Origin of the sequence: Streptomyces sp. NBC_00358 (genome assembly GCF_036099295.1) — a bacterium.
Taxonomy (GTDB): Bacteria; Actinomycetota; Actinomycetes; order Streptomycetales; family Streptomycetaceae; genus Streptomyces.
Map to the genome: position 1 here is coordinate 7,294,263 of NZ_CP107976.1, position 57,015 is coordinate 7,351,277.

Genomic DNA, 57,015 nt, shown 5'->3' on the forward strand with positions numbered 1-57,015 from the left:
GAAGTGTGTACGCCCGTCGCGCCTCCGACGGGAGCGATCTGCACCCGGGCCTGAACGTCGCCGCCTTCGCGGAGGAGACGGTGGTGCCGGTGTCCTGCCTGCTGCCCGCCCCGGACGGCATCCCGCTCACCGAGGCCGCCCTGCTCGGCTGCGCGGTCCTCACCGGATACGGCGCCGTCCACCACTCCGCCAAGGTCCGGCCCGGCGAGACCGTCGCCGTGTTCGGCGTCGGCGGGGTCGGGCTCGCGGCGCTGCAGGCCGCCCGGATCGCGGGCGCCTCGAAGATCGTCGCGGTCGACGTCTCACCCGAGAAGGAGGGGCTCGCCCGCGAGGCCGGGGCCACCGACTACGTCGTCGCCTCCGACACCACCGCCCGTGACATCCGCGCCCTGACCGGCAAACAGGGCGTCGACGTCGCCGTCGAATGCGTCGGCCGAGCCGTCACCATCCGCACCGCCTGGGATTCGACCCGGCGCGGCGGCCGCACCACGGTCGTCGGTATCGGGGGCAAGGACCAGCAGGTCACCTTCAACGCCCTGGAGATCTTCCACTGGGGCAGGACCCTCGCGGGCTGTGTGTACGGCAATTCCGACCCGGCCCGCGATCTGCCGGTGCTCGCCGACCACGTCCGCGCGGGCCGCCTGGACCTCGGCGGCCTGGTCACCGACCGCATCGCCCTGGACGGCATCCCGGCGGCCTTCGACAACATGATCGCGGGCAAGGGAGGGCGGGCGCTGGTGGTCTTCTAGGGCGCCAGGCGTGCCAGGCCCGCCAGGCGTCGCGGGCCGGACGGGACTTCCGAAACACGCCCTGGGCCCCCGGGCCGCCCTGGAGGGGCCTGCCCCACCCCAAGGCGGCCCGGGGTCAGGCCTGTTCGGCCCGGGACTCCGGTGCCGCGCCCGTCGAGGACAAGGGAGTCGCGGTACCAGCGGCGGGGGCGGCGTCCGTCCCTGCCGGTGGCGCGTCCGTCGGTCCGGCGACCGAGTCCGGGACGGGCGCCGACGCCGTACGCCGCCGGGGCCTGGAGCGCGACACCGCCACGCCCGCCAGGCACAGCGCCCCGCCCGCCAGCGTCAGCAGCCCCGGGACCTCGTCGAGGAAGAGCCAGGACATCAGCACCACCAGGGCGGGCACCGCGTACGTCGTCGCGCCCATCCGGCTGGCGCTCGTCCGGGCGAGGGCGTACGCCCAGGTCGTGAACGCCAGCGCGGTCGGGAAGACGCCCAGGTAGACCATGTCGAGGGTGGCCGGGAGAGGAGCGGCGGCCGCGTCGTGGACGAGCTGTCCCGTGAACGGCAGACACACCACGGCCCCGACCAGACAGCCGTAGGCCGTCACCTGGAGCACGCTCGCGCGCCCGAGCGCCGGCTTCTGCGCGACGACCCCTCCGGCGTACGCGACGGCGGCGAGCAGGCACAGCACGACACCGAGCACCGAGGAACCGCCGCCGCCGGACATCGAGAGCCCCACCGCGACCGCCCCCGCGAACGACACCGCCATGCCGGCGAGCAGCCGCGGCGGCATGGCGTCCCCGAGCAGCCGGGCGCCCAGCAGGGCGATCAGGATCGGGCCGATGTTCACCACCAGCGCCGCCGTACCCGCGTCCACCTGCTGCTCGCCCCAGTTCAGGGCCACCATGTAGAACCCGAACCACAGCACCCCGGATATCGCGATGCCGCGCCAGGCGCCGCGCGGCGGCAGCCCCTCGCCGCGCACGACACAGACGGCGCCGAGCACCAGAGCTCCCGCGAGCAGACGTCCGAGGGCGAGCGCGCCGGGCGAGTAGGCGGCACCCGCGCTGCGGATCGCGACGAACGCGGAGGCCCACAGCCCCACGGTGACGGTGGCCGCACCGGCGGCGAGCAACTGCGGACGCCGGTCGACCGGCGCGCTGCGGGAGATGTTCGTCATGCTCTTGAGACTAGGCGGGGCGAGGAGATCGGTCGCGCGGATTTCGGACCCGGAGGTCGTGGGCGCACAGGGGGAGGAACCCCAGCTCAGCCCGGCGCGGGCGGCCGGCACGAGTCCGCTCGGGCTTCCCGGGCGTCCAGCCCGGTCAGGCCTCCTGGGCCAGCCCCGCGTACTGCACCGCCAGGCCGTCCAGCAGCGCGCCGAGCCCCGTCTCGAAGGCCCGCTCGTCGATCTTCTCCTGCTGTTCGGCGAGGAGGTGCGCCTGCCCCAGATGGGGATAGTCGGCGGGGTCGTACGCGCTCTCGTCGTCCACGAAACCCCCGGCGAACGACCCCAGCGCGGACCCCATGATGAAGTACCGCATCAGCGCCCCGATCGAGGTGGCCTGGCTCGGCGGCCAGCCCGCGTCGACCATGGCCCCGAAGACGGCGTCGGCGAGCCGCAGTCCGGCAGGCCGGCGGCCCGGACCGCGCGCGAGGACCGGGACGATGTTCGGATGGTCGCGCAGGGCGGCACGGTAGGAGACGGCCCAGTCGTGCAGCGAGGTCCGCCAGTCGCGACCGTCCTCGAACATCGACAGGTCGACCTGTCCGCTCACCGAGTCCGCGACCGCTTCCAGGATCTGGTCCTTGGTGCGGAAGTGGTTGTAGAGGGAGGGTCCGCTCACCCCGAGCTCCGCGGCGAGCCGGCGGGTCGAGACGGCCGGCAGCCCCTCGGTGTCCACCAGGGCCCGCGCCGTCTCGACGATGCGGTCGGTGCTGAGGAGGGGCTTGCGCGGTCGGGCCATGGCGCACATAGTAGGGCTGCACCAGTAAACTAGCAGTGCTAATTTAAATGTACGGCTTTCAAAGTCCGCTATCTGTGGGGTGACCCGGCATGAACCTTGGGCTCAGCGATGAGCAGACCGCCGTCCGGCAGCTCGCCCAGGACTTCGTGCGCCGCGAGATCGCCCCGCACGTCGTCGAGTGGGACCGCGCGGAGGACGTCGACCGGTCCATCGTGAAGAAGCTCGGCGAGGTCGGCTTCCTCGGCCTCACCGTCGACGAGGAGTACGGCGGCAGCGGCGGCGACCACCTCGCGTACTGCCTGGTCACCGAGGAACTGGGGCGCGGCGACTCCTCCGTGCGCGGAATCGTCTCCGTCTCGCTCGGGCTCGTCGCCAAGACCGTCGCGTCCTGGGGGGGCGAGGAGCAGAAGCGGCGGTGGCTGCCGGGGCTGACCTCCGGCGAGTACGTCGGCTGCTTCGGACTCACCGAGCCGGGCACCGGCTCCGACGCGGGCCAGTTGTCGACACGGGCCGTACGCGACGGCGGCGACTACGTCATCAACGGCACCAAGATGTTCATCACGAACGGCACCTGGGCCGATGTGGTGCTCCTCTTCGCCCGCTCCACGGACGCCCCGGGCCACAAGGGCGTCTCCGCCTTCCTGGTGCCGGCCGACACCCCCGGTCTGAGCCGCCGCACCATCCACGGCAAGCTCGGGCTGCGCGGCCAGGCCACCGCCGAACTCGCCTTCGAGGACGTGCGCGTTCCGGCGAGCGCCATGCTGGCCCCCGAGGGCAAGGGCTTCGCCGTCGCCATGTCCGCGCTGGCCAAGGGCCGGATGTCGGTGGCCGCCGGCTGTGTCGGCATCGCCCAGGCCGCGCTGGACGCGGCGGTGACGTACGCGACCGAGCGCGAGCAGTTCGGCAAGACCATCGCGCACCACCAGCTCGTCCAGGAACTGCTCAGCGACATCGCCGTCGACGTGGACGCGGCGCGGCTGCTCACCTGGCGCGTCGCCGATCTCATAGACCGCGGGCTGCCGTTCGCGACGGAGTCCTCGAAGGCCAAGCTGTTCGCGTCCGAGGCCGCCGTGCGCGCCGCGAACAACGCCCTCCAGGTCTACGGGGGTTACGGCTACATCGACGAGTACCCGGTCGGCAAACTGCTGCGCGACGCCCGCGTGATGACCCTCTACGAGGGCACCAGTCAGATCCAGAAACTGGTGATCGGGCGCGCGCTGACGGGTGTCTCGGCGTTCTGACCCCGAGTCGCGCGAGCGGGCGCGTACAGGTCGGAGTGGGTCCGGGTCCGAGTGGGCACGTGTCCGAGTGAGTACGTGTCTGAGTACGACGACGGATGTGGCGGCGGCCACATCCGCCGATCCTTGTCCCATGACCGAGACACCCGTCAAACAGCAGAACACGGCCGCCTTCTACGGTCAGGCCGTGGCGTCGTTCTCCGTCGCGATGGCCGCCACCGCGCTCGGCATCTTCAAGCTCCAGGCCGACGCGTGGGTGCGGGGCTTCCTGGCCGTCGCCGTCCTCTATCTGGTCACCTCCTCCTTCACCCTGGCCAAGGTCATCCGTGACCGCCAGGACGGGCCCCGCCCGGGCGCCCGGGTCTACGACCCTTTCGAGAAGCTCTGAGCCCCGCCCGGCCATGACCTGGCCGAAGACGCTAAGCGCTCGCTCAGGTTCGGGGGTATGGTGTTCACCCTGTCAGTCGAGAAGGGGCGAACAGCGATGAGTACGGCGCAGGAGACGCCCGGCGGCGAGATGCAGCCGTGGGCCGAGGTGACCCCGGACGCGGCACGGCGGCTGCTCGTCGCCGCGGTGGAGGCCTTCGCCGAGCGCGGGTACCACGCGACGACGACCCGGGACATCGCGGGCCGCGCGGGCATGAGCCCGGCCGCGCTGTACATCCACTACAAGACCAAGGAAGAGCTGCTCCACCGGATCAGCCGTATCGGCCACGACAAGGCGCTGGACATCGTCCGCAGCGCGGCCGAGGGCGAGGGCACGGCCGCCGAGCGGCTCTCCGACGCCGTACGGTCCTTCGTGCGGTGGCACGCGGGCCAGCACACCACCGCCCGCGTCGTCCAGTACGAGCTCGACGCCCTCGGGCCCGACGCGCGCGCCGAGATCATCGCGCTGCGCCGCCAGGTCGACGCGGAGGTCCGCAGCATCATCCAGGACGGTGTCGAGGCGGGCGACTTCGACGTCCCGGACGTCCCCGGCACCACCCTCGCCGTGCTGTCCCTGTGCATCGACGTGGCCCGCTGGTTCAACGTCGACGGTCCCCGGACGCCGGACGAGGTCGGCGCGCTCTACGCGGACCTGGTCCGGCGGATGGTGGGGTACAAGGGGTAGGCGCCCCCCGCGGGCCCGGGACGTGGGCGTGGGTCAGAGGTAGTAGCGCGAGACCGACTCCGCGACGCAGACCGGCTTGTCGCCGCCCTCGCGCTCCACGGTGAAGGCCACCGAGACCTGGACTCCGCCGGGCACGTCGTCCACCGCGGTGATCGTCGCGGTGGCGCGCAGCCGCGAGCCGACGGGCACGGGGGCGGGGAAACGGACCTTGTTGGTCCCGTAGTTGACGCCCATCTTCACGCCTTCGACGCCGATCAGCTGCGGGCCGAAGAGCGGCAGCAGCGACAGGGTGAGATAGCCGTGCGCGATCGTGGTGCCGAACGGACCCGTCGCGGCCTTCTCGGGATCGACGTGGATCCACTGGTGGTCGCCGGTGGCCTCCGCGAACAGGTCGATCCGCTTCTGCTCGACCTCGACCCAGTCCGTGTACCCCAGCTGCTCGCCCACGGCGCCCCGCAGTTCGTCGACCGTCGCGAACATCCTCGGCTCTGCCATGTCCTGGCCTCCCGCATCTCATAGTCTAAGCGACTGCTTAGCATGGTCGGCCGCGCGGCGCATGTCAACGGAACGCACGTGTGACGCGCTGGGTAGGTTGGAGGAGTGCCCCAGATCCCCGAGACGGTCCACGAGCTGACCGTCGGACAGTTGTCGGCCCGCAGTGGCGCGGCCGTCTCCGCCCTCCACTTCTACGAGTCCAAGGGCCTGATCAGCAGCCGCCGCACCTCGGGCAACCAGCGCCGCTACCACCGTGACGCGCTGCGCCGGGTCGCCTTCGTCCGGGCCGCCCAGCGCGTCGGCATCCCGCTCGCCACCATCCGCGAGGCGCTCGCCGAACTCCCCGAGGAGCGCACCCCGACGCGGGAGGACTGGGCCCGGCTGTCGCGGACCTGGCGCTCCGAGCTCGACGAGCGGATCAAACAGCTCGGCCGGCTGCGCGACCACCTCACGGACTGCATCGGCTGCGGCTGCCTCTCCCTGGAGAACTGCGTGCTCTCCAACCCCGACGACGTCCTCGGCGAGCGCCGGTCCGGCTCCCGGCTCATGGTGGAGCGGACCGGCGCGCAGCCGGCGCCGCCGCCGCAGGAGCGGAGGCCCGCGGCGGCGTGCGAACCCGGGCCGCGCCGGGAACCGGCGGCGGGGGACTGCGGCTGACGTGACGTCCCCGCGCCGCTCGAAGCCCTGCTCGAAGCCCTGCTCGAAGCCCTGCTCGGAACGCCGCTCGAAGTCCTACTCGAACTCCGTGCCGCCCTTGCGGGTCAGGTACGCCGGGCTGACCGCCTTCGCGATGGCGCGTCCGCCCGTCACCGGGCTGTACCGCTCGGCGGCCACGAAGGTCCCCTCCGGCCCGGTGGGGGCGGGAGCGCCGGGGCGGATCACGACGCCCTCGCGCAGGTGCAGCCCGCGACCGGACACGGTCTCCCTGCCGGAGGCGGCCTCCAGGACGCGTTCGATGTCGTACGGGCCCTCGTACAGCCTTGGTACCAGCGGGAGTTCGCCGGTCAGCAGCTCCTGCGCGTCCAGCCAGCGGATCTCGCCGTCGATCTCCGCGGACACGTCGAACACGGCGTAGCCGATCGTCTCGCGGCGACCGTCGGCGCCGTACGACAGGTCCTGCACGCCCGCCCCGTACACCTCGCCGAAGATGCCGACGCGGCGCGCGCCGAGGCGTACGGCGATGCGAGCGGCGGCCTCCGCGACGCCGTGACCGCGTACGGCGCGCCAGTACAGGTTGCGCGGATCCTCCTTCAGGGCGAGGGACTTGGCGCCGAAGCCCTTCGAGGAGACATGGACGCGGTCCTCGTCGGCGAGGTAGGTCAGCAGGCACGCCGAACCGTGCAGCTTCTCCGTCAGGACGACGGGCTCGCCCGGGGTGAAGATGTCCGGGTACCGCTGGATGTTCTCGATGTCGACCCAGGGCAGCAGTCCGGGCGCCGACTCGACCTCGCCGCTCATGGTGGGCGGAACCGGCGGTACCCATTTCACGATGCCGAGCGACTCGGCGAAGTCCGTGCCGTCCTCGGCGGCCCGCGCCAGATCCACGTCCGCCAGCGCCTTCGGCCGGCACACGATGCCCTGCGACAGCTCGCCGCGCAGCCGTACCGCCCTGACCCGGTCCGACGCGCTGCCCGCGAGACGCCCCGTCAGCCCCAGCTCCTCGATCAGCCCGGCCGGCAGCACGGACTGCTCCGGGATGTAGAGGGCCCACTCGCCGGTGCGGTAGGCGCCCTTGGCGACCACGGCTCGGTACAGGCCCACCTGGGCCAGTTCGAGCGCGTCGGCGTTCGGGTGTTCGTGGACGGTCAGCATTTCGGCGGTGACGCGCAGCGTCGACATGGGGGACTCCTCGGGTGGCTCAGCCGTGTTTCATCGCCCCGACTGTCCATGGCGAAAACCCCCTGGAACCAACGGATTCCCGCCTGCTAACCTCGGCCGCCGCGCAGACGTCGCGTCAGCTCCGGCGCGCGAGGCCGCCTCCGGCCGGACGAGCCCGTTGAGACCTCCGTCGCCCGCGGTTTCCCGGACAACGCCCGCTTCCCGTCCGGGAGTCGGAGGGGTCCCTTCCCCCGCGCTCGGTCAGTGCGGCGAGGTCCGCAGTCCTCGGGCCGCGGCGCGGACCGGATGCGGGCCAGACACGGCTCCCCCGTTCGGCCGGCGTCCGGGGCCGGACAGTGTCGTCCGAGGCGCCGACTCGGGCCGCCCTCGGCCGCGCGGCGGGTCATCGGCACCGTTGGCATCGGCACGACGGCGCCGTCGTGCCGATACGGACGCTCTGTTCGGACGATACGGACGCTCTGTTCGGACGGACCGGCACCCTGCCCCCGATGGTGCCGGACACCACCGGCGATCAGGACGCCAGGAACCGCGCGCCCGGTCGCGGACCCTCCGCGGCCGACGGCTCACCCGCAGTTCCCTGTCCGGTACCGCTCAGCCCGGCGGCGTCCCGGCCGCCCGGCCCGGCGAGGCGTTCACGCGGACACGAGCAGCCGGACGCGCCTGGCTCCGGCCAGCGCTTCCGGGGTCAGGACGGGCCGCGGCACCACGATTCCGCAGCTCGTGCAGACGGGACCCGACGACGGTTCGTGGGCCAGGTCGTACATCCATACAAGGCGCTCACCGGCGCACACCGGGCAGACAGCGCCCGGCTCGCGCTCCAGTGCGGCGATCAGCCGTCGCAGCACCTCTGCCAGTGGTTCATGGGGGTGGACACGGGGGTTGTCGCACCAGGCGACACCGAAACCGCCCCAGGTCAGCCGGTGCCAGTCGTCGACACTGCCCGGCCTGCGCAGCCCGTCGTGCTTCTCCTTCTTGCGGCGCTGCGCGAACTCGACCTCGTAGGCGAGCCAGACGGAGCGGGCCTCCTCCAGTTCGTCCAGTGCGGCCACGAGCCGCACCGGATCGGGGGACCGGTCCTCGGGACCGAACCCGGCCCGGGAACACAGATGGTCCCAGGTCGCCCTGTGCCCGTAAGGGGCGAACCTCTCCAGGCACTTGCGCAGTGAGTACCGCCGTAGTGCCAGATCACACCTCGGATCTCGCACCTGTCTCGCCAGACTCCGGAAACCGGCCATCGCCCTGCACCTCCGTCACACCTGCACCTGTACTCCGGTCACTTCGGCGCCGTCTCGTACGGACGTCGTCGAGTAGACGTATCGACAAGCGATTCGGCTCCATCCAATTTTCCGATGACCGCCACAAGCCCCTCGCCGAGTGCCCTGGACCTACCTCCCGTTGCTGTCAGCCGGCTGTACACCGGCTGTCCGACGCGCTCCGTGCTCGCGATGAATCCCAAAAACTGACGCATGTTCATCTTCAAACTCGGGGATACCGGCGGTAACGTCCGGCCCACCCCCCGTCGGTAGGAGCTGACATGCCACCGAGCACCCCACGCACCACCCTGGACAGACTGAGAACTCCCCGCAGATTCCCCAAGTTCCTCAAGGCGGCATCCCTATGCGTGCTCATTGCCGGCCTTTTGTCGCCGCTTTCCCAGGCGGCCGCCGCCGACACCTCGATCGCCGCGAACGACTACTGCGGCGGCCAGTGCTCGGACATCCTGCCGCCCGGTGAGAACGGCAACGCGACCCTCGCCCAGATCCTGCTCAACCAGGCCTTCGGCACCCAGCCCAGTCACGCCGAGGACCAGCTCGCCACGTACGGCAACCTGGCCTCCGGTCGCTCCACGCTCACCGACGCCAAGATCAACGACTTCTTCAACGACGCCTCCTTCGGCGTCGCCTCCAACCAGGTCGAGTCGACCACCAAGCCCGGCGGACGCACCGATGTGACGATCGTCCGCGACAAGAAGACGGGCGTGCCGCACATCACCGGCACCACCCGCTACGGCACCGAGTACGGCGCCGGCTACGCCGCGGCCCAGGACCGGCTGTGGCTGATGGACGTCTTCCGGCACGTCGGACGCGGCCAACTGACCAGCTTCGCGGGCGGCGCGGCCTCCAACCAGGGCCTTGAGCAGGAGTTCTGGCGCAACGCGCCCTACACCGAGGCCGATCTCCAGGCTCAGATCGACGAGGCGACCAGCAGGGCCGGCGCCCGCGGAAGCCAGGCCCTCACCGACGCCAACGCCTATCTCGACGGCATCAACGCCTACATAGACGCCTCCGACAGCGGCCGCTACTTCCCCGGCGAATACGTTCTGACCGGCCACAAGGACTCCATCACCAACGCCGGCACCATCGACCACTTCAAGCTCACCGACCTGGTCGCGCTGGCCTCCGTCATCGGCTCGCTCTTCGGCTCCGGGGGCGGCGGCGAGGTCAACAACGCCCTCTCGCTGCTCGCGGCCCAGAACCAGTACGGAGTGACCGAGGGCACCAAGGTCTGGGAGTCCTTCCGCGAGCGCAACGACCCGGAAGCGGCGCTCACCGTGCACAACGGGGAGAGCTTCCCGTACGCAGCCAGGCCCGACACCCCGCAGGGCGAGGCGCTTCCCGACGCCGGCTCGGTGACCCAGGAGCCGCTGGTCTACGACCGCACCGGCAGCGCGGCCACCGCGAGCGCGACCAGCGCCTCGGCCACGGCGGCAAAGACGTCGCTCACCTCCGCCAAGCGCGGGATGTCCAACGCCCTCGTGGTCAGCGGCAAGTACACCGCCAGTGGCCACCCGATCGCCGTCTTCGGCCCGCAGACCGGCTATTTCGCGCCACAGCTGCTCATGCTCCAGGAGATCCAGGGTCCGGGGCTCAGCGCGCGCGGCGCCTCCTTCGCGGGTCTGAGCATGTACGTCGAACTCGGCCGCGGCCAGGACTACTCCTGGAGCGCGACGACCTCCGGCCAGGACATCATCGACACCTACGCGGTCGAGCTGTGCCAGGACGACTACCACTACCTGTACCACGGCACCTGCACGGCGATGGACAAGGTCGAGCGGACCAACTCCTGGACGCCGACCACCGCCGACGGCACCGCGGCCGGCTCGTACCGCATGCAGGTCTACCGGACCAAGTACGGGCCCGTGGAATACCGCGCGACGGTCGGCGGCAAGAAGGTCGCGTACACCACCCTGCGCAGTTCCTACATGCACGAGGCCGACTCGATCATCGGCTTCCAGATGCTCAACGACCCCGACTACGTGAAGAGTCCGGCGACCTTCCAGAGCGCGGTGCAGAACATCAACTACACCTTCAACTGGTTCTACGCCGACTCGGCGCACACCGCCTACTACAACAGCGGCGACAACCCGGTGCGGGCGAACGGGGTCGACGCAGAGTTCCCGGTGTGGGCCCAGGCCGCGTACGAATGGCAGGGCTGGGACCCGGCCACCAACACCGCCTCCTACACCCCGGCGTCCGCGCACCCCAACTCGGTCGACCAGGACTACTACATCTCCTGGAACAACAAGCAGGCCAAGGACTACACGACGGCCTCCTGGGGCGACGGTTCGGTGCACCGCGGCGACCTGCTGGAGGACCGCGTCTCCAAGCTGGTCGCGGCGGGCGGAGTGACCAGATCCGCGCTGGTGAAGGCCATGGCCGACGCGTCACTGGCCGATCTGCGGGCCGAGGACGTGCTCCCGAACCTGCTCAAGGTCGTCAACAGCTCTCCGGTCACGGACTCCACGGCCGCGGCCGCGGTGAGCAAGCTGTCCGCCTGGGTGACGGCGGGCGCCAAGCGCACCGAGACCTCGGCGGGCTCGCACACCTACGCCGACGCCGACGCGATCCGCATCCTGGACGCCTGGTGGCCGCTGCTGGTGAAGGCGGAGTTCCAGCCGGGGCTCGGCAGTGACCTGTACACCGCGTTCGGCAGCAACCTCCCCGTCGACGAGGCGCCGTCGGCCGGGCACGGACCGACCGGCTCGCACGCCGGAAGCTCCTTCCAGTTCGGCTGGTGGAGCTATGTCGACAAGGACATCCGGGCCGTGCTCGGGGAGTCCGTGCAGGGCGGCCTGTCGCAGAAGTACTGCGGCGCCGGCAGTCTCACCGCCTGCAGGGACGCCCTGATCAGCTCGCTGAAGGAGGCGGCCGGCAAGACCGCGTCGGACGTCTACCCCGGCGACGACCAGTGCTCGGCGGGCGACCAGTGGTGCGCCGACTCGATCGTCCAGCGGACGCTCGGCGGCATCAAGCACGGCAAGATCACCTGGCAGAACCGGCCGACCTTCCAGCAGGTCGTCGAGTACACCTCGCACCGGTGAGCACGGAACGGCGCCGACAGGACAGGCTCTAGGAGCGATCGGCACCGGAGCGGCGGCGGGTCAGCGGACGCGGCCCGCCGCCAGCACCACCTGCGCCAGTTCGCGATGGCAGATGTCGCTGTGCGCACCCGCCGGGGCGCCGCCCCGGCACACCACCGAGGCGGCGTCGACGTTCACGCACCCCGACACCGGCAGCCGGGTGCGCAGGGCCTCCGCGAGCGTCAGCGCCCTGGTCCCGGGCACCGCCTGCACCCCGTCGTGGCCCATCGCGCCCCACTGCTCGCCCAGGGCGCCGCCGATGCCGAAGTCCGCCACGACGGACCGGTCGTCCCCCGCCATCCGCGAGGCCAGCGGGTAGATCGTGCCGAGCGCCGCGTCGAAGCGGGAGTAGCAGCACACCAGGGGGCCGTCGATCCGGTTGTACTGCCCGTCCAGCACCCCGCTCGCCCGTGCGTCGTGCGGCAGCCGCGCCGCGAACGCGTAGTGGGAGAAGGCACCTTGGAGCAGGGTCACCGACTTCACCGTGCGCACACCGGGGGGCAGTCCACGCAGCGCGAAGGAGACCAGCCGGCCGCCGAAACTGTGCCCGACCAGATGTACCCGTACGTCCGGTGCCGCCGACGCGAGCCGGCCGATCGCCCGGCCGAGCCCGCGTTCACCGACGGTGCCCGCCCGCCGCTTCATCGCGTAGTACGTGGCCTGGCGCAGCAGTTCGAGCGCGCCGTCCCACGGCCGGGGCAGCGCGAACGCCTCGGCGCCGGGGCCCGCGGCCCCCGCGAGCGCCCGCGCGAACTCGGCGCACACCGTCGGGGTGTCCCCGAAGAGCATCTCGGGATCGCTCTCCGGTACGCCCTCCGCCAGGGTGTCCGCCGCGAAGGAGTTCTGCGGTCCCTGCGGCCGGACCTCGACGAGCAGCCGCACGAGGCGGCCGAACTCCTCCAACGAGGCTCCGTCGTACGGCTGTTGGTCGAGAAGCCGGTCGATCTGCTCGACCACGCTGGCGCGGCCGGGGAACACCTCCAGAAGGGCGTGCCGGGTGTTCTTGCCGAGCGGTGAACCGGTGTCCGGGACGGCATCGGCGGCCACCGACGGACGGAAGTCGGGGATCGGCTCGTCGGAGAAGCGCATCGAGGGCCAGACCACCCCCACGTAGCCGAGGCGCGCGGTCGGCGCGAGTCCGGGGACGGGTTCGAAGAACTGGCTGAAGAGCCGGGTGGCTCCGGCGCGGTCGTTGTTCCAGCCGTGCGTGAAGACGATCAGGTCGCGGACCTTGCGGCGCGGCACCTCCTCGATCCACCGGTCCCGCTCCGGGCCGTCCGGGTCCCCGTCCGCGTCGAAGGTCAGCTCCCAGTAGGGAGAGACGCTCATTGCAGGATCCGTCATGACAGGCCCCCTGTCCCCGCGGGCGGTGCGTTATGGGCGCATCGTCCACCCGGCGGGGAAAGTTGGCCATACATCACGACCTATCCGTTCCGCATCCGTCACTCGTCCGTGGAAGTGAGGGGCGTGTCACTTGTAGATGAGGTAATGCTCGCGAACCCGGCGGAAGGCCGCCAGCTCGTCCTGCCAGGCCGCCACGACCTCGTCGGTGCCCGCGCCCGCGTCGATCATCGTGCGCACCAGCGTCGAGCCCGTCAGCTTGTCGATCCAGTCGTCGGAGCGCCAGGCGAAGCCGCTCCAGACCTTCCTCGCGGTCACCAGAAGGGCGATCCCGGTGCGGACGGGGTCGTACGCCGCCCGGTCGTGCACATGGATCTGCACGCCCCCGATGGTCGTGCCCTGGAACTTGGAGAAGGTGGGAGCGAAGTAGGCCTCTCTGAAGTGCACGCCGGGCAGCCCCAGTTCACCGGCCGCCGCGGCCCAGCGCCCGTCGACCCCCGCCGCGCCGAGCAGTTCGAACGGCCGCGTCGTGCCCCGCCCCTCCGAGAGGTTCGTCCCCTCGAAGAGACACGTCCCGGAGTACACCAGCGCGGTGTCCGCCGTCGGCATGTTCGGGCTCGGCGGCACCCAGGGCAGCCCCGAGGAGTCGTAGAAGTCCGCGCGCCGCCAGCCCGACATGGGCACGGTGTCCAGTTCCACGGGCGCCGCCAGGTACTCCCCGTTGAAGAGCCGGGCCAGCTCCGCCACCGTCATCCCGTGCGCCTGCGCGATCGGCTGCCGCCCGACGAACGTCGCGAACTCCCTGTGCAGGACCGGCCCTCGGGCCGACCGGCCGGTCACCGGGTTCGGCCGGTCCAGCACCACGAACCGCTTGCCCGCGAGCCGCGCGGCCTCCATGCAGTCGTACAGCGTCCAGATGTACGTGTAGAAGCGCGCTCCCACGTCCTGGATGTCGAAGACGACGGTGTCCACGCCGGACGCGGTGAAGATGTCGGCGAGGGGCTGACCGCTCTTCGAGTACGTGTCGTAGACGGGGAGTCCGGTCGCCGGGTCCTCGTGGCGGCCCTCGGATCCGCCCGCCTGTGCGGTGCCCCGGAAGCCGTGCTCGGGGCCGAAGACGGCGACCAGGTCCACGCGGGCGTCGGCGTGCATGACGTCGACGATGTGGCGGACGTCACGGGTGACGCCCGTGGGGTTGGTGACCACGCCGACGCGCCCGCCGCCGAGCCGGGAGTACCCGGCAGCGGCGAGCCGCTCGAAGCCGGTGCGGAGCCGGGAACCGGGGGCCGTGGCAGGCACCGCCGCCCCCGCGGGCAGGGGCGTCAGGGCCGCGGCGGCGGTGCCGGCCGCGAGCAGTGACCGTCGGGACATACGCATGGGTGACCTCCGTGATCGCGGAAGGCTGGCACCGGCACGCTAAGGGCTCCCGGGGGAAGTTCGTAGAGGACGGCACCCACCGGCCTGTCGTGGCTCGTCGGACGGTCGTTCGAGCCACCGCCGGGAACCCTTCCCTTGTTACATACCGACTGGTTAGTCTGGCGTCGCAGCAGAGCCGTGTCACGTCGCGTCGAAGGAGACCCGTGGTGGAAGCCGTGCAGGGTGCGGGAGTGGTCGTCACCGGAGCGGGAGGCGGCATCGGGGCCGCGCTGGCCCGTCGTTTCGCCGCCGAGGGAGCGCGGGTCGTCGTCAACGACCTCGACGCGGACAAGGTGAAGGCGGTGGCCGACGAGATCGGCGGCATCCCCCTCGTGGGCGACGCCTCGCTGATCGTGGCCGAGGCCCGGGACGCCCTCGGCGGCACGGTCGACGTCTACTGCGCGAACGCGGGAGTCGGCTCGGGAGGCTCCGAGGCGGCCGACGAGTCGGTCTGGGCCCTGGCCTGGGACGTCAACGTGATGGCGCACGTACGCGCGGCCCACGCGCTGCTGCCGGACTGGCTGGAGCGCGGCAGCGGCCGTTTCGTCTCCACCGTCTCGGCCGCCGGACTGCTCACCATGATCGGCGCCGCACCGTACAGCGTCACCAAGCACGGCGCGTACGCGTTCGCCGAGTGGCTGTCGCTGACGTACCGCCACCGTGGTCTGAAGGTGCACGCGATCTGCCCGCAGGGCGTGCGCACGGACATGCTCGACGCGACCGGCAGCGCGGGCGCCCTGGTGCTCCAGCCGACCGCCGTCGAGCCCGAGGCCGTGGCCGACGCGCTCTTCGAGGGGATCGCGCAGGACCGCTTCCTGATCCTTCCGCACCCCGAGGTCGCCGGGTACTACCAGGCGCGGGCCACCGACCCCGACCGCTGGATGACGAACATGAACCACCTCCAGCAGAAGTGGGAGGCCGCCGAGTGACCCGCTATGCCGACCGGCCCTGGGTGGCCCTGCTCAACGAGGCGCAGCGCGGACCCGTGAGCCCCGCCGACACCCTGGTGCACGCCCTCGGGGAGGTCGTCGCGCGGACCCCGGACCGCACCGCGCTCGCGTACTTCGACGGGCGGCTGAGCTATCGCGAGATCGACGAGCTGAGCGACTCCGTGGCCGGGCACCTCGCCTCCCGCGGCGTGGAGCGCGGCGACCGGGTGGCGATCATGCTCCAGAACTCCCCGCACTTCGTGCTCGCCCTGCTCGGGGCGTGGAAGGCCGGCGCGACGGTCGTTCCGGTCAACCCGATGTACAAGTCGGGCGAGGTGGGGCACGTCCTGCACGACGCGCAGGTCGGCGCCCTGGTCTGCACGGACCGCGCCTGGGACGCGTATCTGCGCGAGACCGCCGCCGACTCGCCCGTCCGGGTCGTCCTGACGGCCTGTGAACTGGATCTCCAGACCCGCGACGACCCGCGGGTGCTGTCCTTCGAGCGCCTGCCCCGGGACCCGGGGGCCGACGACCTCCTCGCCGTCGCCCGGCAGGGGCACAAGGCGCCGGGCGACCGTGCCCTCGGCCCGTCCGACATCGCGCTGATCAGCTACACCTCGGGCACCAGCGGCACTCCCAAGGGCGCCACCAACACGCACGGCAACATCATGTACAACGCCGAGCGGCAGCGGACCGGCCTCGCGCTGCCCGAGGCCCCCGTGTACTTCGCGATGGCGCCGCTGTTCCACATCACCGGGATGGTCTGCCAGCTCGCCGCCTGCCTCGACAGCGCGGGCACCCTGGTCCTCGCGTACCGCTTCGAGGCCGGGGTCGTCCTGGACGCGTTCGCCGAACACCGGCCGCTCTACACGGTCGGCCCCTCGACCGCCTTCATGGCGCTGGCCGCCCACCCGGCGGTCACCCCGGACCACTTCTCCTCCTTCGTGAACATCTCCTCCGGCGGCGCCCCGCTGCCGCCCGCCCTCGTCGAGAAGTTCCGGGCCGGCTTCGGGCCGTACATCCGCAACGGCTACGGGCTCACCGAGTGCACCGCGCCGTGCGCCGCGGTGCCGCCCGGCCTGGAGGCGCCGGTGGACCCGGCCTCCGGGACCCTGGCCGTGGGAGTGCCGGGTCCGGACACGGTCGTCCGCATCGTCGACGACCTGGGCGCGGAGGTCCCGTTCGGGGAGCAGGGCGAGATCCTCGTCCGCGGTCCGCAGGTGGTGCCCGGCTACTGGCGGCGCCCCGAAGCCACCGCCGAGACCTTCCCGGACGGCGAACTGCGCACCGGCGACATCGGCTTCATGGACGAGAACGGCTGGCTCTACGTGGTCGACCGGAAGAAGGACATGATCAACGCGTCCGGCTTCAAGGTGTGGCCGCGTGAGGTCGAGGACGTTTTGCACACCCATCCGGCGGTCCGTGAGGCGGCCGTCGTCGGGATCCCGGACGGTTACCGCGGGGAGACCGTCATGGCGTACATCAGCCTGCGGCCGGGCGCTACCGAGGACCCCGCCGCGCTGGCCGAGTACTGCAAGGAGAGACTGGCCGCCTACAAATATCCGCGGCGGGTGGAGATCCTGCCCGAACTGCCGAAGACGGCGAGTGGGAAGATCCTCCGTCGGGAACTGCGTTCCCGGTCCCAGGACCCTTCGTAGTCCCCAGCACTCCTCGCGGACGACGGTTATCGACGTGAACGCACGAAAGGCAGGTGGCGGCAGTGCCCAGGACGACGGACGGTGACGGTACGCCCGTCCCGCAGCGGCTCCTCGCCGCCGCCACCCGGCTCTTCGCCGAGCAGGGTTACGACCGCACCTCGGTGCAGGAGATCGTCGAGGCGGCGGGCGTCACCAAGGGGGCGCTGTACCACTACTTCGGCTCCAAGGACGACCTCCTGCACGAGGTCTACGCGCGCGTGCTGCGTCTCCAGCAGGAACGGCTGGACGCGTTCGCCGACTCGGACGCGCCGGTGGAGGAGCGGCTGCGGGGCGCGGCGGCCGACGTGGTCGTCACGACCATCGACAACCTCGACGACGCCTCGATCTTCTTCCGTTCCATGCACCACCTCGGCCCCGAGAAGCTCAAGCAGGTGCGGTCCGAGCGGCGGCGCTACCACGAGCGCTTCCGCGCTCTGGTCGAGGAGGGCCAGAAGAAGGGCGTCTTCTCCACGGCCACCCCCGCAGACCTGGTCGTCGACTACCACTTCGGCTCGGTCCACCACCTGTCGACGTGGTACCGCCCCGACGGCCCGCTCGCTCCCCAGCAGGTCGCCGACCACCTGGCGGACCTGCTGCTGCGCGCACTGCGCCCCTGAGCACGTCAATCGCCGGAGGGGCTGAGAATCAGCCCCTCCGGCGATTGAGGAGCGGGGGTCCGGGGGCAGCGCCCCGGGTTCGGGACGGGAAGGGGCGGAGGGGGCGAAAAACTCCCCCCGCCCCGTCGGCGTCAGACGTACTTCTTGATCTCCCGGTACGCCAGCGAGCGCTGGTGGACCTCGTCGGGACCGTCGGCGAGCTTCAGCGTCCGCGCGGCGGCCCACAGTTCGGCCAGCGGGAAGTCCTGGCTGACGCCGCCGGCGCCGTGCAGCTGGACCGCCTTGTCGAGGATGTCGACGACCGTGCGCGGAGTGGCGATCTTGATGGCCTGGATCTCCGTGTGCGCGCCCTTGTTGCCGACCGTGTCCATCATCCAGGCGGTCTTCAGGACCAGCAGACGCAGTTGCTCGACGGCGACCCGCGCGTCGGCGATCCAGTTCTGTACGACGCCCTGCTGGGCCAGCGGCTTCCCGAACGCCGTACGGGACACCGCCCGGCGGCACATCAGCTCGATGGCACGCTCGGCCATGCCGATCAGCCGCATGCAGTGGTGGATCCGGCCCGGACCGAGCCGCGCCTGCGCGATGGCGAAACCGCCGCCCTCCTCGCCGACCAGGTTGCTCACCGGGACCCGGACGTGGTCGAAGACGACCTCCGCGTGCCCGCCGTGGGAGTGGTCCTCGTAGCCGTACACCTGCATGGCGCGCCGCACCACGAGGCCCGGAGTGTCGCGCGGGACCAGGACCATCGACTGCTGGCGGCGGATGTCGGCGCCGTCCGGGTCCGTCTTGCCCATCACGATGAAGATCTTGCAGTCGGGGTTCATCGCCCCGGAGATGTACCACTTGCGGCCCGTGATGACGTACTCGTCGCCGTCCCGCTCGATCAGCGTGGTGATGTTCGTGGCGTCGGAGGAGGCGACCTCGGGCTCCGTCATCGCGAACGCGGAGCGGATCTCCCCGGCGAGCAGCGGCTCCAGCCACTGCTTCTTCTGGCGCTCGTCGCCGAACTGGGTGAGCACCTCCATGTTCCCGGTGTCGGGGGCCGCGCAGTTCAGCGCGGTGGGCGCCAGGTGCGGGCTGCGGCCGGTGATCTCGGCGAGCGGCGCGTACTGGAGATTGGTCAGCCCGGCACCGTACTCGGCGTCCGGCAGGAAGAGGTTCCACAGGCCCTGCCTGCGGGCCTCGGCCTTCAGCTCGCCGACCACGGCGGGCGTGTCCCACGGCGAGGCCAGCAGAGCGCGCTGCTCCTCCGCGACGGCCTCCGCCGGATAGACGTACTCGTCCATGAAGGCGAGCAGCTTCTGGCGCAGCTCTTCGGTGCGCGCGTCGAATCCGAAGTCCATGGCGGATCAGCCTTCCTGAAGGGTGGTCAGGCCGTGCTCGATGAAGACGGGGACCAGTTCACCGATGCGGTCGAAGCCGCCGCCGACCGTCTGGCCCTTGGTGTAGCGGTAGTGGATGCCCTCCAGGATCACGGCGAGCTTGAACCAGGCGAAGGCCGTGTACCAGGAGACCGCGGAGACGTCGCGCCCCGAGCGCGCGGCGTACCGCTCGACGAGCTCGGCCGCCGCCGGGTGCCCGGCGGCCGAAGCGGTCGTGCTGATGGGGGAGTTGGGCAGGTTCAGGCGCGTGCTGTACATGACGAGAAGCCCGAGGTCGGTGAGCGGATCGCCGAGGGTGGACATCTCCCAGTCCAGGATCGCCCTGATCCGGTCGTCGGGCCCGATCAGCACGTTGTCGAGCCGGTAGTCGCCGTGGACGACGGTGGGCGCGGGGGAGTCGGGCAGTTCGCGGCCCAGGGCGGCGTGCAGTTCGTCGATGCCGGCCAGCTCGCGGTTGCGGGACGCGTCCAACTGCTTGCCCCAGCGGCGCAGTTGCCGGTCCAGGAAGCCCTCGGGCCGGCCGAAGTCGGCGAGACCCACCGCGGCCGGGTCCACCGCGTGCAGTTCGACCAGGGTGTCCACCAGGCCGATCACCGCGTCGCGGGTGCGCTGCGGGCCGAGCGGGGCGAGCTGGTCCGCCGTGCGGTACGGGGTGCCCTCCACGAACTCCATGACGTAGAACGGGGCGCCGAGCACCGACTCGTCCTCGCACAGCAGCACGGGGTTCGGGACCGGGACGGCCGTCGGGTGCAGCGCGCTGATCACCCGGTGCTCGCGCTTCATGTCGTGCGCCGTGGCCAGTACGTGCCCCAGCGGGGGCCGTCGTACGACCCACCGGGCGGTGCCGTCGGAGACCGCGTAGGTGAGGTTCGACCGTCCGCCCTCGATCAGTCGGCCGGTCAGCGGGCCGTTCACCAGTCCTGGCCGCTCACGGTCGAGCAGGCCGCGCAACCGGTCGAGATCGAGACCTGGCGGGTGGTCCGGGCTCATCATTGCTCCTCAGCACACGGGAACGGGACGTGACCATGATGCCGACCAGTCGGTATGTCGTCCAGCGGCTGCGCGAAACGTGATCGGCGTCTCCCCCGGAGCGCGCGGGTCCGGGGGAGACGCCGTCGGGGCGAAAGGGTCAGTGATCGTCCCAGTGCCCGTCGTGCTCCGCGTGCCGATGGCCGTCGTGCAGATAGTCGACGTGATCCCCGTGCGTCACGGCGGGATGTCCGCAGCCCTCGCCGTGCTGGTGGGCGTGCCGGTCGTGCGCCGCGTGGCCGCTCGGCTCGCACTCGTCCCAGTGTCCCGAGTGCTCGCGATGCAGATGTCCGTCGTGCGCGTAGTCGACGTGGTCCCCGTGCCGCACCTCGGTGTGGCCGCAGTCCGGATCGTGGACGTGCTGGTGGGTGGGGTGCTCCTGGTGAAGGGTGGTCATCGTGCTCACCTTCGGCTGTGACGTGCGGTGGGGTGCCCGTTCGGTGCGCCTCCCGCGCCGAGCGGGGGTGGGGCGACACCTCAGGCTATCGCCGCAAACCGTCATGATTCGGGCTATTTCCTGGCGCGTGGCGCCCGGGTACGGGAGAGCGGGCCGAGGCTGTCGCGACCGTGCGCCTCCCGCCCCGACAGCCCCGACAGCGTCATGGTCGCCGCTGGAACGCGCGGCCGCCGGAACGCGGTCACGGGGAAGCGGCCGTCACCGCTCAGAACACCAGCGCCAACGCGCACACGGCCAGCGCCACCGTGCACAGGGCCGTCGCCGTCGCGTGCCGGGGAGGGAGCGGGGTGGGGCCCGCGGGGCCCGCGGTCGCCAGTGTGCGGATGCGGCGGTGGGCGAGGCCGAGGAACGCCAGCCAGAGAACGCAGCAGAACGCGCACGCCACGATTCCGGCGGCCGAGTCCCTGTCGTGCAGGGCCGCCTTCGCGGCGAGTACGGCGGCGACGGTGCTGGAGAGGGTCGTACGGCGCCAGGCCAGCCGCGTGCGTTCCGGCTGGAGGCCCGGGTCCCGTTCCTCCCGGGCGGGCGTGGTCATCCCGCCCAGCCGACCAGGACCACGACGACCATCGCGACCGCGACGACCGCCACGACGATGCTCAGCACCGCCGGGAAGCGCGACACCGGCAGGTCCTCGCCGCGCCGCATCGCCCGTTCGCAGCGCACCCAGTGATTGACGGCCCGCAGCGCGCAGAGCACGCCCGCCGCCAGCAGCGCGAGGGCGAGACCGGCTCGCCAGGCCCAGCGCAGGTCCGGCAGGAACTGGTCCACGGCGAAGCCCCCGCCGATGAGGGCGAGCGCCGTGCGCAGCCAGGCCAGAAAGGTCCGCTCATTGGCCAGCGAGAACCGGTAGTCCGGGGTCCTGCCCTCGTCCCGGATCTCCTGCGGCGCGAACCACAACCGGACATTGCGCACGAGTTCGATCACGCCCAGGACCCTACCGGGGAGCCCGGCGCGGGACGCTGTCAGTACCGCCCGGGCCACCCGGGACCGGCCGGGCCGTCCGCGCTCAGTCCATCGCCCGGTAGTCCCTGAGCCGCTGGTAGCCCGCCAGTCCGTCCGGTACCCAGTTCCACTCGGGCAGCCGGCGCTCCAGTTCCTCGTCGGTGAGGAAGGAGTGCCAGGCGACCTCCTCGGCCTGCGGGTCCACCGGAAGCTCGCAGCGGACCTCGTACACGGCCGACCACCAGGTGGCGCCGGCCCCGTCGTCGTACAGGAACGTGAACAGGGGGGTCGGCCGGGGGAGACCGGAGACGCCGAGTTCCTCCTCGGCCTCGCGGAGCGCCGCGTCGTCGTAGGACTCGCCGGCACCGACGACCCCGCCCACGAACATGTCGTAGTGGGAGGGGAACACCAGTTTGGTGGCGGTGCGCCGATGGACGAAGACCCGGCCCTCGGCGTCCCGCGCCTCGATGAACACGCACCGGTGGCGCAGCCCGCGCGCGTACGCCTCCCCGCGTGGGGACTGCCCGATGACCTGGTCGTTCTCGTCCACGATGTCGAGGATCTCGTCAGCGGCATTCATGGACCCATCCAAGCAGCCGGCGACTCCGCCGGAGGTGGATCGGCGGGTGCGGATCTCCCTCAGTGCGGCTGGAGGTCCCGGGAGCGCTCCGGTTCCGCCGTGCCCGAGGGCATCGCCGGGTGCATCCCCAGCAGGATGATCCCGGCCACGACACCCGCGAGCCCCGCGGCCTGCCAGGCGAGTGCGCCGGCATCGGTGCGCAGCTGGTCCCCGAGGAAGCCCACCCCGCAGGCGATGCCGGCCAGCGGCTGGGCGGCGGTGAGCGCGGGCAGCGACATCCTCAGCGGTGCCGTCTCGAAGGCGCTCTGGACCAGGATCAGCCCGGTCACGCCGAGGGTGATCACCGCGTACGGCTGCCAGCCGGTGATCAGCTCGGTCCAGCCGCCGGCGCTGAACCGCTGGCCGCTGACCCGGGTGAGCGCGTCCTGAAGGCCGTACAGCAGCCCCGCGGCGGTGGCGAGCAGCACCGGCCCCGCGCTCAGCCGGGACCGCTTGGCGTAGGTGGTGAGCAGCAGGGCGAGCCCGACCACGATCCCGATGATCAGCCAGTGCCGCAGCGGGTCGCTGACGGCGTCGCCGCCCTGCGGCTGCCCGGCCACGATGAACGCGGAGACACCGCCCGCGAGCAGCAGGAGCCCGGCCCAGCCCTGCTTGCCGAGCGGCTGCTTGGTCTGGTGGCGGGAGAGCGCGAGGGCGAAGAGCAGGTTGGTGGCGAGGAGCGGTTCCACCAGCGAGACCTCGCCGTTGCCCAGCGCGATCGCGCCGAGGACCATGCCGCACACCATGAGTCCGATACCGCCCAGCCAGCGCGGGACCCGGATGAGGTCGAGCAGCAGGCGGGGGGAGAGGAAGTCGCTGAGCGGGGCGTGCGAGGCCGCGTTCTGCTGGAGCACGAAGCCGAAGCCCAGACAGCAGGCCGCGCTCACGGCGAGGACCAGAACCAGTACCGACACGCTGGGTACCTCGATACATCGGGAGTCGGGGCGGGCCAGTGGTGCGTATCCCGCCGACTGTAGTGCCATGGGCCGGGGGCCTGCCCCCGGGAGTACCGAGAACCAGGCAGTTGACTCGGTCACCTTCCTTGCCGAAGGATCTGACCGATCAGTAACAAGTGCCGGTCGGCCGTGCGTACGGTCGACCACCACCAATGTCTCACCAACCAGCACGCTGTCGATCGGTTCGTGACAAATGTCATCAAAGCGCCCTTTTTGGCACCGACCCGATCCGACCAGTCGGAATGTCGAGAGGACGGGCCCATGGCCTACGACGCAGATGTGATCGTCATCGGAGCGGGCCTCGCGGGGCTCGCGGCGACCGCGGAGCTCGTCGACGCGGGCCGCAAGGTGATCCTCCTGGACCAGGAGCCCGAGCAGTCGATCGGCGGCCAGGCGCACTGGTCCTTCGGCGGACTCTTCTTCGTCGACTCGCCCGAACAGCGCCGCATGCGGATCAAGGACAATCACGCGCTCGCCCTCCAGGACTGGATGGGCACCGCGGGCTTCGACCGCCCCGAGGACCACTGGCCGCGCCAGTGGGCCGAGGCGTACGTCGACTTCGCGGCCGGCGAGAAGCGGCCCTGGCTGCACCGGCAGGGTGTGCGCTTCTTCCCGGTGGTGGGCTGGGCCGAGCGCGGCGGCTACGACGCCAACGGGCACGGCAACTCGGTGCCGCGCTTCCACATCACCTGGGGGACCGGCCCCGGTCTCGTCGCGCCCTTCGAGCGGCGGGTGCGGGAGGGGGTCGCCCGCGGCCTGGTCGAGCTGAGGTTCCGGCACCGGGTCACCGGCCTGTCCGGCAGCGCGGGCTCCGTCGACACCGTCACCGGCGAGGTGCTGGAGCCGTCCGCCATCGAGCGCGGCCAGGCCAGCAGCCGTACGGTCACCGGCGCCTTCGAGCTCAGGGCCCAGGCGGTGATCGTCACCTCCGGCGGCATCGGCGGCAACCACGACCTCGTGCGCGCCAACTGGCCCGAGCGGCTCGGCACCCCGCCCGAGCGGATGATCTCCGGAGTCCCCGCCCACGTCGACGGCGCGATGCTCGGGATCGCCGAGGAGGCCGGCGCCCGTCTCATCAACCGCGACCGCATGTGGCACTACACCGAGGGCATCCAGAACTGGAACCCCATCTGGGACAAGCACGGCATCCGCATCCTGCCGGGCCCCTCCAGCCTCTGGCTGGACGCGCGCGGCAACCGGCTTCCGGTGCCGCTCTTCCCGGGCTTCGACACCCTCGGCACCCTCGAACACATCATGCGGACCGGATACGACTACACCTGGTTCGTCCTCGACCAGAAGATCATCGGCAAGGAGTTCGCGCTCTCCGGTTCGGAGCAGAACCCCGATCTGACCGGCAAGTCGATCAAGGGCGTCATCGGACGGGCCCGCGCCGATGTGCCCGGTCCGGTCAAGGCGTTCATGGACAACGGCGTCGACTTCGTCGTGGAGAACGACCTCGCCGCGCTGGTGCGCGGGATGAACGCGCTCACCGAGAAGCCGCTCATCGACGAGGCGGCGCTGCGCCACGAGATCGTCGCGCGCGACCGGGAGATCGCCAACCCCTTCACCAAGGATCTCCAGGTCATGTCGATCCGCGGAGCCCGCAACTACCTCGGCGACAAGCTCATCCGCACGGCGACCCCGCACCGCATCCTCGACCCCAAGGCCGGTCCGCTGATCGCGGTGCGCCTCAACATCCTGACCCGCAAGACCCTCGGCGGTCTGGAGACCGACCTCTCCTCGCGGGTGCTGACGGAGGGCGGCGAGCCGCTGGCGGGTCTCTACGCGGCCGGTGAGGCCGCCGGGTTCGGCGGCGGCGGAGTCCATGGGTACCGGTCCCTGGAGGGCACTTTCCTCGGGGGCTGCCTCTTCTCCGGCCGCACGGCCGGCCGTGCGGCCGCCGAGGCGGTGAGCTGACCGAACCGGGGCGGCCGTTCGTGCCGTGGTCCGGGGCGGCTGTTCAAGCCACCGGACCACGGCGGCCGTACGACACGTCCGAACAGGGCGGCTGTTCGTGCTGGAGAGACAAGCGGGCTGTTCAAGTCGCCGGTAAAGGGCGGTCGTTCGGGACAATGTGCGTGATGTGCAGCCAACTGCGGCGCAAGTAAAGGCAGTTGACACGTGTAGTGATTTGGCCGGAGCTTGACTTGAACCCGTGGCTCCGGGTTTGCTGTGCGTGATCACCCTTTGACGAACCGCGCATGTGAGGTTGAGCAGCGGTGTCACCACCCCCACCTCCCCTGGGCCGCGGTCGCAAGCGGACGTCCCAGGCCTTCGACGCCGCCCTCGACGACGCCGAACTCGCCGCCGCACGCACCTCGTTGAACCAGGGGCGGTGGACGGACGTCCGCTCACTGCTCGCCGCGACCGGCGAGGACTGGGACCGTCGCGGGCACCGCGTCACCGTGCTCGCGCAGGAGTCCGCGACGCTCGCCTGGGCCCGCGACTGGCAGCTCGCCGAACCGGAGTCCCCCGACGCGGCCGTACTCCTCGGCTGCGCCACCGTGGAGCGTGCCCTGCACGGCAAGGAACGCCCGGAGAGTGCCCGCGAGGCCTGCCACCGGGCCGCGGCCCTCGCCCCCGGCGACCCGACCCCCTGGCTCGGCCTGCTCGTCCTGGAGCGCGCACTCGGCGCCGAGGACGAGATGGTCCGGCTCTTCGACGAGGTGCGCCACCGGCACGCCGTCCACCACCACGCGCACCATCTGATGGTCGCCCGGCTCGCGGAGCGGCGTGCCGCCGCGGGCCAGGACCCCTTGCACGAGGTGTACGACTTCGCCAACTGGGCGGCCGAACAGGCGCCCGCCGACTCGCCGCTCGCGATCCTCCCGGTCGTCGCGCACGCCGAGCGCTTCCGGGTGCTCGCCGGGGCCGGGATCGAGGCCGCCGACCCGGTGGCCTCCGGACACTGGGCCGGGCGCCGGGCCCGCCAGGTGCTGAAGGCCGCCTTCGACTGGTGGCTGGAGTGGGAGCACGGCACCCATCCGCGCCGGCTCGTCGACCTCAACTTCCTTGCCCACGCCAAGATCTGCGAGGGCCGGGACGGCGAGGCCGCCGCCCTGTTCCACCGCATCGCGGAGCACGCCACCCCGGCTCCGTGGTCGTACCCGGACCGCGATGGGTACCAAGCCTTCCGTGCCGCGCGCGACAGCGTGCTCGGCACGGTGTGAACGCCCCCCCCGAAGACCGACATCCGAAAGGACGACCCCGCGATGACGACGGGCAGTTCGAGCACACCGAGTACGTCGAGCACGGGAAGACCGGACGCCGACGGCGCCGGCATCAGCACCTTCAAGGGCCAGGACAGGGCCCTGCGCGCCGGCCGGCTGGGTACGGCGGGTCTGCTCCTGTCCGTCCTCGCGGCGACCGCCCCGCTCATGGTGGTCGCGGGTGTCATGCCCACCACATTCGCGGTGATGGGAATCGTCGGGCAGCCGCTTCTCTTCGTCATCCTCGGCATCGTCCTCGTGCTCTTCAGCATCGGATACGCCGAGATGAGCCGGCACGTCCACAACGCGGGCGCCTTCTACGCGTACATCTCGCGCGGACTCGGCGGCACCCCGGGCGCGGGCGCCGCCGCGGTCGCCCTCGTCGCCTACAGCGCGCTCCAGGTCGGCATCTACGGACTCTTCGGCTTCGAGGTCTCCGGGCTGTTCGCCACCTACCTCGATACCCAAGTCGCCTGGTGGATACCGGCGTTGGCCGCTGTGCTCGTCGTCGGCGCACTGGCCTGGCTGAAGATCGACGTCAACGCCTGGGTACTCGGCGTGCTGCTGATCATCGAGGTGGCCCTCGTCGTCGTCTTCGACGTGGCGGCCGTCGGCGATCCCGCCAAGGCGGGCCTGTCGCTGCACGCCTTCAACCCGGACACCCTCACCGGGGCGGGCGTCGGCACCGCGCTGTGCTTCTGCATCGCGGCCTTCACCGGCTTCGAACAGGCCCCGGTGTACGCCGAGGAGACCAGCCGCCCGCACATCCTCGTGCCGCGCGTCATGTTCCTCGCGATCGGATTCGTCGCCGTCTTCTTCGCGGTCAGCTCCTGGGCGCTGACCATCGCCACCGGCCCCTCGGCGATCGTCGGGACGTCCCAGAAGCAGAGCGCCGGGCTGCTGTTCTTCCTCACCGAGTCACGGCTCGGCTCCACCTTCACGGACGTCCTGCACGTGCTGTTCGTGACCGGCATGTTCGCGGCGCTGCTCAGCTTCCACAACGTCGTCGCGCGGTACGCCTTCGCCATGGGCCGTGAGGGACTGCTGCCCAGCGCCTTCGGCCGCACCACCGAGTCCAGCGGCGCTCCCGGCACCGGCTCGCTCCTGCACACCGTCGTCTCGCTGATCGTGGTCGGCGGCTTCGCCCTGGCCGACGACAAGCCGACCGGCGACCCGACCGCGCCCGTGCTCCAGTTGTTCACCTGGGGCGGCAACGTCGGAGCGCTCGGCGTCACCCTCCTCATGGCGGCCGCCTCGCTCTCGGTCATCGTGTTCTTCGTCCGCCGCGGCGCGGCCCGCGCCCAGTCCTGGCGGCTGGTCACCTCCGCGATCGCGGGCGTCGCCCTGCTCGTCATCGCGGTCTACACCGTCAAGGACTTCGACGTTCTCGTCGGCGCGGGTCCGGACTCCGTCCTGAACGTGCTGCTGCCCGCGGTCATCGGGCTCGCGCTGGTCGTCGGACTGGTCCAGGGTCTGGTGCTGCGCTCCCGCAAGCCCGAGGCGCACGCCAGGATCGGCCTCGGCAACGAGGCGTTCCAGTTGGACAAGGCGGCCGAGTCCACCTCCTGATGAGGCCCGGCCGTCCTCTTCGGGGCCGATGTTCCCGGACCGTACGTAAGAAGAGATGACGGAACGCTGACGAGCACCCGCCACCGCTGGCTTTTTGGTGGTCGCGGGTGCTCGAATCAAGGGGTGAACACTGAAAGGCCCGGGGCCTCGGACCCGGAGCGACCGAGGTCGCGGAAACCGGAGGGCCCGGAGCGGCCCGACTCTCGCGAGCCGGAACGGCCCGAACCGCGGGCTCCCGAAGAAGAAGACGAGCACGAAGCGCGCGAAGAGCACGGTGCGCACCAAGAACACCAAGAACACCAAGAACACCAAGAGCACGAAGAACACTGGGAACCCGGCGAGCGCGGCAGGCCCGTCGGCCGGCGGGTGCTGCTCGGTACGCTCGGACTCGGCGCGCTCGGCGTCCTGACCGCGCCCACACTCCAGCGCGGCATGGACGCCTTCCTCGCCGGCGCCTCCCAGCGGGACCCCACCGGTCTGACCGGACTGCTGCCCAACGGCGGTGGCTTCCGCTACTACTCCGTGGCCGCCTCCGTCCCCCACCGGAACGAGACGAACTACCGTCTCACCGTCGACGGCCTGGTCGACCACCCCACCAGCTACACCCTCGCCGACCTGCGCGCCCTGCCCCAGACCCGCCTGGTGCACGACGTCCAGTGCGTCACCGGCTGGCGGGTGCCCGGCACCCCCTTCGAAGGCGTACAACTGTCCCACCTCCTCGACGCCGCCGGGGTGCACCACTCGGCCGGGGCGATCCGCTTCACCTGCTTCGACGGCACGTACACGGAGAGCCTGACCATGCGCCAGGCCCGCCGCCCGGACGTCCTGGTGGCCCTGCGCATGCAGGACAAGCCCGTCGGCCACAACCACGGCGGCCCGGTCCGCCTGTACGTGGCCCCGATGTACTTCTACAAATCCGCCAAGTGGCTCTCCGGCATCACCGTCACCAAGGACGTCCGTCCCGGGTACTGGGAGGACCGGGGCTACGACGTCGACGCCTGGGTCGGCCGTTCGAACGGACGCGACGATGAACCCACGAGTTGACGGCCCCCCGGCCGTATCCGCGCACTCCTCCCGCGTACGGCGTTTCACCCCGGCCGAGCGCTGGGTGCACCGGGTCACCGCCCTGCTGATGGGCGTGTGCGTGGCCACCGCCGCCTGCCTCTACATCCCCCAGTTCGCCGAACTCGTCGGCCGCCGCGAACTCGTCGTCCGCGTCCACGAGTTGGCGGGCGTGATGCTTCCGTTCCCGGTCCTGGCGGGCCTGGTCTCCCGGGCGTTCCGCCGTGACCTGGGGTTCCTGAACCGCTTCGGCCCGCACGACCGGGTGTGGCTGCGGGCGGTGCGCCGCCGCGACAAGGACCACCGGTCCCGTCCGGCCGGCAAGTTCAACGCCGGACAGAAGATCTACGCCGCCTGGATCGCCGGGGCCACGCTGGTGATGCTGGGCACGGGCCTGCTGATGTGGTTCACCCACCTCGCCCCGCTGGTGTGGCGCACCTCGGCGACCTTCGTCCACGACTGGCTGGCCCTCACCGTCGGCATCGTCCTCGCGGGCCACATCGGCATGGCGCTCGGCGACCCGGAGGCCCGGAGGGGGCTGCGCACGGGATCGGTGAGCCGCGACTGGGCCGACCGGGAACATCCTTTGTGGCGGCCGTGAGCGGGGACTGAGACGACGGCCGGGCCGCGGGGAGGACCGAATCAGGTCCTCCCCGCGGCCCGGTCCCGTCCGGACAGGCTCCCGACGCCCGCGCGGGGGCGCTGGACAGGGGGTGCTAGGGCGTGTTTCGAAAGTCCCGTCTGGCTCGCGACGCCTGGCACGGCACCTCGCCGCGTTGTCGGGATCGCCCGAGTACGCCCAGTACGCGGACGACCCTCCGCCTTGCGATGCACCGCACCAGACGCCGCGAGCCCCGCCCTCCGGGCGGACGACGCTACTTTCGAAACACGCCCTAGATGACGAGGGACAGCAGCAGCACCAGCGCTCCGCCCACCACCGAGATGATCGTCTCCATGACGGACCAGGTCTTCACGGTCTGGCCGACGTCCAGCCCGAAGTACTCCTTCACCAGCCAGAAGCCGGCGTCGTTGACATGGCTGAAGAAGAGCGAGCCCGCGCCGATCGCGAGGACGAGCAGCGAGGTGTGGGTGGTCGACATCCCGGTCGCGAGGGGCGCGACCAGCCCGGCCGCCGAGATGGTGGCCACGGTCGCCGAGCCGGTCGCCAGACGGATGGCGACCGCGATCAGCCAGGCCAGCAGCAGCGCGGGTACCGACCAGTCCTGGGAGATGTCCAGGATCATCCGGCCCACGCCGGAGTCGATCAGCGTCTGCTTGAAACCGCCGCCCGCGCCGACGATCAGCAGGATGCCGGCGATGGGAGCGAGGGACTTCTCGACGGTCTTCGAGATGCGGTCCTTGGTGAAGCCGGCCGCGCGGCCGAGGGTGAACATGCCCACGATCACGGCCGCGAGCAGGGCGATCAGCGGCGCGCCGACGACATCGAAGACACGCTGAGTCGTGTCCGCCGGGTCGTCGACGACGATGTCCACCAGCGCCTTGGCCAGCATCAGCACCACCGGCAGCAGCATGGTGGCGAGGGTGGCGCCGAAGCTCGGGCGCTTCTCCAGATCCTCCGAGGCGCGCTGCGGGATCATGCCGTCGGGGGCCTGGACGTCGACCCAGCGGGCCGCGTACCGCGAGAACACCGGACCGGCGATGATCACCGTCGGGATCGCCACCAGGACACCGAGCGCGAGGGTGACGCCGAGGTTCGCCTTGACCGCGTCGATCGCGACCAGCGGGCCGGGGTGCGGCGGGATCAGCCCGTGCATCACGGACAGGCCCGCGAGCGCCGGGATACCGATGCGCATCAGCGAGTAGTTGCCGCGCCTGGCGACCATCAGGACCACCGGGATCAGCAGCACGATGCCGACCTCGAAGAACAGCGGCAGACCGATCACCGAGGCGATCAGCACCATGGCCCAGGGCAGGGCACGTCCGCCCGCCTTGGCGAGGATCGTGTCGACGATCCGGTCGGCACCGCCCGAGTCGGCGAGGAGCTTGCCGAGGATCGCGCCGAGGGCGATCAGGACACCCACACCGGCCACGGTCGAGCCGAGTCCGGTGGTGAAGCTGACGATGGTCTTGTCGAGCGGGGCCCCGGCGAACGCGCCGAGGGCCAGTGAGCCGATGGTCAGGGCCAGGAAGGCGTGCAGCTTGAACCTGGTGATGAGCAGGACGATGACGGCTATGCCCGCCAGCACGGCTATGCCCAGTTGAGCGTGGCCCGCCGAGGTGATCGGCTCGACGGTGTCCGCTGCCAGCATCTCGACACTGAGTCTGGTCACGGTTGTTCCTTGCTTGAGAAACGGACGCGGGGAGGGTGGTGCGTGAAGGAGGGCCTTCCGGACAGCCTTCGGGAGGCCCTGCGAAGGAAGGCACGGGAAGGCACCCGGAAGGCGCGGGAAGGCAGGGGAAGGCGTGGGGGAGAGACACCGGCGGGACGAACACCCCCGCCGCGCGGGGTGGTTCGGCACCGGGAAGGACGGGTGACACCGCGTGGGAGGGCGTCACCGCGAGAGTGGCGGCTGCGGCGGCGGTTACCGTCCGGGCGGCGTCAGGGCGCCGAGCGCGGCCACGGCCCGCTCGGTGATCTCGGCGGGGTCGCCGGACACGTCGACCCGGACCCCCGCCTCGTCCGCCGCCAGCGGCTGGAGCGTGGCGAACTGCGAGTCCAGGAGCGCCGTGGGCATGAAGTGCCCCGTGCGGTGCGCCATCCGGTCCTCGATGAGCGCGCGGTCACCGGTGAGGTGGACGAAGACCACCCCGGGCGCCGCCGCCCGCAGCCGGTCCCGGTAACCGCGCTTCAGCGCCGAGCTGCTGACCACACCGCCGAGCCCGGCCCGGTCGTGCGCCCAGTGCCCGATGGCGTCCAGCCAGGGCCACCGGTCCTCGTCGGTCAGCGGCGTCCCGGCCGTCATCTTGTCGATGTTGGCCCGCGGGTGGAAGTCGTCGCCCTCGGCGTACGGAACGCCGAGCCGGGCGGCGAGCAGGGGACCGATGGTGGTCTTTCCGGTGCCTGCGACGCCCATGACCACGACGACATGGGGGGTGGGACTGTGCTGCATCGCGCTCTCGCTGTCTTCGTCGACATCTGATCTCGACGCCACTGAAACGTATTAGGTACGACTAATTCAAGAGTGTGTGACATATAAGTCTGACTTTTTGTTCTCGCCGTCACCCTCGTACCCTGGCCCCATGACCACACGGGGCCGGGGGCTGCACGGACACGTACTGGAAACCCTCGGGCCGGCGATCACGGCGGGCGACTACCCGCCGGGGAGCGTGCTGCGCACCGACGAACTCGCGCAGCGCTTCGAGGTGTCCCGCTCCGTGATGCGCGAGGCGGTCCGGGTGCTGGAGTCCATGTACCTGGTCGAGTCGCGTCGGCGCGTCGGCGTGACGGTCCGCCCGAAGTCCGAGTGGAACGTCTACGACCCGCAGGTCATCCGCTGGCGGCTGGCCGGCGCCGACCGTCCCCACCAGCTGCGTTCGCTCACGGTCCTGCGCTCGGCGATCGAACCCGTCGCCGCGGGACTGGCCGCCCGGCACGCCACCGCCGAGCAGTGCGCGGAGCTCACCGAGTGCGCGCTCGGCATGGTCGCCACCTCACGCGGGCAGCAACTGGAGGCGTATCTCGTCCACGACGTCGCCTTCCACCGGGTCATCCTCAACGCGTCGGGCAACGAGATGTTCGCCCGCCTCGGTGACGTCGTCGCGGAGGTACTGTCCGGCCGGACCCATCACGAGGTCATGTTCGAGGACCCGGACCCGGCCGCCGTCACCCTGCACGTGCAGCTCGCCGCGGCCGTCCGTGAGGGCGACGGGCCCCGCGCCGAACGCCTCACCCGCGAGATCACGGTCGGCGCGCTCCAGGAACTGGACGTCCTGGCACCCTGACGGCCGCCGCGCCCGGCCGTCAGTCGAGGAACTCCCCGTCCACGTACACCCAGGCGCCGTCCACCCGCTCGAACCGGCTCCGCTCGTGCAGCGAGCCGCCCCGGTAGGAGGCCCGGAAGGTCACGGTCCCGGCGCTGTGGAACGCCGAACCCTGGCCCGAACCGAGGATCTCCAGGCCGGTCCACCGCATCCCGGGGTCGAACTCCACCAGGGCCGGCCGCGTCCGCGGATGCCAGGTCCGCAGCAGATACCCCTCGTCCTCCTTCACGAAGGCGCAGTACCGCGACCGCATGAGCGCCTCCGCGGTCGGCGCCGCGGCCGCGCCGCGGTGGAAGCGCCCGCAGCAGCGGACGTACGGCTGGGCGAGCCCGCAAGGGCAGGAAGGGCTGGTCATCCCGTCATTCTCCCCGGACCCGGGCCGGGTCCGCGCTCGGCGCCGGATAGGTGGGCGGGTAGGCGGGCCGGGCGGGCAACTGCGGGGCCGCCTCCGGCAGCGGCGGCAGCGCCGTCCTGTGCAGCCACGCATCGAAGAGGTCGTCCAGAGGCTCGGCCGCGTAGCGCGAGACGTGCGAGGTGAAGACGGCCGTGGTGACCGCGCCGCCCCGGTGCAGGGTCGCCCAGCCGCGCAGCATGCGGAAGAAGGCCTCGTCGCCCAACGCGCAGCGGATCGCGTGCACGGTGAGCCCGCCGCGCTCGTAGAGCCGGTCGTCGAACATCAGCTTGCGGCCGGGGTCGGACAGCAGCAGGTCCTGCGGCAGCGCGGACAGCTTCCGGTGCGCGACGGCGGCCAGCTGACGTGCCGGGCGCCCGCCCGAGCGTTCCGACCACAGCCACTCGGCGTACTTCGCGAGCCCCTCGTTCAGCCAGATGTGCCGCCAGTCCGCGATCGTCACGCTGTTGCCGAACCACTGGTGCGCCAGCTCGTGCGCGATCAGCCGCTCCGAACCCCGCGATCCGTCCAGATGGTTTGCGCCGAACAGCGACAGACCCTGCGCCTCGACCGGGACGTCGAGCTCCTCCTCGGTCACCACCACCGCGTACTCGCCGAACGGGTACGGCCCGAAGACGCTCTCGAACAGCTCCATCATCGCGGGCTGCCGGGCGAAGTCCCGGGAGAACTCCGGGAGCAGTTGCGCGGGCAGATGCCCGGACTGCGGTACGCCCCCGAGGCCCGGGTCGCCGAGCAGCACCGTCTGGTACTTCCCGATCGACAGGCCCACCAGATAGCTGGAGGTCGGCGCCGACTGCTCGTACACCCAGGTGGTCGTCGACGCCTTCGTCGTCCGTGTCAGCAGACGGCCGCCCGCCACCACCGCGTACGCGGAGGGCGTGGTGACCGAGATCTGGTACGCGGCCTTGTCGGCCGGCCGGTCGTTGCACGGGTACCAGGACGGCGAGCCGACCGGCTGGCTCGCCACCAGCGCCCCGTCCTCCAGCTCCTCCCAGCCGATCCCGCCCCAGGGGCTGCCGACCGGCTTGGGATTGCCCGACCAGTGCACCTCGACGGTGAAGGCGGCACCCGGTCGTATCGGTTTCGGCGGACGCATCCGCAGCCTGCCGCCCCGGTGCGTGTAGTGCGGTGCCTTGCCGTCGACACGGACCCGGCCGATCCGGAAGTCGGCCAGGTTCAGCTGGAACTCGGTCAGCGGGGAGCGGCCCGCTATGGCGTTGATCCGCGCGGTGCCGGAGAGCCGGTTCGGGCCGGGGCGGTAGTCCAGCGCCAGCTCGTACCGGTGCACCCGGTAACGGGAATCTCCGTTGGCCGGGAAATAGGGGTCCGGTCCCGCTGACTGCTGAACGCTCACTGCTGCGACTGCTCCCTGCCCTGTGCTCGACGTGCCGCTGTACCGCCCTTCCCGTCCGATCAGGTCAAGTCTGCTACGAACGCCAGGCCTCGATCGGATTGCCCAGCCAGCGGGTGTCGTCGGGAACGGACTCCGCCGCCATCACCAGCGACGCGGGACCCAGGGTGGAACGGGCCCCGACGGTGCTGCCGGGCAGGACGATTCCGCCCGGACCCAGGGTGGCGCCCTCACGGAGGACCACAGTATCCGTCCGCAAGATCCGGTCGTGGAAGAGGTGGGTCTGCAGCACACAGCCCCGGTTGACCGTCGTCGCGTCCCCGAGTGTCACGAGGTCGGTCTCCGGCAGCCAGTAGCTCTCGATCCACGCGCCCTTGCCGATCCTGGCTCCCAGCCCCCGCAGCCACGCGGTCATCAGCGGCGTACCGGGCACGGAACCCGCCAGCCACGGCACGGCGACGACCTCCACGAACGTGTCGGCCAGCTCGTTGCGCCACACGAAACCGCTCCACAGCGGATGCTCACCGGCACGGTGCCGGCCGACCAGCAGCCACTTCGCCACGATCGAGACCAGGCACCCCAGCACACCCACGGCGAGCAGCACGGCCCCGGAGAACGCCCACGCCCACGGCCCCAGCGCGCAGAGCGCGGCGACCGTCAGCACGGCCAGCGCCGCCGAGCAGAACACCGGCACCAGCCGGCACAGCTCGACCAGACCGCGGGCCCACAACAGCCGGGCGGGCGGATCGTACGTACGGCTCTGGTCGCCGCCCTGCGCCGCGCGCGGCAGCTTCATCGGCGGCAGCCCCAGATACGAGCTGCCCTTCTTCGCCTTCTTCGGCGTCGCCGACAGCACACCGACCAGACCACCGTCCGGCACGCTGCGGCCCGGAGCCGTCATCCCCGAGTTGCCGAGGAACGCCCGGCGGCCGATCTCGGCCCGCCCGATGCGCATCCAGCCGCCACCGAGCTCGTACGGCGCGGTCAGGGTGTCGTCGGCGAGGAACGCGCCCTCGCCGACCGTCGTCAGACTCGGCAGCGCGAGCACGGTCGACACCTCGGCGCCCCGGCCGATCCGCATCCCGAGGAGCCGCAGCCACACCGGCGTGATCAGCCCGGCGTACAGCGGGAACAGCGTCTCCCGGGAGCGGTCCATCAACTGGGTGACCGTCCAGGCCTGCCAGCCGATCCGGCTGTGCGTCGGATGCGTGCCCTCGTGCAGCCCGAGGCTCAGCAGCCGTACGGAGGCCAGGAGCAGCACCGCGTACGCCAGACCGAACGCGAGCGTCGCCGGCACCAGGGCGATCCCGGCACCGCGCAGCGCCGTCCCGAGCCCGGCGTCCGCGCCGACGAACACCCGGGCCACCAGCAGCGCCGCGACCGCGGCCAGCACCGGCAGCGCGCTCAGCGCGAACCCGGTCGCGCCGTACATCGCCCGCCAGTACGTGCCGCGCTGCGGCCGGTCCTTGGGCCAGGCGCGCTTCGCCTTGCCGAGCTTGCGCGCGGGCGCCCCGGCCCAGCGCTGCCCGGTCGGAATCTGCCCCGCCACGGCGGAACCCGGGGCCACCTCGGCACGCTTGCCGACCCGGGCCCCGGGGAAGAGGATGCTGCGCGTTCCGACCACGGCACCGGCGCCCACCTTCACGGGGCCGATCTCCAGCCGGTCACCGTCCAGCCAGTACCCCGACAGGTCCACCTCCGACTCGACGGCTGCCCCGCGGCCCAGCTTGAGCATGCCGGTCACCGGAGGCAGCGAGTGCAGATCCACGTCCGGGCCGATCCTGGCGCCCAGCGCACGGGCGTACCGCTCCAGCCAGGACCCGGTCAGCGAGGTCGCGCCGCTGAACCCGGCGAGCCGCTCGGCCGTCCAGAGCCGCAGGTGGACACTGCCACCGCGTGGATACCGGCCGGGCTTCACCCCGCGCAGCAGCAGCCGCGCACCGCCCGCGGCGACGGCGAGCCGTCCCGGCGGGCTGAAGAGGACGAGCGCACCCGCGCCCACCAGCCACCACGAGGTGTCCGGTGCCCACGGATACGGACCGAACCAGTGCAGTACGTTGCCGAGCGCGGCCAGCGCCACGGTCCAGCGCAGCCCGAGCAGGCCGAACAGCGGGATCAGCACCAGGAGCTGGACCAGCTTGGCGCGCAACGGGACGGGCGCGACGATCCGCTCGGCGCCGTCGTCCTGGCCGGACTTCTCCAGATGCCGGGCCAGCTTGCGCAGCACGGGCTGCTGGTAGACGTCGAGCACGGCGGCGTTCGGGTAGCGGGCGCGCAGCCGCGTGGTGAGCTGGGCGGCCGCGAGACTGCTGCCGCCGATCGCGAAGAAGTCGTCGGCGGCTCCCCCGACGGGGATGCCCAGCACCTCGCTCCACTGCTCGGCGAGCCAGGCCTCGGTGCCGTAGAGCTGCTCCTTGGCACCGGCGGCCTCCAGACCCTCCAGCGGCCAGGGCAGCGCGTTCCGGTCGACCTTGCCGGACGTCCGGGTCGGCAGGTCCTCGACCGGCGCGATCAGCGGCACCAGCGCGGCGGGCAGTTCGGCGCGCAGCTTCTCGACGGCCGCCGCCCGGTCCCAGCCCTCCTGGGTCACGACGTAGCCGACGAGGAGCTGATTGCCGCCGCGCGCGGTCCGCACGGCGGACGCCGCGCCCGCGACACCGGGCAGCGCCTGGAGCGCCGCGTCCACCTCGCCGAGCTCGATCCGGCGTCCGCCGAGCTTGATCTGCTCGTCGGCGCGGCCGAGGAAGATCAGTCCCTCCGGTTCGGCCTTGACCAGGTCACCGCTGCGATAGGCCCGCTCCCAGCCCAGCGACGTGAGCGGCGCGTACTTCTCGGCGTCCTTCTCCGCGTCGAGGTAGCGGGCGAGCCCGACCCCGCCGATCACCAACTGGCCGCTGCCGCCCATCGGCACCAGCTCGCCCGCCTCGTCGACGACCGCCAGCTCCCAGCCGTTCAGCGGCAGCCCGATCCGGATGGGCTCGTCGCCGGTCAGCAGCGACGCACAGGCCACGACGGTCGCCTCGGTCGGCCCGTAGGTGTTCCACACCTCCCGGCCCTCGGTCACCAGCCGCTGCGTCAGCTCCGGCGGGCAGGCCTCGCCGCCGAAGATCAGCAGCCGGACGTCGTTGAGGGTCTCCGGCTCCCACAGGGCGGCGAGGGTGGGCACGGTGGAGACGACGGAGATGTCCTGCTCCACCAGCCAGGGCCCGAGGTCGGCGCCGCTGCGCACCTGGGAGCGCGGTACGGGCACCAGGCAGGCCCCGTACCGCCAGGCCAGCCACATCTCCTCGCAGGAGGCGTCGAAGGCGACGGAGAGGCCCGCCATGACCCGGTCACCGGGGCCGATCGGCTCCTCGGTGAGGAAGAGGCCGGCCTCCGCGTCGACGAAGGCGGCGGCACTGCGGTGGCTCACGGCGACGCCCTTGGGCCTGCCGGTCGACCCGGAGGTGAAGATGATCCACGCGTCGTGCTCGACGCCGGGCCGCCCCGCGGGAACCTCGGAGCGGCCGTTGACGGTCAGTTCGTGCCCGGCGCCGATGACAGCGCGAACCTCGGCCTCGCCGAAGACCAGCTCGGCCCGCTCGGCGGGGTCCTCGGCGTCCACCGGGACATAGGCGGCACCGGCGGCGAGGACGCCGAGGATCGCCACGTACAGCTCGTTCGTGCCGGACGGGACCCGCACGCCGACCCGGTCGCCGAGTCCGACCCCGGCCTCCGCGAGCCGCCGGCGCACGGCCTCGGTCTCGGCGGCCAGGGCGCGGTAGGTGAGGGCGCGTCGGCCGTCGTCGAGGGCGGGCTCGTCGGGGTAGGCCCGTACGGAGGCGTCGAGGATGTCGATGAGCGTGCGCGGTGAGGCGGCCGAAGCGGCGGAGAAGCGCGCCTGGTCACCGAGCTCCGCACGCACCTCGTCGTCGGACAGCGCGAGTACGGGGCCTTGCTGGAGGGCTGCCATCGGGTCCTCACGTGTTGTTCCCGGAGACTCCGGGGAGCCGGTGGGCCCGCAGGTACGCCTGGGGATATTCCGGTCCAGCTCCGAACAAGCCTGCAATTTTAGTACGACGCTAGCCGCGGACCTGGAGATCAGCGATGCGAAGCCCTCCTCAGGAGCTACTGGAACCCCTGGTTCCGGTGCTGTGACGTGGGGATATGTCAGCGTGACGAGATCTGCCCCACATCTTTGCGTAACCCTGTGGACACGTTGAGCGAGGGCCCCGGCCGGACGGCCGGGGCCCTCGCCCCACGGGTGCGCTGCTCCTCCGCTCGGTCCCGTCGGTTTCCCGCCGGGTCAGCTCGTGCTGCAGGAGACCGTCGGCCAGGTCCAGGTGCCGTTGGTCTGGATGGTGACGCCGAAGTTGTTGCCGCTGCCGTTGGGTTTCGCGGTGAGGACCTGGGCGCTCGGGTAGCTCGCGCTGATGTTCCAGGTGGAGAGGATCTTCTCGGGGGCGGGGACGTTCATCGTCACGGTCCAGTTGCTGGAGCCGGTGACCGCGACGTTGAGGTTGTACCGGTCGCTCCACTGCTGGCCGGCCGAGAGGGTCGCGGTGCATCCGCCGCCACCGCCACCTCCGCCGCCCGTGCCGCCACCGTCGGGGGCCACGGCGCGGCCGGTCTGCGGAGAGATCATCCCTGCGCACAGGCCGCGCGAGGCCAGTCCCTGCGCGATGCGCGGGATCGCGGCGATCGTGTTGGCCGGCCAGTCGTGCATGAGGATGATCTGGCCGTTGGTGAGCCGGCCTGCGGCCTGCACGATCGCGTCGGTGCTCGCGCCGTTCCAGTCCTGCGAGTCGACGTCCCAGATGATCTCGGTCAGGCCGTACTTGGCCTCGACCGCCTTCAGTGTCGCGTTGGTCTCTCCGTAGGGGGGTCTGAACAGTTTCGGCGTGCCGCCGCCGGCGGCGGCGATGGCCTGCTGGGTCCGGGAGATCTCCGAGTCGATCTGCGCCTGGCTCTGCTGGGTCAGATGCGGGTGGGTGTAGCTGTGGTTGCCCACCCACATGCCGGCGTCGACCTGGGCCTTCACCTGGGCGGGGCTGGACGCGGCGTACTGGCCCTCGTTGAACATCGTGGCGCGCAGCCCGTTCTGCCCGAGCGCGTTGAGCAGGGTCGACGTGGTGCTTGACGGCCCGTCGTCGAAGGTGAGCCCGACGTACCCGGTGCAGGTGGCCGCCCGCGCGGGGCCGGCGTCGAGGGCGACGGGGCCCAGGGCCGCCGTCGCGACGACGGCCAGTCCCGTGATCAGCGGGCGTAACGAGCGGTGTGGCGCGTGTGCCATCCGGAATCTCATGTGAAGCGGTCCTCCAGTCTCGGGGGTGCGGGGGTCAGCTCGTGCTGCAGGAGACCGTCGGCCAGGTCCAGTTGCCGTTGGACTGGATGGTGACGCCGAAGTTGTTGCCGCTGCCGTTGGGTTTCGCGGTGAGGACCTGGGCGCTCGGGTAGCTCGCGCTGGTGTTCCAGGTGGAGAGGATCTTCGCCGGGGACGGCACGTTCATCGTCACGGTCCAGTTGCTGGAGCCGGTGACCGCGACGTTCAGGTTGTACCGGTCGCTCCACTGCTGGCCGGCCGAGAGGGTCGCGGCGCACCCGCCGGTGCCGCCACCGCCACCTCCGCCGCCCGAACCGGCGTCGCCCAGCGTGATGTTGGAGTTTCCGCTGCTCTGGTAGCCCTCGGTCGCGAGGATCATGTAGTAGTTGAAACTGCCCAGGTTCATTCCGGCGCGGGCCCAGGCGTCGAAGTGGTTTCCGGTGGTGATCGTGCCACCGGTCCGCTTCGACTGCCGGACGCTCCAGTACTGGTCGAAGGTGCGCGTGCCCTCGACGGAGGGGGCGTTGGTCCGCGTCGTCTTGTAGATGTCGTACGTGCCACCGTCACTGGTGACGGTGCCCATGAACGTGCCCGTGGGCCGGTAGGTGCCCCAGTTGTCGACGATGTAGTACTCGACGAGCGGGTTCGACGTCCATCCGTAGAGGGACAGGTAGCCGTTGCCGGACGGGTTGAAGGTGCCCGAGTAGGTCACACTCCTGCGTCCTCCGTTGGCCCAGCCCTTGCCGGCGACGAAGTTCCCGGTGTTGTTCCATGTCGTGCTGTAGTTGCCTGCGGAGCCCAGGTTCATGGACACCGTCCCGCCGCTGTCGGTCCAGAACGAGTAGTAGTACCCGTTGTTGGTGCCGGTCTGGTTCGAGCTGACGACCGTGTCCGCCAGGGCGGTGCCGGGCAGGGTCATCGCGGCCACGGCGACCAGCAGCATGGTGCAGACACCGCTGATGAGCAGCCTGAAGTGCCGGAACGCCGCTGAGCGGCCGCTGCCGCGGCTCGACGGGTGTGCGGATGCGTCGATCATGTGCGTGTTTCCTCCTCGTCCTCGTGAGGCCGGTGGGGGCCGGGCAACGTGACACGACCGCGCGAGGGGCTGTGCGAGGGACTCGCGAGGGTCGCGGAACAGCGGTGCGGGCGACCGGGCGTCGACGTCGCGCAACACGGCCGGGCTGTGCTCGGTGAATCGCGAACAGTGTTGAGCTGGCCCTGTCAACTGTCAATAGTTTCGGCATCGATGCCGAAACATTCGTCCCGCGCCCAGCGTCCAAGTGCTGGAGTAGGACCAGCTCAGATGCCACTTCCGGCCTTCTCCTGAAACCTTGGTCTCCGCGTGTGGATCACGTGAGATCAAGAGTGAGGATGGATTCTTCGAAAGTTTCGAAAGATTTCCAGATCGTGTCGTCGGAGGTGGGAAGCGAACCCGGACACGGCTCGCGCTTTCGGTCGGCCGTCGCGACACCGCCGGAAGACGGGTGATCCGACCCGCGCCCCGGGGTCCTCCCACGTGGCTCCGGCAGTCGTATGGGTCGGGGTGATTTATGGTGACTCCAGGAGTACGCCCCTACCGGAGGTGCAATGATGCGCGCCGCGGCAGCGATCGCCTCCCTGGCTGTCAGCGTGGCGCTCATCGTCGCGACATCGGCTTGTGACCAGGGCGGGTCGGCGTCGTCCAAAGCCCACTACGGCGAGTGCCCGGTCTCGGGGCACTACGGGGAGTTTCACCTGTCACCCCGGACGGCGGGCGCCCTCACGGTCAAAACGACCCTGCCGGCGCCCGGCTGGTGGAACGGCGGCAACACGCCGGCCTCCATCACGAGCGGCTACGAGTACTGCATGGCCGCCAACATCGCCTACCGCTCCGGACTCGACCGGGTGAAGGTCGAGAACGCCCCCTTCCCGGTGGTCGTGTCCGGCCGGACCAAGGACTTCGACCTGGCCCTGGCGCAGATCACGATCACCCCTGAACGGAGCAAGGTGGCCGAGTTCTCCCCGCCCTACCTCTCCTCGACCCTGGGAGTGCTGATCAGGGACGGCGAGAAGATCAACGGGGACAACATCCGTGACGTCCGCATCGGAGTGGCCGAGGGCACCACGGGCCAGGAGTTCGTCAAGAACCGCCTCAAGCCGACCAAGCCCGTCACCGCCTTCCCCAACGACCCGGACATGGTCACGGCGCTGGAGAAGGGACGGATCGACGCGGTCGTCCACGACACGACGATCCTGTTGGGGTATCCCCAGAAACGGGAGGGCAGGGTGCGCCTGGTGGGCCAGTACAGGACCGACCAGGGTTACGGCGCCCTGTACCCGAAGGGGTCGCCCAACAGGGACGAGCTGGACCGGATCATCAGGCAGCTGATCGACGACGGAACGCTCACCAAACTGTCGGCCGTCTATCTGGGGGCCGCTTTCGGCCAGGACCCGGCCAAGATCCCGTACTTCACGGTCGACAACGGCTCCTGAACGCTCCGGCCGTGCGCGCACCCCGGGGCGGCGGTCCCGCCTGGGTCCCGCCTCACAGGTCCGCCATGAGGAGACCGCTCAGGTCCCCGGCGGCTCCGGCGTCGAGCGCCTGCTCAGCCCAGATGATCTTGCCTCGGTCGGTGTACCGGGTCCCCCAGCGGCGGGACATCTGCGCGACGAGGAACAGGCCGCGGCCCCCCTCGTCGGTGAAGGTCGCGCGGCGCAGGTGCGGGGAGGTGCTGGTGCCGTCGGCGACCTCGCAGATCAGGCTGTCGCCGTCGCGCAGCAGCCGCAGGCTGATGGGGCTCCCTCCGTACCGGATGGCGTTCGTCACCAGTTCGCTGACGATCAGCTCGGTCGTGAAGGCGGCCTCGCCGAGCCCCCAGGATTCCAGCCTGCGAGTGGCCTCCGCGCGGATGCGGGGCACGGCCGAGGGGTCGTCGGGGACCTCCCACTCCCCGACCTGCTCCGGGTCGAGCAGCCGGGTGCGCGCGACGAGCAGGGCGACGTCGTCACTCGCCCTGGTGTGCAGCATCGCGTCGAGCACCACCTGGCAGGTGTCGTCCGGGGTGGCGCCGTCCGTACCGGCGAGCGCCTCCCCCAGCATGCCGAGCCCGACGTCGATGTCACGGCCGCGCGCCTCGACCAGGCCGTCCGTGTAGAGGACCAGCCGGCTGTCGGCGGCCAGCCGGAGCTCGGCCGTCTCGACCGGAAGGCCTCCTCCGACGCCGAGCGGCGGGGCTACGGGGATGTCGGGGAAGGTCACGGAGCCGTCGGGCGAGACCAGCGCCGGACCCGGATGACCCGCCCGGGCGAGAACACACCGCCCGGAGACCGGATCGTAGACCGCGTACAGACAGGTGGCACCGGTGATGGCCTCGGTGTTGCCCTCGGCTGCCGCGTCCTGGTCGATCCGGGTGATCAGGTCGTCCAGGTGCGCGAGAAGCTCGTCCGGAGGCAGGTCGAGGGCGGCGAAGTTGTGCACCGCGGTTCTCAGGCGGCCCATCGTCGCGGCGGCGTGCAGACCGTGCCCGACGACGTCGCCGACCACCAGGGCCACCCGGGCCCCCGGCAGCGGGATGACGTCGTACCAGTCGCCGCCCACCCCCGCCTGGGCGGGCATGTACCGGTGCCCGACCTCCAGGGCGGACAGCTCGGGGAGCGTGCCGGGCAGCAGGCTGCGCTGGAGGGTGACGGCCGTGGTGTGCTCGCGGGTGTACCGGCGCGCGTTGTCGATGCACACGGCCGCCCGGGCGGCCAGTTCCTCGGCGGGGGACAGGTCGTCCGGCTCGAAAGGGTCCTGCTCCGAACGCCAGAACTCCACGACCCCCAGCAACTGGCCGCGGGCCTGGAGCGGCACCGAGATCATGGAGCGGATACCGAATTCGATGACCTTGCGGGCCCGCTCCGGGTCCTGGGCCCGCCAGCCGTCAGCCGTGGCGAGATGCTCCACCAGGACCGGCCGGCCGGTGGTGATACCTATGGCCACGGGGTTGCCGGGCACGTAGTGCATCAGCGTCCCGACAGGGTGAAGCGGCGCGTCCTCGCGGACACCCGCGGCCGCGATACGGCGCATTTCCGTGCTCGCCCCCGTCGGTTCGCCACCCTGGAGCACGGATTCCACCAGCTCGACGGTGGCGAAGTCCGCGAAGCGCGGGACCGCCACCTCGGTCAGCTCCTCGGCGGTGCGGTTCATGTCCAGGGTGGTGCCGATCCGCGTGCTGGCCTCGTAGAGCAGTTGCAGGCGCCCGCCCGCCACGTCCGCCCGGCCCGCGAGGGCGCGCAGCTCCGTGGTGTCCCGCAGGGTGGCCACGCTGCCCCCCTGCGCGCCCACCGGCCGCACGCTGACCGCGAGCAGGATGTCCCCGGCCAGGAAGACCTTGTCCGTGGCCGTGCGGCCCGATCCGAGCAGTCCGGCCAGGGCCGGGTTCAGCCCGAGTCCGGTGACCGGCCTGCCCTCGGCCTCCGGCGGCAGTGCGAGCAGCCGGCGCGCCTCGTCGTTGGCCAGCAGCAGCCTTCCGTCACCGTCCAGAATGATCACGCCTTCACGGACCGCGTGCAGCACCGCGTCGTGGTGCTCGTACATCCGGGTCATCTCCACCGGCCCCAGGCCCTGGGTCTGGCGCCGCAGACGCCCGCTGACCAGTGCCGACCCGCCCGCGGCCAGCAGCAGCGCGACACCTCCGGAGGCGAAGAGCACCGGTAGCTGGTTCTTCACCACGCTGGTCACCTTGTCCACCGTGACCCCCACGGTGACGAGGCCGACCGCGGTCCCCTTCTCGTCGAAGACCGCCACCGTCGAGTCGACCGCCTTCCCCAGACTGCTGTCGAACGTGGTCTGGTGGGGCTCGCCCTGGAGCGCCTGGCCGTAGGAGGTGGAGACGTGCTTCCCGATCTGGTCCGGGTCCGGGTGGGTCCACCGGAAGCCGTAGGGGCTCAGCGCCACGACGTAGTCGACTCCGGTCTTCTTGCGCACCGCCTCGGCGTGCGGCTGGAGAGCCGCCGTCGGGTCGTCGCTCTTCATCGCCTCCGCGGTGCCGGGGGCGTTCGCGAACGACTCGGCCGCCACCAGCGAGCGGTCGGCGGCTTCCTGGATCGCGCGGTTCCGGTCCTGGATCACGAGCACCACCACGGCCGTGGCGATGAGCAGCAGGACGACCACCAGTTGCAGCAGGAAGACCTGACCCGCGACGCTGCGCGGCTTCCGCAACAACAGCCGACGTCGGCCGGCCGAATGGTGACGGGCCTTCGGGCCGGCTTCCGGCGGCCCGGCCTTCGGCGGCGAGCGATCGCCCCGTCGGCTCGCTGGGACGTATCGCCCAAGTTTGCCCATTTTCCCAGTATCAGTGACCTGCCCGGCGGGCGCGGCTCAGGACGGGACCGGGCTGGGCCGGTCGGGCCGGTGCCGTGGCGGGCGAAGGCTCCGGGAACGAAGAATTCCCGGTGAGTCAGGGACTCACCGGGAATTCGTGAACATATTCGGGGACAGTCTCGTGAAGGTCCCGACTGGTGTCCGAGGGGGGACTTGAACCCCCACGCCCGATAAAGGGCACTAGCACCTCAAGCTAGCGCGTCTGCCATTCCGCCACCCGGACAAGGTGTTTGTCGCGCGGGTTTCCCTCGCGGCGACAGAGGAAACATTACCAGGCTTTCGAGGGCCTCCGATCACCCCCCGTCGCCGCGTGAACGGCGTGTGACGGGCCGGGACCGGCCTTGGGGCGGGAAGGGGATCGGGGAGAGGATGAGGGGGACCACCAGCGGCGACAGCGGGAGGAAGCAGCGTGAGCGAGAGCGGCACGACCAGGAACGTCACGGGCGAGGACGAGGTAGTGGACCTCTGTCGTGAGCTGATCCGGATCGACACCAGCAACTACGGGGACCACTCGGGCCCGGGCGAGCGCAAGGCCGCGGAGTACGTCGCCGAGAAGCTCGCAGAGGTCGGACTGGAGCCGCAGATCTTCGAGTCGCACAAGGGGCGTGCCTCCACGGTGGCCCGGATCGAGGGCGAGGACCCGTCGCGGCCCGCGCTGCTCATCCACGGCCACACCGATGTCGTACCGGCGAACGCGGTGGACTGGACCCACCATCCCTTCTCCGGCGAGATCGCCGACGGGATGGTGTGGGGCCGCGGCGCGGTCGACATGAAGGACATGGACGCCATGACCCTGGCGGTCGTACGGGAGCGGATGCGCACCGGCCGCAAGCCTCCGCGTGACATCGTCCTCGCCTTCCTCGCCGACGAGGAGGCGGGCGGAACGTTCGGCGCCCGGCATCTGGTCGACAAGCACCCGGATCTCTTCGAGGGCGTCACGGAGGCGATCGGCGAGGTGGGCGGGTTCTCCTTCACGGTCAACGAGAAGCTGCGGCTGTACCTCGTCGAGACCGCGCAGAAGGGCATGCACTGGATGAAGCTGACCGTGGACGGCACCGCCGGACACGGATCGATGATCCACAAGGACAACGCGATCACCGAGCTGTCCGAGGCGGTCGGCCGGCTCGGCCGGCACAAGTTCCCGGTGCGCGTGACGAAGACCCTGCGGCACTTCCTCGACGAGCTGGGCGACGCCCTCGGCACCGAGCTCGACCCGGAGAACATGGACGAGACGCTCGCCCGGCTCGGCGGTATCGCCAAGCTCATCGGCGCCTCCCTGCAGAACACCGCCAACCCGACCCAGCTCGGCGCCGGTTACAAGGTCAACGTGATCCCCGGGCAGGCCGTCGCACATGTCGACGGACGCTATCTGCCGGGCTACGAGGAGGAGTTCCTCGCCGACCTCGACCGGATTCTGGGCCCGCGCGTGAAGCGTGAGGACGTGCACGCGGACAAGGCCCTGGAGACCGGCTTCGACGGCGCCCTCGTCGACGCCATGCAGACCGCGCTCTCGGCGGAGGACCCGATCGCGCGCGCCGTGCCGTACATGCTCTCGGCCGGCACCGACGCCAAGTCCTTCGCCGACCTCGGCGTCCGCTGCTTCGGTTTCGCCCCGCTGAAGCTGCCGCCGGAGCTGGACTTCGCGGGCATGTTCCACGGCGTCGACGAGCGGGTGCCGGTGGACGCGCTCCAGTTCGGCGTGCGGGTACTGGACCGATTCATCGACGCGTCGTGACATGGAGTGACACGTCGTGACATGGCATGGCATGGCGTCGCCGGGCCGTCCCGACGACCCGCCGACCGGTCGTGCCCACCTTCCGGCGACGTGTCGTGGGGTGTTGACGCCGACATTCGCCCGTGCGTGCGGAGGCCGCCCGGGACGGGTGAATGCGACCATAAGCCCATAGCTCTAGTAATCCCTCCTCGTTACAGGTGTTGCGATCCGCTGCTTGGGATCGCATTTGCCTACAAGGAGGAATAATGATCAAGAAGATCGTCGCCGCCGCGGCTGCCACTGGTGGTCTGGTTCTCGCGGGTGCGGGTCTGGCCGTCGCCGACTCGGGCGCCCAGGGCACCGCTGTGCAGTCCCCGGGCGTTGCCTCCGGCAACGTCGTTCAGGTGCCTGTTCACATCCCGGTGAACGTCTGCGGCAACACGATCTCCGTGATCGGGCTGCTGAACCCCGCCTTCGGCAACGCCTGCGTCAACCACTGACGTTGTGCCTCGTCCCGTGAGGGGGCACCCCATGGGTCACCTCATGGGGGTCACTTCGTGAAGGTCTGAGCTCGTCGGCCTCGGAGTGCGCGCCATGCGCTCCGGGGCCGACCGGCTTTCCGCGCACACGTCCCGTCCCGTGGGCGTGCGCGTGTTCCGGATGGTCCACGTCCCCAGGACTGTTGGTCCACGTCCCAAGGACTAAGGCAGGGATTCAGCTATGCGACAGGTCACCCGCAAAGGCCTGATGACCGTGGCGGCGGCCAGTGGTGTGCTCGCGGTCACCGGTGTCTCCGCACACGCCGACTCGGGCGCGATCGGCTCCGCGTCGGGCTCTCCCGGCGTGCTGTCGGGCAACACGGTGCAGGCGCCGGTGAACGTGCCGGTCAACGTCTGCGGAAACACCGTGAACGTGGTCGGGCTGCTCAACCCGGCGATGGGCAACGCCTGCGTCAACCACGGCGCCCAGGGGGGTGCGTCCGGCGGTCACGGCGGCCGGGGGACCCGCTCGGGCGGTGGCTCGTCGGCCGTCGGCCACACCGGTCACTCGCCGGGGGTGGGTTCCGGCAACCATGTACAGGTGCCGGTCGACGTCCCGGTCAATGTCTGCGGCAACAGCGTGAACGTCATCGGGGCGGGCAACGCGACGGCGGGCGACGATTGCGCCAACGACGCGACGGGGGGTGGCCGCCACGCGCACGCGCCCGGCGGCCACGAGACACCCCGGCCGGGACACCCGGGTCAGCCGGGCCACCCCGGACACCCGGGCCGGCCGGGCCACCCCGACCACCCTTGTCCGCCGGGCCACTCCGAGCACCCGGGTCACCCCGGTCACCCTGGTCACCCCGGTCACCCCGGTCAGCCGGGCCATCCCGGTCACCCGGGACACTCCCAGCACCCTGGTCACCCCGGTCACTCCCAGCACCCCGGTCACCCGGGGCAGCCCGGAACCCCCGGCCTGCCGGGCACCCCGGGTCAGCCGGGCACGGTCCCCGCGGGCAGCGGCCCGCACCATGGTGGTGTCTCGCAGATCGGTCAGCCCGGCTCGCGGGCCGCTGTGCGGACCGCCCCGGACAGTGCGGCGCAGCTCGCCCACACGGGCAGTGAGCTGCCGCTCGGCGTGGTCGTACCGGCGGGGGCCGCCGCGCTCCTGGCCGGAGCCGTGCTCTACCGCCGGGCGCGATCGGCGGCGTAGCGCACCGATGGAGTGATGATCACATCAGGGTGAGACGCGCAGTCGGGAGCCGGGCCGGTGCGGCGCAGGAGTGATCGCTGCGCGGCACCGATGTGACCGGCCGCCACGGCCTTGGCCCGTGACCCGAGCGACGGTGCGGGCCCCGCGACGGCGGGGCCCCACCGGTTCAGCGGCCGTCCGTCACCACGTGGCACGCACCTGGCGGATGATCCGTCGGCGCATCCGCACTCTGCGGCTGCCGTCGCGCAACAGACTCAGGCGGTCCAACTCCCAGTGTCCGTACTCGGCATGGTCCGTCAGCAGACGTGTCGTCTCCTTGCGGGAAACCCCGCGAGGTACGTACACGTCGACAAATTCGTATTCCGGCATCGCATCTATTGTGCGGGCAGAGGCCCTGTACGGATAGCGTCTGCACTATGTCTGATGCTGTGCAGCCCACCGCTGCCGAGGTACGTGCCGCCGCCGAGGCGGTCAAGACCGCACTCGACCGCCACCTGGCCGCGGTCGAGCGCAGGACGGGCGACGACGACCCGGCCGTGTACGAGGCGTTCAACGAGCTCGCCGCGGCGGCCGAGGAGTACGACGAGGTCCTCTACGACCGCTATGACGAGGTCACGCCCTTCGAGATCCCCGGCAGTGACGACACGCTGCCTCCGTACACCGGACCCGAGGAGCCGAACGCGCTGAGCGTGGTGATCCGCCGGGACTACGCGGTGGTGGAGCCGCAGCGACTGCTGGCGCAGGCCCAGCGGGTGGAGGCCGTGGAGGAGGACGGCGCCACCGCCACCGAGGGCTTCGACGCGGCGTCCGGCACCGTTCACGGTGCGCTCGGGGTCCTCTTCGGAGAGTTCGAGCCGGACGAGATCGCCACCCGGCACAAGGAATTCGGACTGGAGGAGGGCGACTCCACACTCTGGGTGACCGCCGCGGACGAACCCGCCGAGCCCGGTGAGTGGCTGGAGGCACCCTTCGAGTCGATCGACCCGCAGCGTGTCGTCTGCCGTTTCGACGTCAGCGCCGTCTTCGACGACGAGTCGGACGACGACGATCTGGACGACGACCTCGGCCCCGACGGCGAGACCGACCCGCTGGACGGGGACCGCTGAGGCGGGCCCCTCACGACGCCGCACACGGGTGGCGGCCACCGGATTTCCGGTGGCCGCCACCCGCGTTTCGCCGCACCGCCGCACTCTTCGCACCGCCGCACCGTTCACAGCGGTACGGACACCCAGGGGCCCAGCCGCACTCGTGCTGCGGCCCCCTGTCCAAGGGTCCGGCGCGCTGATCAGCCCTGTGCCGGTGCCTGCGCCTTCAGCAGGGCCTGGAGGCGCGTGGTGCGCGGCTTCTGGGGGACCTCCGCCACCGCGTGCGGCAGGGCCTGCTCCACCCCGTGCACGACGGACAGGTGCCGCTCGGCCCGCCCGAAGGCGGTGTAGACCCACGGCCGGGTCAGGGCCGCCGCTGCGTCGCCGGGGAGCACCACGACCGCGGCGGGCCAGCGCAGGCCCACCGCCTGGTGCGCGGTGAGCGCCCACCCGTGCCGTACGGCCTGCTCCACCCGCTCCTTCGGTACGACGACAGGGGCGCCCGAGCACTCGAGGTGCAGGCCCTCGGCGTCGGCCTTCACCACATGGCCCGGCAGCGTACGACCGGGTGCGGGGGAGTAGACGATCCGGTCGCCCGGGTCGAAGCCGCCGAAACGGCCGGGACCGGGATTCAGCCGTTCCTTGAGAGCGGTGTTGAGCGCCCTGGTGCCGACCGCGCCGCCGTGTCCCGGGGTGATCACCTGTGTCTGCTCGGCCGGGATGCCGATAGCGCGCGGCACCGAGTCCGCGACCAGCTGAACGGTCCGGTGCACCGCCTCGCCGGCGTCGCGCACCGGGACGATCACGACCTCCTTGCCGGGCGCCTCGACCTGGTTGAGCTCGCCGATGCCGACCCCGGACACCAGCTCGCCGATGGGGCCCGGGTCAGGAGTCCGCGAAGCCACCTGCGGGCAGGCGCGGGCGGCGAGCAGGTCGGCGAAGACCCGGCCGGGCCCCGCCGACCAGAGCACCCCCGGATCACCGCTCAGGACGAGGCGGGCCCCGTCCGGCAGCGACTCGGCGAGCATCGCCGCCGTCTCGACGTCGAGCTGCGGCGCGTCGAGGACGACCAGGACGTCCAGGTCCAGGGCGCCGTCCGTGTCCCGGCCGGGACCCTCGCTTCCGGAGAGGAGCCCGGCGACGGTGGCGACACCGGTCGCCGCCCCGTCGGCGGGACCGTCCGCGGGGGCGCCGGTCTCTCGGGCCGGGAAACCGTCGCGGCCCACTGCGGTGTGCGTCGCGGCCCAGCCGCGCAGGCCGAGCCCCCGCGCCGCGCGCAGCAGCGCCGCGGCCTCGGCCCGGGAGGCGTCGCCGCCGGTGTGCAGGACCAGGCCGTGCGTGGCGACCGCCCGGATCAGCTCCCCGGCGGAACGGGGTGCCGCGGCCGCGGCCCGCTCCCAGTCGGCGGCCGAACCGTCCTCCTTCGGCACCGAGTTCATCACCCGGGCGAGTCCGTCGGCGAGGCTCTCCTCGGCGAGCGCGTACCGCTCCAGGCCGATCAGGATCCGCACCGGGCGCTCCTGCGGCTCCTCGGCGTCGTCGTCCGCGTCGTCCTCGGGCGCCGGGGCCGGGGGAGCCGTGTCCAGCGCGTCCTGGAAGACGAGGGCCTCGCCCTCCGCCAGAGCGCTCTGCACGGCCGCGTCCGGGTCCGGCACCGAGCGCTGGGAGAGCGCGGCGGTGAGCTGCGGGGCGTCCAGCGCGGTGTGCCCGGCGACGGCCGCCTGTTCGAGCAGCCACAAGGTCAGTGCCATGCCACGACGCTCGTCGTCCGGGCCGCACTCCGCGCCGAGCAGTTCCCGGGAGAACCCGTCGGCCTGCTCGGGCCGTACTCCGGGAACCCGCAGCAACTGCCAGGGGTCCTCGCGCAGTTGGTCGTCGGCTCCTTCGCCCAGGACCGCGACGACCTGTGCGGCGAGCGCTTCGGGGGCGCCGCCCGCAGCCAAGACGGCACGGACGGCCCCGACGGCTTCCGGCGCGGCGGTCGGGGCGGGCGCGGTCGCGGCGGCCACAGGTCGCGGTCGCGGTACGGGCTCCTGCGGGGCCCTGCGCGGTTCGGGAGCCGGCTCACGGAAGGCGGTGGACACGGGCTTCTCGCCGCTCTCCACGGCCCGCACCGCCGCGAGCAGGTCCGCGGCCGTGCCGCTGAGCTTGGTCCCGGCCTCGATCGGTGCCTGCTTCTCGGCCTTCCGCCGCTCGATCCGCTCCCGCTCCACGCGCTGGGCCGCCAGTTCGGCAGCCGCCTCGGACAACTGGGCGGCGCCTTCGGCGGGTTCGGCCCCCGCGGCGGCCTCCGTCCCGGCGACGGCCTCCGCGTCCGTACCGTCGCCCGTGACGGTGGCCTCGTCCCCCGAAAGGTCCCCGGAAGGGTCCCCGTCCGGGGAACGCGTGTCCGCGTGGCCCACGTCCTCGCCCGTGTTCCGGGGGGTGCCGGCGGTCGTGTCCGCGCCCGGCGTCCCCGGCTCCGCGTCCTCCGTGGTCTCGGGCTCCGTGCTCACAGCGTGCTCCAGTCGTGATCGGGATAGTGGTGCACCGGGGCCGACACGTCGTCGAGCGCCCGGCAGATCTCGTCAGGAAGACTAAGGGTCTCCACTGACAACGCGGCCGTGAGCTGCTGCGCGTTGCGCGCGCCGACGATGGGCGCGACGACTCCGGGCCGGTCGCGGACCCAGGCGAGCGCCACCTGCAGTGCGGTCACGGCGAGACCGTCGGCCGCGGTCGTCACCGCCTCCACGATTCTGCTCGCCGTGTCGTCGAGATACGGGGCGACGAACGGCGCGAGGTGTTCCGAACCGCCCCGGGAGTCGGTCGGCGTCCCGTTGCGGTACTTGCCCGTGAGCACGCCCCGGCCCAGCGGCGAGGAGGGCAGCAGGCCGATGCCCAGGTCGAGGGCGGCGGGCAGCACCTCCCGCTCGATGCCGCGCTGGAGCAGGGAGTACTCCATCTGCGTACTGGCCAGCCGGGTGCGTATACCGGGTGCCGCGAGCTGCCAGGTGGCGGCCTTGGCGAGCTGCCAGCCGCAGTAGTTGGACACGCCCGCGTAGCGCGCCCGGCCGCTGCTCACGGCCAGGTCGAGGGCCTGGAGGGTCTCCTCCAGGGGTGTGCAGGGGTCGTAGCCGTGGACGTGCCACAGGTCCACGTAGTCGGTGCCCAGGCGGGCGAGCGAGGCGTCCAGGGCCGACAGCAGATGGCTGCGCGAGCCGTCGAAGCGGCGGTCGGGGTCGCGGACGCTGCCCGCCTTCGTCGAGATGACCAGGTCCCGGCGCGGCACGAGCCCTTCCATGAGCTGCCCGAGGAGGTACTCGGCCTCGCCGTCGCCGTACACGTCCGCCGTGTCGACGAGGGTCCCGCCCGCTTCCCAGAACGTCTTCAAGAGGTCCGCGGCGTCATGCTCGTCGGTGTCCCGCCCCCAGGTGAGGGTGCCGAGTCCGATCCGGGAAACACGCAGGCCGGTACGGCCGAGATGCCTCTGCTCCATGGACGCCGAGATTACTGTCCGGCACCGGCCGTGTGGGGGCCTGTGGACAACGGAAATCTCACCGATTGCCGCACGTGACACCCGGTGGAGGGTGCCGGAGTCCGCCACCCGGGCACCCGGGAGGACACAACGGGCGGCACCGGCCGGACGCGAGCGGCGGCGAAGGCCGCCGCGGCAGGGTCTCCGGCACCGCACCGAGAAGGCGAACGCGCCGCTCCCCGCCCGGGGCGCACGCACGCTAGGGTCTCGGACACAGGGACGTTACTGATCGGTAAGGGGAATCGGCCATGCAGCTCGGCATCAATCTCGGCTACTGGGGCGCCGGAATGGACGCGGACAATCTCGCCGTCGCCCAGGAGGCCGACCGGCTCGGATACGCCGTCTGCTGGGCCGCCGAGGCCTACGGCTCCGACGCGGCCACCGTGCTCAGCTGGGTCGCCGCCCAGACCGAGCGCATCGACGTCGGTTCGGCCATCTTCCAGATCCCGGCCCGGCAGCCCGCGATGACCGCGATGACCGCCGCGACGCTGGACTCGCTGTCGGGCGGCCGCTTCCGCCTCGGCCTCGGTGTCTCCGGGCCGCAGGTCTCCGAGGGCTGGTACGGCGTCAAGTTCGACAAGCCGCTGGCCCGCACCCGCGAGTACGTGGAGATCGTACGCAAGGCGATGACGCGTGAGCGGCTGTCGTTCGAGGGCGAGCACTGGACCCTGCCGCTGCCGGGCGGTCCCGGCAAGCCGCTCAAGCTGACCGTGCACCCGGAGCGCGAGCACATCCCGCTGTACATCGCCGCGATCGGCCCCAAGAACCTGGAGCAGACCGGCGAGATCGCGGACGGCGCGCTGCTCATCTTCCCCTCGGCCGAGCACCTGGAGGACACCGCGATCAAGTACCTGCGCGCGGGCCGGGAGAAGGCCGGGAAGACCATGGAGGGGTTCGACGTCTGTCCGACCCTTCCGCTCGCCGTCGGCGCCGACAAGGACGTCCCCGCGCTCGCCGACATGTTCCGCCCGTACACCGCCCTGTACGTCGGCGGCATGGGAAGCCGTAAGCAGAACTTCTACAACCAGCTCGCCCAGCGCATGGGCTACGAGAAGGAAGCCGCCGAGATCCAGGACAAGTACCTGTCCGGCGACAAGGAGGGCGCCGCCGCCGCCATCCCGCACGCGCTGATCGACCAGACGACCCTGCTCGGCTCGGTGGACCGCATCGCCGACCGCATGAAGGCGTACGCCACCGCCGGGGTCACCACGCTCACCCTGGCCCCCGCGGGCTTCACCCTGGAGGACCGGATCGCCTCGCTGCGGGCCGGCTCCGACGCCCTGGAGCGGGCCGGACTCGCGTAACCGGGCCGGGAACGGCGCCGGAGAGGTTCTGCGGCCGTGGTGGGGGCTCGGGGGTCTTCCCCGCCACGGCCGTCACGGGGAACAACGCGCCCGCGGCCCCTTGGTTACGCCCCCGGGCCCCTCTCGTCGTCCACCGTTCGGCGGATTTGTCCGACACATCGGTTGCCGGGCGGCCGTCATCCCATTTGACTCGTTTTCTGCGCAACTCTGCAGAGAGGGTGTCAACGATGCTGTCCGCCAGGAGCCTGTTCCAGGAGATCCTCGACAACGACGAGTCGTACCGGCTCTTCTGCTCCATCGCCGCCAGCGGGGAGTCGCAGGGGGGCTGGGAGAACGCCCGGATCGCCGCACTGGTCCCCGCGAGCGAGCGCGAGCTCGCCCCCAAGATCGCCCGGCACGGCGCAGACGAGGACAAGCACGGGCGGATCTTCAACGCCCTCATGAGGAAGCGCGGCCTCGAACCGGTCGAGGTCCCGTCCGACACCGACTACACGATGCTCCTGGAGCGCCACGGCATCGGTCTGGCGCACGACAGGCTCAAGGGCGACCGGCCGCTCACCGTGCGGGACATCGTCACCTATCTGGCCCACAGCCGGGTCACCGAACAGCGCGCCTCCGAGCAGATGGACCTGCTGCGCAGGCACTTCGCCGACCACCCCGACATCGGCCGCGCGGTGAAGATGATCTCGGCCGACGAGGACAACCACCTCGCCTACTGCCACGAGGAACTGCTGCGCCTGGCGTACGCCGGTCACGGCCGTGCCATCCAGCGGACCCTGCGGGAGTGCGCGCTCGCCGAGATCCGCGTCTACCGGGACGTCAGCCTCGCCGTGATGGCCCACATGGGGCGCCTCCTCGGCTGGTCCAGGGCCCGGGCGGCCCTCCTCGCCGCGGGCATCCACGCCGTGTACGCCTACGAGAGGGCCGCGGGCTGGCGCCGGATGGTCTCGCTGGCGTTGCCCGACCGGCGCGGCGCGCTGAACGGCCCCACCACCACGGCACCGGAATTCGCCTGACGGCACGCGGACCTACAGCCAGCCCCTCCGCTTGAAGAGCCCGTAGAGCCCGATCTCCAGTACGACCATGCACACGATCACCGCCGGATACGACCACAGCCAGTGCAGCTCGGGCATGTGGTCGAAGTTCATTCCGTAGATCCCCGCGATCATCGTGGGGACGGCCGCCATGGCCGCCCACGCGGAGATCTTCCGCATGTCGTCGTTCTGCCGCACGCTCATCTGCGCGAGATGCGCCGAGAGGATGTCGGAGACCAGCCGGTCCAGGCCCTCCACGGACTCGTTGACCCGCAGCAGATGGTCGTTGACGTCACGGAAGAACGGCTGCGCCTTGGCGTCCACGAACGGCACGTCGGTCGCCTTCAGGCCCGAACCCGAGAGCCGGGCCAGCGGCACCGCCAGCGGGACGGTCGCCCGGCGGAACTCCTGCACCTGCCGCTTGAACGCGTAGATCCGCGAGGCGGTGTTCCGTGAGCCGCCGAGCTGCGGCGAGAAGACCTCCGCCTCCAGCTCCTCCAGGTCGGTGCCGAGCTCGGTCGCCACGTCCAGGTAGTGGTCCACCGCGGCGTCCGCGATCGAGTACAGCACCCCCGTCGGCCCGTGCCGCAGCATCTCGGGGTCCGACTCCAGGCGCCGCCGGACCGCCGTCAGCGGCGACTCCTCGCCGTGCCGCACGGTCACCACGAACGAGTCGCCGATGAAGACCATGACCTCACCGGAGGTGACGGTGTCGCTCTCCGGCTCGTACGACACCGGTTTGAGGACCACGAAGAGCGAGTCCTCGTACACCTCCAGCTTCGGGCGCTGATGGGCTTTGAGGGCGTCCTCGACCGCCAGCGGATGGAGCCCGAACTCCTCCGTGACCAGGTCGAACTCCTTCTCGGTGGGCTCATGCAGGCCGATCCACACGAAGGCGTCGCCCTCGGCGCGGCACTGTGCCAGGGCGTCGGAGAGGTCGTCTGGACCCTCCGTCCGGCGTCCGTCACGGTAGATGGCGCAGTCGACGATCACGGAGCGCATTCTCCCGTCGTCGTGGCCGCGTCGCACAGCGGGGGCCGCTTTCCACAGGGCCCGTCGGCTCCACCGGCCGTCCGTTTACGCTGGGCCGCATGCCCACCCTGATCCTCGTCCGGCACGGACGTTCCACCGCCAACACCGCGGGACTGCTCGCCGGCTGGACACCCGGCGTCGCCCTCGACGAGCGCGGCACCCAGCAGGCCGCGGCGTTGCCCGGCAGGCTCGCCGGGCTGCCGATCGCCGAGGTCGTCACCAGTCCGCTCCAACGCTGCCAGGAGACCGTCCAGCCGCTGCTGGAGGCCCGCCCCGAGGTCCCCGCGCACACCGAGGAACGCATCGGAGAGGCCCAC

At 71.4% G+C, this 57,015-nt stretch carries 49 protein-coding genes and 1 tRNA gene (2 of these 50 running past the window's edge); 23 read left to right on the top strand and 27 right to left on the bottom strand.

Features of this window, described 5'->3' with window-relative positions:
• Positions 1-749: the 3' portion of a Zn-dependent alcohol dehydrogenase gene (locus OHT01_RS31160; protein ID WP_328556428.1), read on the top strand. Its footprint begins 334 nt before the window's first position; only the last 749 of its 1,083 coding nucleotides appear in the window; its start codon lies beyond the left edge, outside the window; it ends in the stop codon at positions 747-749.
• Positions 750-864: 115 nt separating this feature from the next.
• Here OHT01_RS31160 and OHT01_RS31165 read toward each other — a convergent pair whose 3' ends face one another.
• Both OHT01_RS31165 and OHT01_RS31170 read right to left on the bottom strand, forming a co-directional pair.
• The gene (locus OHT01_RS31165) at positions 865-1,911 is read right to left on the bottom strand and encodes a DMT family transporter (RefSeq protein ID WP_328556429.1); all 1,047 of its coding nucleotides are present in this window, start codon (positions 1,909-1,911) and stop codon (positions 865-867) included.
• Between the two features lie 145 nt (positions 1,912-2,056).
• Positions 2,057-2,698 carry a TetR/AcrR family transcriptional regulator gene (locus OHT01_RS31170; RefSeq protein ID WP_328556430.1) on the bottom strand — a complete coding sequence of 214 codons (642 nt, stop codon included), beginning with the start codon at positions 2,696-2,698 and terminating at the stop codon, positions 2,057-2,059.
• 89 nt (positions 2,699-2,787) lie between these two features.
• On the opposite strand from OHT01_RS31170, the gene OHT01_RS31175 reads away from it, so the two are divergent.
• From OHT01_RS31175 to OHT01_RS31185, 3 genes are all read left to right on the top strand, one after another.
• Positions 2,788-3,939 (top strand): acyl-CoA dehydrogenase family protein, encoded by a 1,152-nt coding sequence (locus OHT01_RS31175; RefSeq protein ID WP_328556431.1) that lies wholly within the window; start codon positions 2,788-2,790, stop codon positions 3,937-3,939.
• 130 nt (positions 3,940-4,069) lie between these two features.
• Positions 4,070-4,324: a YiaA/YiaB family inner membrane protein gene (locus tag OHT01_RS31180; protein WP_328556432.1), complete on the top strand. Its 255-nt coding sequence runs from the start codon at positions 4,070-4,072 to the stop codon at positions 4,322-4,324.
• A 96-nt stretch (positions 4,325-4,420) separates the two neighbouring features.
• On the top strand, positions 4,421-5,047 hold the full coding sequence (locus tag OHT01_RS31185) for a TetR/AcrR family transcriptional regulator (RefSeq protein ID WP_328556433.1): 627 nt from the start codon (positions 4,421-4,423) through the stop codon (positions 5,045-5,047).
• Positions 5,048-5,080: 33 nt separating this feature from the next.
• Here OHT01_RS31185 and OHT01_RS31190 read toward each other — a convergent pair whose 3' ends face one another.
• Entirely contained in the window at positions 5,081-5,542 is a 462-nt protein-coding gene (locus OHT01_RS31190; RefSeq protein ID WP_328556434.1) for a MaoC family dehydratase, read from the bottom strand.
• Positions 5,543-5,647: 105 nt separating this feature from the next.
• Here OHT01_RS31190 and soxR point away from each other — a divergent pair, with 105 nt between their 5' ends.
• The gene (gene soxR / locus OHT01_RS31195; protein ID WP_328556435.1) at positions 5,648-6,199 is read left to right on the top strand and encodes a redox-sensitive transcriptional activator SoxR; all 552 of its coding nucleotides are present in this window, start codon (positions 5,648-5,650) and stop codon (positions 6,197-6,199) included.
• A 75-nt stretch (positions 6,200-6,274) separates the two neighbouring features.
• Here soxR and OHT01_RS31200 read toward each other — a convergent pair whose 3' ends face one another.
• Both OHT01_RS31200 and OHT01_RS31205 read right to left on the bottom strand, forming a co-directional pair.
• A complete protein-coding gene (locus OHT01_RS31200) occupies positions 6,275-7,381 on the bottom strand; it encodes an RNA ligase (ATP) (RefSeq protein ID WP_328556436.1) in 1,107 nt (368 codons plus the stop codon).
• A 632-nt stretch (positions 7,382-8,013) separates the two neighbouring features.
• A complete protein-coding gene (locus tag OHT01_RS31205) occupies positions 8,014-8,616 on the bottom strand; it encodes a hypothetical protein (protein ID WP_328556437.1) in 603 nt (200 codons plus the stop codon).
• A gap of 299 nt (positions 8,617-8,915) precedes the next feature.
• Between OHT01_RS31205 and OHT01_RS31210 the strand changes: the two genes are divergently transcribed.
• On the top strand, positions 8,916-11,702 hold the full coding sequence (locus OHT01_RS31210; RefSeq protein ID WP_328556438.1) for a penicillin acylase family protein: 2,787 nt from the start codon (positions 8,916-8,918) through the stop codon (positions 11,700-11,702).
• A 60-nt stretch (positions 11,703-11,762) separates the two neighbouring features.
• Here OHT01_RS31210 and OHT01_RS31215 read toward each other — a convergent pair whose 3' ends face one another.
• On the bottom strand, positions 11,763-13,085 hold the full coding sequence (locus tag OHT01_RS31215; protein WP_328556439.1) for a serine-threonine protein kinase: 1,323 nt from the start codon (positions 13,083-13,085) through the stop codon (positions 11,763-11,765).
• Between the two features lie 126 nt (positions 13,086-13,211).
• Entirely contained in the window at positions 13,212-14,459 is a 1,248-nt protein-coding gene (locus OHT01_RS31220; protein WP_328556440.1) for an exo-beta-N-acetylmuramidase NamZ family protein, read from the bottom strand.
• 203 nt (positions 14,460-14,662) lie between these two features.
• Here OHT01_RS31220 and OHT01_RS31225 point away from each other — a divergent pair, with 203 nt between their 5' ends.
• From OHT01_RS31225 to OHT01_RS31235, 3 genes are all read left to right on the top strand, one after another.
• Positions 14,663-15,427, top strand: coding sequence for an SDR family oxidoreductase (locus tag OHT01_RS31225; RefSeq protein ID WP_328556441.1), 765 nt, complete (start codon positions 14,663-14,665; stop codon positions 15,425-15,427).
• Positions 15,424-17,085, top strand: coding sequence for an AMP-binding protein (locus OHT01_RS31230; protein ID WP_328556442.1), 1,662 nt, complete (start codon positions 15,424-15,426; stop codon positions 17,083-17,085). The genes OHT01_RS31225 and OHT01_RS31230 overlap by 4 nt, the downstream gene beginning before the upstream one ends.
• A 62-nt stretch (positions 17,086-17,147) precedes the next feature.
• Positions 17,148-17,741, top strand: a complete 594-nt coding sequence (locus OHT01_RS31235) for a TetR/AcrR family transcriptional regulator (protein WP_328556443.1) — start codon at positions 17,148-17,150, stop codon at positions 17,739-17,741.
• Between the two features lie 131 nt (positions 17,742-17,872).
• On the opposite strand, the gene OHT01_RS31240 is transcribed toward OHT01_RS31235, so the two are convergent.
• The 7 genes from OHT01_RS31240 to OHT01_RS31270 form a co-directional block, all read right to left on the bottom strand.
• On the bottom strand, positions 17,873-19,087 hold the full coding sequence (locus tag OHT01_RS31240; RefSeq protein WP_328556444.1) for an acyl-CoA dehydrogenase family protein: 1,215 nt from the start codon (positions 19,085-19,087) through the stop codon (positions 17,873-17,875).
• A gap of 6 nt (positions 19,088-19,093) precedes the next feature.
• On the bottom strand, positions 19,094-20,116 hold the full coding sequence (locus tag OHT01_RS31245) for a phosphotransferase family protein (RefSeq protein WP_328558337.1): 1,023 nt from the start codon (positions 20,114-20,116) through the stop codon (positions 19,094-19,096).
• Positions 20,117-20,255: 139 nt separating this feature from the next.
• Positions 20,256-20,552 carry a hypothetical protein gene (locus OHT01_RS31250; protein ID WP_328556445.1) on the bottom strand — a complete coding sequence of 99 codons (297 nt, stop codon included), beginning with the start codon at positions 20,550-20,552 and terminating at the stop codon, positions 20,256-20,258.
• A gap of 265 nt (positions 20,553-20,817) precedes the next feature.
• A complete protein-coding gene (locus OHT01_RS31255) occupies positions 20,818-21,147 on the bottom strand; it encodes a DUF202 domain-containing protein (protein WP_328556446.1) in 330 nt (109 codons plus the stop codon).
• Positions 21,144-21,536: a YidH family protein gene (locus OHT01_RS31260; protein WP_328556447.1), complete on the bottom strand. Its 393-nt coding sequence runs from the start codon at positions 21,534-21,536 to the stop codon at positions 21,144-21,146. The genes OHT01_RS31255 and OHT01_RS31260 overlap by 4 nt, the downstream gene beginning before the upstream one ends.
• Positions 21,537-21,618: 82 nt before the next feature.
• Positions 21,619-22,134, bottom strand: coding sequence for an NUDIX hydrolase (locus tag OHT01_RS31265; protein ID WP_328556448.1), 516 nt, complete (start codon positions 22,132-22,134; stop codon positions 21,619-21,621).
• A gap of 59 nt (positions 22,135-22,193) precedes the next feature.
• A complete protein-coding gene (locus tag OHT01_RS31270) occupies positions 22,194-23,087 on the bottom strand; it encodes a DMT family transporter (RefSeq protein ID WP_328556449.1) in 894 nt (297 codons plus the stop codon).
• A gap of 303 nt (positions 23,088-23,390) precedes the next feature.
• On the opposite strand from OHT01_RS31270, the gene OHT01_RS31275 reads away from it, so the two are divergent.
• The 5 genes from OHT01_RS31275 to OHT01_RS31295 all read left to right on the top strand — a co-directional run bounded on the left by OHT01_RS31275 (position 23,391) and on the right by OHT01_RS31295 (position 29,570).
• Complete coding sequence (locus tag OHT01_RS31275) at positions 23,391-25,046, top strand: FAD-binding dehydrogenase (protein WP_328556450.1); 1,656 nt, start codon at positions 23,391-23,393, stop codon at positions 25,044-25,046.
• Between the two features lie 302 nt (positions 25,047-25,348).
• Positions 25,349-26,299, top strand: coding sequence for a hypothetical protein (locus OHT01_RS31280; RefSeq protein ID WP_328556451.1), 951 nt, complete (start codon positions 25,349-25,351; stop codon positions 26,297-26,299).
• Positions 26,300-26,341: 42 nt separating this feature from the next.
• A complete protein-coding gene (locus tag OHT01_RS31285; RefSeq protein WP_328556452.1) occupies positions 26,342-27,907 on the top strand; it encodes an APC family permease in 1,566 nt (521 codons plus the stop codon).
• A gap of 366 nt (positions 27,908-28,273) precedes the next feature.
• Positions 28,274-28,951 (top strand): molybdopterin-dependent oxidoreductase, encoded by a 678-nt coding sequence (locus tag OHT01_RS31290; protein ID WP_328556453.1) that lies wholly within the window; start codon positions 28,274-28,276, stop codon positions 28,949-28,951.
• Positions 28,935-29,570 (top strand): cytochrome b/b6 domain-containing protein, encoded by a 636-nt coding sequence (locus tag OHT01_RS31295; RefSeq protein ID WP_328556454.1) that lies wholly within the window; start codon positions 28,935-28,937, stop codon positions 29,568-29,570. The genes OHT01_RS31290 and OHT01_RS31295 overlap by 17 nt, the downstream gene beginning before the upstream one ends.
• A gap of 292 nt (positions 29,571-29,862) precedes the next feature.
• Here OHT01_RS31295 and OHT01_RS31300 read toward each other — a convergent pair whose 3' ends face one another.
• Positions 29,863-31,260, bottom strand: a complete 1,398-nt coding sequence (locus tag OHT01_RS31300; RefSeq protein ID WP_328556455.1) for a GntP family permease — start codon at positions 31,258-31,260, stop codon at positions 29,863-29,865.
• Between the two features lie 252 nt (positions 31,261-31,512).
• Positions 31,513-32,040, bottom strand: coding sequence for a gluconokinase (locus OHT01_RS31305; RefSeq protein ID WP_328556456.1), 528 nt, complete (start codon positions 32,038-32,040; stop codon positions 31,513-31,515).
• 130 nt (positions 32,041-32,170) lie between these two features.
• On the opposite strand from OHT01_RS31305, the gene OHT01_RS31310 reads away from it, so the two are divergent.
• Positions 32,171-32,872, top strand: a complete 702-nt coding sequence (locus OHT01_RS31310; RefSeq protein WP_328556457.1) for a FadR/GntR family transcriptional regulator — start codon at positions 32,171-32,173, stop codon at positions 32,870-32,872.
• Positions 32,873-32,891: 19 nt separating this feature from the next.
• Here the strand turns inward: OHT01_RS31310 and OHT01_RS31315 are convergent, their stop codons facing one another.
• From OHT01_RS31315 to OHT01_RS31335, 5 genes are all read right to left on the bottom strand, one after another.
• A complete protein-coding gene (locus OHT01_RS31315; protein ID WP_328556458.1) occupies positions 32,892-33,266 on the bottom strand; it encodes a YchJ family protein in 375 nt (124 codons plus the stop codon).
• Positions 33,267-33,270: 4 nt separating this feature from the next.
• Entirely contained in the window at positions 33,271-34,677 is a 1,407-nt protein-coding gene (locus OHT01_RS31320; protein ID WP_328556459.1) for a M1 family metallopeptidase, read from the bottom strand.
• A 73-nt stretch (positions 34,678-34,750) separates the two neighbouring features.
• Positions 34,751-38,626 carry a Pls/PosA family non-ribosomal peptide synthetase gene (locus OHT01_RS31325; protein ID WP_328556460.1) on the bottom strand — a complete coding sequence of 1,292 codons (3,876 nt, stop codon included), beginning with the start codon at positions 38,624-38,626 and terminating at the stop codon, positions 34,751-34,753.
• Between the two features lie 333 nt (positions 38,627-38,959).
• Positions 38,960-39,946, bottom strand: a complete 987-nt coding sequence (locus tag OHT01_RS31330; protein WP_328556461.1) for a polysaccharide deacetylase family protein — start codon at positions 39,944-39,946, stop codon at positions 38,960-38,962.
• Positions 39,947-39,992: 46 nt separating this feature from the next.
• Positions 39,993-40,919, bottom strand: coding sequence for a glycoside hydrolase family 11 protein (locus tag OHT01_RS31335; protein ID WP_328558338.1), 927 nt, complete (start codon positions 40,917-40,919; stop codon positions 39,993-39,995).
• A 644-nt stretch (positions 40,920-41,563) separates the two neighbouring features.
• Between OHT01_RS31335 and OHT01_RS31340 the strand changes: the two genes are divergently transcribed.
• On the top strand, positions 41,564-42,448 hold the full coding sequence (locus tag OHT01_RS31340) for an ABC transporter substrate-binding protein (RefSeq protein ID WP_328556462.1): 885 nt from the start codon (positions 41,564-41,566) through the stop codon (positions 42,446-42,448).
• 52 nt (positions 42,449-42,500) lie between these two features.
• Here the strand turns inward: OHT01_RS31340 and OHT01_RS31345 are convergent, their stop codons facing one another.
• Positions 42,501-45,281 carry a SpoIIE family protein phosphatase gene (locus OHT01_RS31345; protein ID WP_328556463.1) on the bottom strand — a complete coding sequence of 927 codons (2,781 nt, stop codon included), beginning with the start codon at positions 45,279-45,281 and terminating at the stop codon, positions 42,501-42,503.
• Between the two features lie 174 nt (positions 45,282-45,455).
• A tRNA-Leu gene (locus OHT01_RS31350) sits at positions 45,456-45,543 on the bottom strand.
• Between the two features lie 186 nt (positions 45,544-45,729).
• Between OHT01_RS31350 and OHT01_RS31355 the strand changes: the two genes are divergently transcribed.
• From OHT01_RS31355 to OHT01_RS31365, 3 genes are all read left to right on the top strand, one after another.
• Positions 45,730-47,055: a M20/M25/M40 family metallo-hydrolase gene (locus OHT01_RS31355; RefSeq protein ID WP_328556464.1), complete on the top strand. Its 1,326-nt coding sequence runs from the start codon at positions 45,730-45,732 to the stop codon at positions 47,053-47,055.
• Between the two features lie 245 nt (positions 47,056-47,300).
• Positions 47,301-47,534, top strand: coding sequence for a chaplin ChpH (gene chpH, locus OHT01_RS31360; RefSeq protein ID WP_328556465.1), 234 nt, complete (start codon positions 47,301-47,303; stop codon positions 47,532-47,534).
• A 220-nt stretch (positions 47,535-47,754) separates the two neighbouring features.
• A complete protein-coding gene (locus tag OHT01_RS31365; protein ID WP_328556466.1) occupies positions 47,755-48,729 on the top strand; it encodes a chaplin in 975 nt (324 codons plus the stop codon).
• A gap of 180 nt (positions 48,730-48,909) precedes the next feature.
• On the opposite strand, the gene OHT01_RS31370 is transcribed toward OHT01_RS31365, so the two are convergent.
• Positions 48,910-49,098: a DUF5703 family protein gene (locus OHT01_RS31370; RefSeq protein ID WP_328556467.1), complete on the bottom strand. Its 189-nt coding sequence runs from the start codon at positions 49,096-49,098 to the stop codon at positions 48,910-48,912.
• A gap of 47 nt (positions 49,099-49,145) precedes the next feature.
• On the opposite strand from OHT01_RS31370, the gene OHT01_RS31375 reads away from it, so the two are divergent.
• The gene (locus OHT01_RS31375) at positions 49,146-49,835 is read left to right on the top strand and encodes a hypothetical protein (protein ID WP_328556468.1); all 690 of its coding nucleotides are present in this window, start codon (positions 49,146-49,148) and stop codon (positions 49,833-49,835) included.
• Between the two features lie 179 nt (positions 49,836-50,014).
• Here the strand turns inward: OHT01_RS31375 and OHT01_RS31380 are convergent, their stop codons facing one another.
• Together OHT01_RS31380 and OHT01_RS31385 are read right to left on the bottom strand one after the other, a co-directional pair.
• Positions 50,015-52,309, bottom strand: coding sequence for a helix-hairpin-helix domain-containing protein (locus OHT01_RS31380; protein WP_328556469.1), 2,295 nt, complete (start codon positions 52,307-52,309; stop codon positions 50,015-50,017).
• Positions 52,306-53,289 carry an aldo/keto reductase gene (locus tag OHT01_RS31385; RefSeq protein WP_328556470.1) on the bottom strand — a complete coding sequence of 328 codons (984 nt, stop codon included), beginning with the start codon at positions 53,287-53,289 and terminating at the stop codon, positions 52,306-52,308. Before OHT01_RS31385 ends, OHT01_RS31380 begins: the two co-directional genes overlap by 4 nt.
• A gap of 287 nt (positions 53,290-53,576) precedes the next feature.
• On the opposite strand from OHT01_RS31385, the gene OHT01_RS31390 reads away from it, so the two are divergent.
• Positions 53,577-54,632, top strand: a complete 1,056-nt coding sequence (locus OHT01_RS31390) for an LLM class F420-dependent oxidoreductase (RefSeq protein WP_328556471.1) — start codon at positions 53,577-53,579, stop codon at positions 54,630-54,632.
• A gap of 227 nt (positions 54,633-54,859) precedes the next feature.
• Positions 54,860-55,648: a ferritin-like domain-containing protein gene (locus tag OHT01_RS31395; protein WP_328556472.1), complete on the top strand. Its 789-nt coding sequence runs from the start codon at positions 54,860-54,862 to the stop codon at positions 55,646-55,648.
• Positions 55,649-55,660: 12 nt separating this feature from the next.
• Here the strand turns inward: OHT01_RS31395 and corA are convergent, their stop codons facing one another.
• A complete protein-coding gene (gene corA, locus OHT01_RS31400; RefSeq protein WP_328556473.1) occupies positions 55,661-56,659 on the bottom strand; it encodes a magnesium/cobalt transporter CorA in 999 nt (332 codons plus the stop codon).
• A 98-nt stretch (positions 56,660-56,757) separates the two neighbouring features.
• Here corA and OHT01_RS31405 point away from each other — a divergent pair, with 98 nt between their 5' ends.
• Positions 56,758-57,015: the beginning of a histidine phosphatase family protein gene (locus tag OHT01_RS31405; RefSeq protein WP_328556474.1), read on the top strand. 429 nt of this gene lie beyond the right edge of the window; 258 of the gene's 687 nt are visible here — the first part of the coding sequence; the start codon lies at positions 56,758-56,760; the stop codon falls past the right edge of the window.

What these genes read in the sequence shown, in the direction of transcription:
- OHT01_RS31165 (WP_328556429.1), bottom strand. Translation starts at nt 1,911, where the DNA reads ATGACGAACATCTCCCGCAGCGCGCCGGTCGACCGGCGTCCGCAGTTG.
- OHT01_RS31170 (WP_328556430.1), bottom strand. Translation starts at nt 2,698, where the DNA reads ATGGCCCGACCGCGCAAGCCCCTCCTCAGCACCGACCGCATCGTCGAG.
- OHT01_RS31175 (WP_328556431.1), top strand. Translation starts at nt 2,788, where the DNA reads ATGAACCTTGGGCTCAGCGATGAGCAGACCGCCGTCCGGCAGCTCGCC.
- OHT01_RS31180 (WP_328556432.1), top strand. Translation starts at nt 4,070, where the DNA reads ATGACCGAGACACCCGTCAAACAGCAGAACACGGCCGCCTTCTACGGT.
- OHT01_RS31185 (WP_328556433.1), top strand. Translation starts at nt 4,421, where the DNA reads ATGAGTACGGCGCAGGAGACGCCCGGCGGCGAGATGCAGCCGTGGGCC.
- OHT01_RS31190 (WP_328556434.1), bottom strand. Translation starts at nt 5,542, where the DNA reads ATGGCAGAGCCGAGGATGTTCGCGACGGTCGACGAACTGCGGGGCGCC.
- OHT01_RS31200 (WP_328556436.1), bottom strand. Translation starts at nt 7,381, where the DNA reads ATGTCGACGCTGCGCGTCACCGCCGAAATGCTGACCGTCCACGAACAC.
- OHT01_RS31205 (WP_328556437.1), bottom strand. Translation starts at nt 8,616, where the DNA reads ATGGCCGGTTTCCGGAGTCTGGCGAGACAGGTGCGAGATCCGAGGTGT.
- OHT01_RS31210 (WP_328556438.1), top strand. Translation starts at nt 8,916, where the DNA reads ATGCCACCGAGCACCCCACGCACCACCCTGGACAGACTGAGAACTCCC.
- OHT01_RS31215 (WP_328556439.1), bottom strand. Translation starts at nt 13,085, where the DNA reads ATGACGGATCCTGCAATGAGCGTCTCTCCCTACTGGGAGCTGACCTTC.
- OHT01_RS31220 (WP_328556440.1), bottom strand. Translation starts at nt 14,459, where the DNA reads ATGCGTATGTCCCGACGGTCACTGCTCGCGGCCGGCACCGCCGCCGCG.
- OHT01_RS31240 (WP_328556444.1), bottom strand. Translation starts at nt 19,087, where the DNA reads ATGGACTTCGGATTCGACGCGCGCACCGAAGAGCTGCGCCAGAAGCTG.
- OHT01_RS31245 (WP_328558337.1), bottom strand. Translation starts at nt 20,116, where the DNA reads ATGAGCCCGGACCACCCGCCAGGTCTCGATCTCGACCGGTTGCGCGGC.
- OHT01_RS31250 (WP_328556445.1), bottom strand. Translation starts at nt 20,552, where the DNA reads ATGACCACCCTTCACCAGGAGCACCCCACCCACCAGCACGTCCACGAT.
- OHT01_RS31255 (WP_328556446.1), bottom strand. Translation starts at nt 21,147, where the DNA reads ATGACCACGCCCGCCCGGGAGGAACGGGACCCGGGCCTCCAGCCGGAA.
- OHT01_RS31265 (WP_328556448.1), bottom strand. Translation starts at nt 22,134, where the DNA reads ATGAATGCCGCTGACGAGATCCTCGACATCGTGGACGAGAACGACCAG.
- OHT01_RS31275 (WP_328556450.1), top strand. Translation starts at nt 23,391, where the DNA reads ATGGCCTACGACGCAGATGTGATCGTCATCGGAGCGGGCCTCGCGGGG.
- OHT01_RS31285 (WP_328556452.1), top strand. Translation starts at nt 26,342, where the DNA reads ATGACGACGGGCAGTTCGAGCACACCGAGTACGTCGAGCACGGGAAGA.
- OHT01_RS31295 (WP_328556454.1), top strand. Translation starts at nt 28,935, where the DNA reads ATGAACCCACGAGTTGACGGCCCCCCGGCCGTATCCGCGCACTCCTCC.
- OHT01_RS31305 (WP_328556456.1), bottom strand. Translation starts at nt 32,040, where the DNA reads ATGCAGCACAGTCCCACCCCCCATGTCGTCGTGGTCATGGGCGTCGCA.
- OHT01_RS31310 (WP_328556457.1), top strand. Translation starts at nt 32,171, where the DNA reads ATGACCACACGGGGCCGGGGGCTGCACGGACACGTACTGGAAACCCTC.
- OHT01_RS31315 (WP_328556458.1), bottom strand. Translation starts at nt 33,266, where the DNA reads ATGACCAGCCCTTCCTGCCCTTGCGGGCTCGCCCAGCCGTACGTCCGC.
- OHT01_RS31325 (WP_328556460.1), bottom strand. Translation starts at nt 38,626, where the DNA reads ATGGCAGCCCTCCAGCAAGGCCCCGTACTCGCGCTGTCCGACGACGAG.
- OHT01_RS31330 (WP_328556461.1), bottom strand. Translation starts at nt 39,946, where the DNA reads ATGGCACACGCGCCACACCGCTCGTTACGCCCGCTGATCACGGGACTG.
- OHT01_RS31335 (WP_328558338.1), bottom strand. Translation starts at nt 40,919, where the DNA reads ATGCTGCTGGTCGCCGTGGCCGCGATGACCCTGCCCGGCACCGCCCTG.
- OHT01_RS31340 (WP_328556462.1), top strand. Translation starts at nt 41,564, where the DNA reads ATGATGCGCGCCGCGGCAGCGATCGCCTCCCTGGCTGTCAGCGTGGCG.
- OHT01_RS31345 (WP_328556463.1), bottom strand. Translation starts at nt 45,281, where the DNA reads ATGGGCAAACTTGGGCGATACGTCCCAGCGAGCCGACGGGGCGATCGC.
- chpH (WP_328556465.1), top strand. Translation starts at nt 47,301, where the DNA reads ATGATCAAGAAGATCGTCGCCGCCGCGGCTGCCACTGGTGGTCTGGTT.
- OHT01_RS31365 (WP_328556466.1), top strand. Translation starts at nt 47,755, where the DNA reads ATGCGACAGGTCACCCGCAAAGGCCTGATGACCGTGGCGGCGGCCAGT.
- OHT01_RS31370 (WP_328556467.1), bottom strand. Translation starts at nt 49,098, where the DNA reads ATGCCGGAATACGAATTTGTCGACGTGTACGTACCTCGCGGGGTTTCC.
- OHT01_RS31375 (WP_328556468.1), top strand. Translation starts at nt 49,146, where the DNA reads ATGTCTGATGCTGTGCAGCCCACCGCTGCCGAGGTACGTGCCGCCGCC.
- OHT01_RS31385 (WP_328556470.1), bottom strand. Translation starts at nt 53,289, where the DNA reads ATGGAGCAGAGGCATCTCGGCCGTACCGGCCTGCGTGTTTCCCGGATC.
- OHT01_RS31390 (WP_328556471.1), top strand. Translation starts at nt 53,577, where the DNA reads ATGCAGCTCGGCATCAATCTCGGCTACTGGGGCGCCGGAATGGACGCG.
- OHT01_RS31395 (WP_328556472.1), top strand. Translation starts at nt 54,860, where the DNA reads ATGCTGTCCGCCAGGAGCCTGTTCCAGGAGATCCTCGACAACGACGAG.